Annotated in this window: 66 protein-coding genes and 6 tRNA genes (2 of these 72 running past the window's edge); 18 read left to right on the forward strand and 54 right to left on the reverse strand. The window is 31.2% G+C overall.

The features are described 5' to 3' along the window. Positions 1–717 carry the 3' portion of a 7,8-didemethyl-8-hydroxy-5-deazariboflavin synthase subunit CofG gene (cofG, locus tag ACMC9J_RS03495; RefSeq protein ID WP_427003552.1) on the forward strand. The gene continues 366 nt to the left of window position 1, outside the view, so only the last 717 of its 1083 coding nucleotides appear in the window; its start codon lies beyond the left edge, outside the window; its stop codon occupies positions 715–717. Here cofG and ACMC9J_RS03500 read toward each other — a convergent pair. After that, the gene (locus ACMC9J_RS03500) at positions 704–1441 is read right to left on the reverse strand and encodes a class I SAM-dependent methyltransferase (RefSeq protein ID WP_019266700.1); all 738 of its coding nucleotides are present in this window, start codon (positions 1439–1441) and stop codon (positions 704–706) included. The two genes, cofG and ACMC9J_RS03500, sit on opposite strands and share 14 nt — an antisense overlap. Positions 1442–1647: 206 nt before the next feature. On the opposite strand from ACMC9J_RS03500, the gene psmB reads away from it, so the two are divergent. The 4 genes from psmB to comC all read left to right on the forward strand — a co-directional run bounded on the left by psmB (position 1648) and on the right by comC (position 6466). Next, entirely contained in the window at positions 1648–2262 is a 615-nt protein-coding gene (psmB, locus tag ACMC9J_RS03505; RefSeq protein ID WP_019264924.1) for an archaeal proteasome endopeptidase complex subunit beta, read from the forward strand. A gap of 128 nt (positions 2263–2390) precedes the next feature. Further along, entirely contained in the window at positions 2391–4301 is a 1911-nt protein-coding gene (locus ACMC9J_RS03510) for a beta-CASP ribonuclease aCPSF1 (protein ID WP_019264925.1), read from the forward strand. An 89-nt stretch (positions 4302–4390) separates the two neighbouring features. After that, positions 4391–5410: a phosphoribosylformylglycinamidine cyclo-ligase gene (purM, locus tag ACMC9J_RS03515; RefSeq protein ID WP_250415741.1), complete on the forward strand. Its 1020-nt coding sequence runs from the start codon at positions 4391–4393 to the stop codon at positions 5408–5410. A 27-nt stretch (positions 5411–5437) separates the two neighbouring features. Further along, positions 5438–6466 (forward strand): L-sulfolactate dehydrogenase, encoded by a 1029-nt coding sequence (comC, locus tag ACMC9J_RS03520; protein WP_019264927.1) that lies wholly within the window; start codon positions 5438–5440, stop codon positions 6464–6466. Positions 6467–6478: 12 nt separating this feature from the next. Here comC and ACMC9J_RS03525 read toward each other — a convergent pair whose 3' ends face one another. From ACMC9J_RS03525 to ACMC9J_RS03545, 5 genes are read right to left on the reverse strand one after another with little or no spacing between them, the layout of a single operon-like run. After that, positions 6479–8266: a DNA polymerase domain-containing protein gene (locus ACMC9J_RS03525; protein ID WP_427003553.1), complete on the reverse strand. Its 1788-nt coding sequence runs from the start codon at positions 8264–8266 to the stop codon at positions 6479–6481. Positions 8267–8269: 3 nt separating this feature from the next. Then, positions 8270–9316: an AI-2E family transporter gene (locus tag ACMC9J_RS03530; RefSeq protein ID WP_427003554.1), complete on the reverse strand. Its 1047-nt coding sequence runs from the start codon at positions 9314–9316 to the stop codon at positions 8270–8272. 15 nt (positions 9317–9331) lie between these two features. Beyond that, on the reverse strand, positions 9332–10138 hold the full coding sequence (locus ACMC9J_RS03535) for a dihydroorotate dehydrogenase electron transfer subunit (RefSeq protein WP_427003555.1): 807 nt from the start codon (positions 10136–10138) through the stop codon (positions 9332–9334). 3 nt (positions 10139–10141) lie between these two features. Further along, a complete protein-coding gene (locus tag ACMC9J_RS03540; RefSeq protein ID WP_427003556.1) occupies positions 10142–11053 on the reverse strand; it encodes a dihydroorotate dehydrogenase in 912 nt (303 codons plus the stop codon). A gap of 59 nt (positions 11054–11112) precedes the next feature. After that, a complete protein-coding gene (locus ACMC9J_RS03545; protein WP_019265714.1) occupies positions 11113–11670 on the reverse strand; it encodes a hypothetical protein in 558 nt (185 codons plus the stop codon). Positions 11671–11804: 134 nt separating this feature from the next. On the opposite strand from ACMC9J_RS03545, the gene ACMC9J_RS03550 reads away from it, so the two are divergent. Next, a complete protein-coding gene (locus ACMC9J_RS03550; protein WP_427003557.1) occupies positions 11805–12968 on the forward strand; it encodes an NOP5/NOP56 family protein in 1164 nt (387 codons plus the stop codon). 3 nt (positions 12969–12971) lie between these two features. Continuing rightward, entirely contained in the window at positions 12972–13613 is a 642-nt protein-coding gene (locus tag ACMC9J_RS03555) for a fibrillarin-like rRNA/tRNA 2'-O-methyltransferase (RefSeq protein ID WP_427003558.1), read from the forward strand. 333 nt (positions 13614–13946) lie between these two features. Here ACMC9J_RS03555 and ACMC9J_RS03560 read toward each other — a convergent pair whose 3' ends face one another. The 10 genes from ACMC9J_RS03560 to ACMC9J_RS03605 all read right to left on the reverse strand — a co-directional run bounded on the left by ACMC9J_RS03560 (position 13947) and on the right by ACMC9J_RS03605 (position 21104). Continuing rightward, on the reverse strand, positions 13947–14561 hold the full coding sequence (locus ACMC9J_RS03560) for a phosphopantothenoylcysteine decarboxylase (RefSeq protein WP_019264936.1): 615 nt from the start codon (positions 14559–14561) through the stop codon (positions 13947–13949). 33 nt (positions 14562–14594) lie between these two features. Then, positions 14595–15101 (reverse strand): flavoprotein, encoded by a 507-nt coding sequence (locus ACMC9J_RS03565; RefSeq protein WP_019264937.1) that lies wholly within the window; start codon positions 15099–15101, stop codon positions 14595–14597. Positions 15102–15130: 29 nt separating this feature from the next. After that, complete coding sequence (locus ACMC9J_RS03570) at positions 15131–15700, reverse strand: PsbP-related protein (RefSeq protein WP_094516360.1); 570 nt, start codon at positions 15698–15700, stop codon at positions 15131–15133. 20 nt (positions 15701–15720) lie between these two features. Next, positions 15721–16392: an endoglucanase gene (locus ACMC9J_RS03575; RefSeq protein WP_094516361.1), complete on the reverse strand. Its 672-nt coding sequence runs from the start codon at positions 16390–16392 to the stop codon at positions 15721–15723. A 62-nt stretch (positions 16393–16454) separates the two neighbouring features. Then, on the reverse strand, positions 16455–17261 hold the full coding sequence (gene pheA, locus ACMC9J_RS03580) for a prephenate dehydratase (protein ID WP_019266710.1): 807 nt from the start codon (positions 17259–17261) through the stop codon (positions 16455–16457). Between the two features lie 91 nt (positions 17262–17352). Beyond that, positions 17353–18171 carry a CBS domain-containing protein gene (locus tag ACMC9J_RS03585; RefSeq protein WP_019264941.1) on the reverse strand — a complete coding sequence of 273 codons (819 nt, stop codon included), beginning with the start codon at positions 18169–18171 and terminating at the stop codon, positions 17353–17355. Positions 18172–18253: 82 nt separating this feature from the next. Further along, the gene (locus tag ACMC9J_RS03590; protein WP_019264942.1) at positions 18254–19192 is read right to left on the reverse strand and encodes a CBS domain-containing protein; all 939 of its coding nucleotides are present in this window, start codon (positions 19190–19192) and stop codon (positions 18254–18256) included. Positions 19193–19275: 83 nt separating this feature from the next. After that, positions 19276–19974: a 7-carboxy-7-deazaguanine synthase QueE gene (locus tag ACMC9J_RS03595; RefSeq protein WP_304147058.1), complete on the reverse strand. Its 699-nt coding sequence runs from the start codon at positions 19972–19974 to the stop codon at positions 19276–19278. A gap of 2 nt (positions 19975–19976) precedes the next feature. After that, a complete protein-coding gene (locus ACMC9J_RS03600; protein WP_250415735.1) occupies positions 19977–20498 on the reverse strand; it encodes a 6-carboxytetrahydropterin synthase in 522 nt (173 codons plus the stop codon). A gap of 12 nt (positions 20499–20510) precedes the next feature. After that, positions 20511–21104 (reverse strand): DUF366 family protein, encoded by a 594-nt coding sequence (locus tag ACMC9J_RS03605; RefSeq protein WP_427003559.1) that lies wholly within the window; start codon positions 21102–21104, stop codon positions 20511–20513. A 126-nt stretch (positions 21105–21230) separates the two neighbouring features. Between ACMC9J_RS03605 and ACMC9J_RS03610 the strand changes: the two genes are divergently transcribed. Both ACMC9J_RS03610 and ACMC9J_RS03615 read left to right on the forward strand, forming a co-directional pair. After that, the gene (locus ACMC9J_RS03610; RefSeq protein ID WP_427003560.1) at positions 21231–22304 is read left to right on the forward strand and encodes a DNA polymerase subunit beta; all 1074 of its coding nucleotides are present in this window, start codon (positions 21231–21233) and stop codon (positions 22302–22304) included. A gap of 139 nt (positions 22305–22443) precedes the next feature. Then, positions 22444–23238 (forward strand): CRISPR-associated protein Cas4, encoded by a 795-nt coding sequence (locus tag ACMC9J_RS03615; RefSeq protein WP_019267927.1) that lies wholly within the window; start codon positions 22444–22446, stop codon positions 23236–23238. Here ACMC9J_RS03615 and ACMC9J_RS03620 read toward each other — a convergent pair. The 17 genes from ACMC9J_RS03620 to ACMC9J_RS03700 are packed head-to-tail and all read right to left on the reverse strand — an operon-like array spanning position 23235 to position 33127. Continuing rightward, the gene (locus tag ACMC9J_RS03620; protein WP_019264948.1) at positions 23235–23894 is read right to left on the reverse strand and encodes a DUF5612 domain-containing protein; all 660 of its coding nucleotides are present in this window, start codon (positions 23892–23894) and stop codon (positions 23235–23237) included. The genes ACMC9J_RS03615 and ACMC9J_RS03620 overlap by 4 nt on opposite strands. Before the next feature lies 1 nt (position 23895). Next, positions 23896–24150 (reverse strand): energy-converting hydrogenase B subunit P, encoded by a 255-nt coding sequence (locus ACMC9J_RS03625; protein WP_019262596.1) that lies wholly within the window; start codon positions 24148–24150, stop codon positions 23896–23898. A gap of 9 nt (positions 24151–24159) precedes the next feature. Continuing rightward, complete coding sequence (locus ACMC9J_RS03630; protein ID WP_303999733.1) at positions 24160–25158, reverse strand: respiratory chain complex I subunit 1 family protein; 999 nt, start codon at positions 25156–25158, stop codon at positions 24160–24162. A gap of 4 nt (positions 25159–25162) precedes the next feature. Continuing rightward, on the reverse strand, positions 25163–26290 hold the full coding sequence (locus ACMC9J_RS03635) for a nickel-dependent hydrogenase large subunit (protein WP_304129455.1): 1128 nt from the start codon (positions 26288–26290) through the stop codon (positions 25163–25165). A gap of 16 nt (positions 26291–26306) precedes the next feature. Continuing rightward, positions 26307–26753, reverse strand: a complete 447-nt coding sequence (locus ACMC9J_RS03640) for an NADH-quinone oxidoreductase subunit B family protein (protein ID WP_019264951.1) — start codon at positions 26751–26753, stop codon at positions 26307–26309. Between the two features lie 10 nt (positions 26754–26763). After that, positions 26764–27249 carry a 4Fe-4S binding protein gene (locus tag ACMC9J_RS03645; RefSeq protein WP_019266716.1) on the reverse strand — a complete coding sequence of 162 codons (486 nt, stop codon included), beginning with the start codon at positions 27247–27249 and terminating at the stop codon, positions 26764–26766. Beyond that, positions 27250–28665 carry a 4Fe-4S binding protein gene (locus ACMC9J_RS03650; protein WP_427003561.1) on the reverse strand — a complete coding sequence of 472 codons (1416 nt, stop codon included), beginning with the start codon at positions 28663–28665 and terminating at the stop codon, positions 27250–27252. Positions 28666–28675: 10 nt separating this feature from the next. Continuing rightward, a complete protein-coding gene (locus tag ACMC9J_RS03655) occupies positions 28676–28924 on the reverse strand; it encodes a hypothetical protein (RefSeq protein ID WP_019267929.1) in 249 nt (82 codons plus the stop codon). A 9-nt stretch (positions 28925–28933) separates the two neighbouring features. After that, positions 28934–29407 carry an MnhB domain-containing protein gene (locus tag ACMC9J_RS03660; protein WP_019264955.1) on the reverse strand — a complete coding sequence of 158 codons (474 nt, stop codon included), beginning with the start codon at positions 29405–29407 and terminating at the stop codon, positions 28934–28936. Next, entirely contained in the window at positions 29404–29682 is a 279-nt protein-coding gene (locus tag ACMC9J_RS03665) for an energy-converting hydrogenase B, subunit H (RefSeq protein ID WP_019264956.1), read from the reverse strand. Before ACMC9J_RS03665 ends, ACMC9J_RS03660 begins: the two co-directional genes overlap by 4 nt. Next, the gene (locus tag ACMC9J_RS03670; RefSeq protein ID WP_019264957.1) at positions 29675–30010 is read right to left on the reverse strand and encodes a hypothetical protein; all 336 of its coding nucleotides are present in this window, start codon (positions 30008–30010) and stop codon (positions 29675–29677) included. Before ACMC9J_RS03670 ends, ACMC9J_RS03665 begins: the two co-directional genes overlap by 8 nt. After that, complete coding sequence (gene ehbF / locus ACMC9J_RS03675) at positions 30007–31464, reverse strand: energy conserving hydrogenase EhbF (protein WP_019264958.1); 1458 nt, start codon at positions 31462–31464, stop codon at positions 30007–30009. Before ehbF ends, ACMC9J_RS03670 begins: the two co-directional genes overlap by 4 nt. Further along, complete coding sequence (locus tag ACMC9J_RS03680) at positions 31457–31843, reverse strand: cation:proton antiporter subunit C (protein WP_019264959.1); 387 nt, start codon at positions 31841–31843, stop codon at positions 31457–31459. Before ACMC9J_RS03680 ends, ehbF begins: the two co-directional genes overlap by 8 nt. Then, positions 31843–32085, reverse strand: a complete 243-nt coding sequence (locus ACMC9J_RS03685; protein WP_004032860.1) for a DUF4040 domain-containing protein — start codon at positions 32083–32085, stop codon at positions 31843–31845. Before ACMC9J_RS03685 ends, ACMC9J_RS03680 begins: the two co-directional genes overlap by 1 nt. Beyond that, on the reverse strand, positions 32078–32509 hold the full coding sequence (locus tag ACMC9J_RS03690) for a cation:proton antiporter (protein WP_019268421.1): 432 nt from the start codon (positions 32507–32509) through the stop codon (positions 32078–32080). Before ACMC9J_RS03690 ends, ACMC9J_RS03685 begins: the two co-directional genes overlap by 8 nt. Continuing rightward, positions 32509–32772 (reverse strand): monovalent cation/H+ antiporter complex subunit F, encoded by a 264-nt coding sequence (locus tag ACMC9J_RS03695; protein WP_019264961.1) that lies wholly within the window; start codon positions 32770–32772, stop codon positions 32509–32511. The genes ACMC9J_RS03690 and ACMC9J_RS03695 overlap by 1 nt, the downstream gene beginning before the upstream one ends. A 40-nt stretch (positions 32773–32812) precedes the next feature. After that, positions 32813–33127 (reverse strand): monovalent cation/H+ antiporter subunit E, encoded by a 315-nt coding sequence (locus tag ACMC9J_RS03700; RefSeq protein WP_019264962.1) that lies wholly within the window; start codon positions 33125–33127, stop codon positions 32813–32815. Positions 33128–33479: 352 nt separating this feature from the next. Here ACMC9J_RS03700 and ACMC9J_RS03705 point away from each other — a divergent pair, with 352 nt between their 5' ends. Beyond that, positions 33480–34415, forward strand: a complete 936-nt coding sequence (locus tag ACMC9J_RS03705) for an arsenic resistance protein (protein ID WP_427003562.1) — start codon at positions 33480–33482, stop codon at positions 34413–34415. Here the strand turns inward: ACMC9J_RS03705 and ACMC9J_RS03710 are convergent. Together ACMC9J_RS03710 and ACMC9J_RS03715 are read right to left on the reverse strand one after the other, a co-directional pair. Continuing rightward, positions 34412–34732 carry a DMT family transporter gene (locus ACMC9J_RS03710; protein ID WP_019264964.1) on the reverse strand — a complete coding sequence of 107 codons (321 nt, stop codon included), beginning with the start codon at positions 34730–34732 and terminating at the stop codon, positions 34412–34414. The genes ACMC9J_RS03705 and ACMC9J_RS03710 overlap by 4 nt on opposite strands. A 24-nt stretch (positions 34733–34756) precedes the next feature. Next, complete coding sequence (locus tag ACMC9J_RS03715; RefSeq protein WP_304129454.1) at positions 34757–35467, reverse strand: metal-dependent hydrolase; 711 nt, start codon at positions 35465–35467, stop codon at positions 34757–34759. A 438-nt stretch (positions 35468–35905) separates the two neighbouring features. Here ACMC9J_RS03715 and ACMC9J_RS03720 point away from each other — a divergent pair, with 438 nt between their 5' ends. Continuing rightward, entirely contained in the window at positions 35906–36487 is a 582-nt protein-coding gene (locus tag ACMC9J_RS03720) for a hypothetical protein (protein ID WP_304129453.1), read from the forward strand. Between the two features lie 21 nt (positions 36488–36508). Here the strand turns inward: ACMC9J_RS03720 and ACMC9J_RS03725 are convergent, their stop codons facing one another. After that, complete coding sequence (locus ACMC9J_RS03725; RefSeq protein WP_427003563.1) at positions 36509–37252, reverse strand: deacylase; 744 nt, start codon at positions 37250–37252, stop codon at positions 36509–36511. 66 nt (positions 37253–37318) lie between these two features. Between ACMC9J_RS03725 and ACMC9J_RS03730 the strand changes: the two genes are divergently transcribed. Next, positions 37319–39295, forward strand: coding sequence for an IGHMBP2 family helicase (locus ACMC9J_RS03730; protein WP_427003564.1), 1977 nt, complete (start codon positions 37319–37321; stop codon positions 39293–39295). A gap of 210 nt (positions 39296–39505) precedes the next feature. On the opposite strand, the gene ACMC9J_RS03735 is transcribed toward ACMC9J_RS03730, so the two are convergent. Both ACMC9J_RS03735 and ACMC9J_RS03740 read right to left on the reverse strand, forming a co-directional pair. Next, on the reverse strand, positions 39506–40225 hold the full coding sequence (locus ACMC9J_RS03735) for a DUF4012 domain-containing protein (protein WP_019264969.1): 720 nt from the start codon (positions 40223–40225) through the stop codon (positions 39506–39508). A 142-nt stretch (positions 40226–40367) separates the two neighbouring features. Beyond that, positions 40368–41087, reverse strand: coding sequence for a DUF4012 domain-containing protein (locus tag ACMC9J_RS03740; RefSeq protein ID WP_427003565.1), 720 nt, complete (start codon positions 41085–41087; stop codon positions 40368–40370). A gap of 312 nt (positions 41088–41399) precedes the next feature. Between ACMC9J_RS03740 and ACMC9J_RS03745 the strand changes: the two genes are divergently transcribed. Beyond that, a complete protein-coding gene (locus tag ACMC9J_RS03745; RefSeq protein ID WP_004032850.1) occupies positions 41400–42575 on the forward strand; it encodes an argininosuccinate synthase in 1176 nt (391 codons plus the stop codon). A gap of 69 nt (positions 42576–42644) precedes the next feature. Here ACMC9J_RS03745 and ACMC9J_RS03750 read toward each other — a convergent pair whose 3' ends face one another. Together ACMC9J_RS03750 and ACMC9J_RS03755 are read right to left on the reverse strand one after the other, a co-directional pair. Beyond that, positions 42645–43415, reverse strand: coding sequence for an MIP/aquaporin family protein (locus ACMC9J_RS03750; protein ID WP_019267937.1), 771 nt, complete (start codon positions 43413–43415; stop codon positions 42645–42647). A 15-nt stretch (positions 43416–43430) separates the two neighbouring features. Next, positions 43431–44930: a DUF2193 domain-containing protein gene (locus ACMC9J_RS03755; RefSeq protein ID WP_019267938.1), complete on the reverse strand. Its 1500-nt coding sequence runs from the start codon at positions 44928–44930 to the stop codon at positions 43431–43433. Between the two features lie 120 nt (positions 44931–45050). Between ACMC9J_RS03755 and ACMC9J_RS03760 the strand changes: the two genes are divergently transcribed. Beyond that, complete coding sequence (locus ACMC9J_RS03760; protein WP_427003566.1) at positions 45051–45773, forward strand: NAD-dependent protein deacylase; 723 nt, start codon at positions 45051–45053, stop codon at positions 45771–45773. Positions 45774–45936: 163 nt separating this feature from the next. Here ACMC9J_RS03760 and ACMC9J_RS03765 read toward each other — a convergent pair whose 3' ends face one another. The 5 genes from ACMC9J_RS03765 to ACMC9J_RS03785 form a co-directional block, all read right to left on the reverse strand. Next, positions 45937–46551, reverse strand: coding sequence for a hypothetical protein (locus tag ACMC9J_RS03765; RefSeq protein ID WP_019264975.1), 615 nt, complete (start codon positions 46549–46551; stop codon positions 45937–45939). A 91-nt stretch (positions 46552–46642) separates the two neighbouring features. Further along, positions 46643–47356 (reverse strand): DNA/RNA nuclease SfsA, encoded by a 714-nt coding sequence (gene sfsA / locus ACMC9J_RS03770; protein ID WP_427003567.1) that lies wholly within the window; start codon positions 47354–47356, stop codon positions 46643–46645. A 1-nt stretch (position 47357) separates the two neighbouring features. Next, entirely contained in the window at positions 47358–48890 is a 1533-nt protein-coding gene (locus tag ACMC9J_RS03775) for an NAD(P)H-hydrate dehydratase (protein WP_427003568.1), read from the reverse strand. Between the two features lie 428 nt (positions 48891–49318). Then, positions 49319–50209 (reverse strand): formylmethanofuran--tetrahydromethanopterin N-formyltransferase, encoded by an 891-nt coding sequence (gene fhcD, locus ACMC9J_RS03780; protein ID WP_019264978.1) that lies wholly within the window; start codon positions 50207–50209, stop codon positions 49319–49321. Positions 50210–50294: 85 nt separating this feature from the next. Beyond that, positions 50295–51347: a UPF0104 family protein gene (locus ACMC9J_RS03785; protein ID WP_019264979.1), complete on the reverse strand. Its 1053-nt coding sequence runs from the start codon at positions 51345–51347 to the stop codon at positions 50295–50297. An 82-nt stretch (positions 51348–51429) separates the two neighbouring features. Here ACMC9J_RS03785 and ACMC9J_RS03790 point away from each other — a divergent pair, with 82 nt between their 5' ends. Together ACMC9J_RS03790 and ACMC9J_RS03795 are read left to right on the forward strand one after the other, a co-directional pair. After that, the gene (locus ACMC9J_RS03790) at positions 51430–52866 is read left to right on the forward strand and encodes a TrkH family potassium uptake protein (protein ID WP_427003569.1); all 1437 of its coding nucleotides are present in this window, start codon (positions 51430–51432) and stop codon (positions 52864–52866) included. 57 nt (positions 52867–52923) lie between these two features. Further along, positions 52924–53574 (forward strand): potassium channel family protein, encoded by a 651-nt coding sequence (locus tag ACMC9J_RS03795; protein ID WP_019264981.1) that lies wholly within the window; start codon positions 52924–52926, stop codon positions 53572–53574. Position 53575: 1 nt separating this feature from the next. On the opposite strand, the gene ACMC9J_RS03800 is transcribed toward ACMC9J_RS03795, so the two are convergent. The 8 genes from ACMC9J_RS03800 to ACMC9J_RS03835 form a co-directional block, all read right to left on the reverse strand. Next, positions 53576–54184: an MBL fold metallo-hydrolase gene (locus tag ACMC9J_RS03800; RefSeq protein WP_427003570.1), complete on the reverse strand. Its 609-nt coding sequence runs from the start codon at positions 54182–54184 to the stop codon at positions 53576–53578. Positions 54185–54233: 49 nt separating this feature from the next. Further along, positions 54234–54382, reverse strand: a tRNA-Trp gene (locus ACMC9J_RS03805). 63 nt (positions 54383–54445) lie between these two features. After that, positions 54446–54853 (reverse strand): Holliday junction resolvase Hjc, encoded by a 408-nt coding sequence (gene hjc / locus ACMC9J_RS03810; protein ID WP_004032839.1) that lies wholly within the window; start codon positions 54851–54853, stop codon positions 54446–54448. A gap of 31 nt (positions 54854–54884) precedes the next feature. Continuing rightward, positions 54885–54960 (reverse strand) — tRNA-His (locus ACMC9J_RS03815). Between the two features lie 28 nt (positions 54961–54988). Next, positions 54989–55071, reverse strand: a tRNA-Leu gene (locus ACMC9J_RS03820). 56 nt (positions 55072–55127) lie between these two features. After that, positions 55128–55202: transfer RNA gene (locus ACMC9J_RS03825), tRNA-Glu, on the reverse strand. Positions 55203–55227: 25 nt separating this feature from the next. Next, positions 55228–55301, reverse strand: a tRNA-Ile gene (locus ACMC9J_RS03830). Positions 55302–55306: 5 nt separating this feature from the next. Continuing rightward, positions 55307–55379: transfer RNA gene (locus tag ACMC9J_RS03835), tRNA-Asn, on the reverse strand. A gap of 201 nt (positions 55380–55580) precedes the next feature. Between ACMC9J_RS03835 and ACMC9J_RS03840 the strand changes: the two genes are divergently transcribed. After that, positions 55581–56570, forward strand: a complete 990-nt coding sequence (locus tag ACMC9J_RS03840) for a radical SAM protein (RefSeq protein WP_427003571.1) — start codon at positions 55581–55583, stop codon at positions 56568–56570. Here the strand turns inward: ACMC9J_RS03840 and ACMC9J_RS03845 are convergent. After that, a complete protein-coding gene (locus ACMC9J_RS03845) occupies positions 56567–56899 on the reverse strand; it encodes a hypothetical protein (protein WP_019264985.1) in 333 nt (110 codons plus the stop codon). The two genes, ACMC9J_RS03840 and ACMC9J_RS03845, sit on opposite strands and share 4 nt — an antisense overlap. Before the next feature lie 101 nt (positions 56900–57000). Here ACMC9J_RS03845 and gatB point away from each other — a divergent pair, with 101 nt between their 5' ends. Then, positions 57001–57036, forward strand: partial view of an Asp-tRNA(Asn)/Glu-tRNA(Gln) amidotransferase subunit GatB gene (gene gatB / locus ACMC9J_RS03850; RefSeq protein WP_019266735.1) — the 5' portion only. 1317 nt of this gene lie beyond the right edge of the window; the window shows 36 of its 1353 coding nt (coding positions 1–36); it begins with the start codon at positions 57001–57003; the stop codon falls past the right edge of the window.

Here is a 57036-nt window from a genome sequence, read left to right on the forward strand (position 1 = left end):
ATTTGTAAAATGACTTTAAATGAAACTACCTTACTACCTCACACAAATGGTGGTAATTTTAGCTATGAAAATCTAAAAAAGCTAAAAGAAGTTAATGCTTCTATGGGTATGATGCTTGAAAGTACATCTAAACGATTAATGAAAACAATAGCACATAATAAAAGTCCAGGTAAAACCCCGGAAATCAGATTAGAAACAATAGCCAATGCAGGAAAACTTAAAATACCTTACACTACCGGAATTTTAATTGGAATTGGTGAAACAAAAGAAGAAATAGCTGAGTCATTATTAGCTATCAGAGACCTGTATGATAAATACGGGCACATTCAAGAAGTAATTATCCAAAATTTCACCACCAGCCCAGGAATTGAAATGGAAAATTGGGAAGAACCTACTTTTTTAGATATGGTAAGAACAGTAATGGCTGGAAAACTGTTATTTAAGGATACAGATGTGAGCATTCAGGTTCCACCTAATTTAAACCATGACACTGCCCAAATATTTTTACTTTGCGGTGCAGATGATTGGGGCGGTGTTTCTCCAGTAAGTCATGATTATGTAAATCCGACCTCTCCCTGGCCAACTCTAAATGAATTAAACAGACTGACACAAGATGCCGGATTTGAATTAATCGAAAGATTGTGTGTTTATGAAAAATACGTTAATGATAAATGGCTAAATAAAACTTTACTTGAAAAAATAGCTAATTTATCCTAGCATCACATACTACATGAAATACTCCCGGAGAGTATTTCTTAACTTTATTTAATTTTAAAAATTCCACCTGCCTGTCTCCAGCCAGTTCTTTAATTCTATTTATCGGACGGATATCCATTAATTTTTCAGGAACTGTTTCATGATAATGAATAACTCCACCTTTATTTAAGCTATCAATAGCTACTTTTAAATAATGGTGAGTTGTTTTTACATATCCCATTATAATCCTGTCTGCTTTATAATCCGGAGTTATGTTTATACAGTCTCCAAGTAAAGGAGTAATATTGCTTATTTTATTTAATTTAATATTTTCCTTTAAATAATGAAATGAATTAGGATTAATTTCTATCGAATAAATCTGTTTTGCATTACTGTGAACTCCTATTGGAATTGAAAAGTAACCTATTCCTGCAAACATATCAATTACTGTTTCATTATCCTCAACAAGTTTAGCTATTCTTATTCTCTCATTGTTATTTCCTTTTGACCACATTACTTTTTTTAAATCCAATTTAAAAAGACATCCATTTTCTTTGTTGATTGTTTCAGTATCATTACCATATAATAATTTTATAACAGGTTCTCTTTTAGTCCCATAAATATGGTCAACTTTCATGATGGTTTTTACATTATGTTTATCTGAAAGTTCTTTTAATTGTGTATCTGATTGTACAGTGAATTTATTGTCTAATATTAAAATATCGCCTATTTTTTTCCATTTCATTAACAAAACTCCATTAAAGCATCTAAAAAAGAAAACTTTATATATGTAAATACATAATGTAATATTAGTTAGTTTATACTAATTAATTGATTCTGATTTTATAAATATTAATAATTAAAAATTACGTGTTTATATAAAATTTATGTATAACCTACAATATAGTTGAAAAATACAAATATTTTAAATACTTACATGAGGTGTTTAACATGGATGATAAAATATTAGAAGGTACAACAACTGTAGGAATAACCTGTAAAGATGGTGTTGTATTTGCTAGCGAAAGAAGAGCTAGTATGGGAAACCTTGTAGCTCATAAAGTCGCAGAAAAAATATTTAAAATAAATGATCATATCGTAACAACCATTGCTGGTAGTGTTGGAGATGCTCAAAATTTAATGAAAATAATTGAAGCAGAAGTTTCTCTTTATCAAATGAGAAATAACGACCACATGAGTGTAAAAGCTGCTGCATCAGTAACAGCAAACATTTTACGTTCCGGCCCAATGTATGTGCAAACATTACTTGGAGGAATGGATGGAGATAAACCTTCATTATACTCTCTTGACCCTGCAGGAGGCATGATTAAAGACACATACATATCCACCGGATCAGGTTCTATTGTAGCATATGGTGTTCTCGAAGACAGATACCATGAAGAAATTACAACTGACGAAGGATTAGAAATAGCTATAAGAGCTATCAAAGCTGCTAGCGAACGTGACACATTTTCAGGAAATGGATATTTAGTAGCTAAAGTAACTAAAGACGGCTTTGAAATGTTAGATAAGGAAAAGGTTAATGATATTGTAGCGAAAATATAAGACTATTTTTCATAACTAACTACTTTTTATATAAATGTGTAAATAGTTTATGAAGTTTTTAACTAATTATAGCAAACAAGCTTTTTCATGGACTATATTTACACAATACTTTTTTTTGAAGGGATTATATGACTTCAGAGATTTTAGAAGATATCAAAAAAGAAATAATGGACAAATTACCAAAAAATGCTCAGGTTTCAAAAGTAGAATTTGAAGGTCCTGAAGTGGTACTTTACACTAAAAACCCAGAAATTATAACTGACAATGGCGATCTTATACGATCATTAGCTAAAGAACTTAGAAAAAGAATCATTATCAGATCTGATAAAAGTGCATTATTAGGTCCTGAAGAAACAATTAAAAAAGTTCATGAAATAGTTCCTGAAGGAGCAGAAATTACAGACATTTACTTTGATACAGTTACTTGCGAAGTAGTTATCACTGCAAAAAAACCGGGACTTGTTATTGGAAAATATGGTGTAACCTCAAGAACAATTGTTAAAAATACCGGATGGGCACCTAAGATCTTAAGAACACCTCCAATAAGTTCCGATGTTATTGGAAAAATCAGAACTACCTTAAAAAGTAGCAGTAAAGACAGGAAAAAAATGTTGCAGCGTCTTGGTAGACAAATACACCAAGGTACCAAACATCCTAATGATTGGGCTAGAGTAACCTCAATGGGTGGTTTTAAAGAAGTTGGACGTTCATCAATGCTTTTACAAACCCCGAACAGTAGAGTATTATTAGATTGTGGTGTCAATGTAGCTGCATCAGATAATAAAAACGCATTTCCATACTTAAATGTTCCTGAATTTTCAATTGAAGAGTTAGATGCGGTCATTATTTCACACGCTCACTTAGACCACTGCGGATTTGTACCATATCTTTATCATTATGGATATGAAGGACCAATTTACTGTACAACTCCAACAAGAGATTTAACAACACTTTTACAGCTTGATCACTTAGATATTGCTCACAGAGAAGGTAATCCTTTACCATTCAATGTAAAACATGTGCAAAAAGCTATTAAACATACAATAACCTTAGATTATGGTGAAGTAACTGATATCTCACCAGATATTAGATTAACCCTCCATAATGCAGGACATATTTTAGGTTCAGCTATTTCACATATGCATATTGGTGACGGAGCTCATAATTTAGTTTATACTGGAGATTTCAAATATGAAAGAAGCAGATTACTTGAACCTGCAACATTCAGATTCCCACGTGCTGAAACTGTAATCATGGAAAGTACATATGGTGGTCGTGAAGACATACAACCTTCAAGAAACTCTGCAGAAAAAGAAATGATGAAAACTATCTACAAAACTTTAAAACGCGGAGGAAAAGTTTTAGTTCCAGTATTTGCTGTAGGAAGAGCACAAGAGCTTATGGTAGTGCTTGAAGAATACATGAGGCATGGAATGATTGATGAAGTTCCTATTTACATCGACGGTATGATCTGGGAAGCTACAGCTATCCATACTGCAAGACCAGAATATTTAAGTAAAGATTTAAGAGATCAAATATTCCACATGGGCAGAAATCCATTTATCTCAGATATGTTTAATAAAGTTCAAAATCTTGACCAAAGAAAAGATATTGTTGAAAGCAACAGTCCAGCAATTATTTTATCCACTTCAGGTATGTTAACTGGAGGTAATTCAGTTGAATACTTTAAATGGTTATGTGAAGATGACAGAAACACATTAATATTTGTAGGATATCAATCTGAAGGTTCATTAGGTAGAAGAATCCAAAAAGGATGGAAAGAAGTGCCTCTTGAAGAAGACAATAAAACAAAAGTATTCAATGTTAAAATGGAAATCAAAACTATCAACGGATTTAGTGGACACTCCAATAGGCGTCAATTAATGGATTATGTAAAAAGACTTAATCCAAGACCGGATAAAGTCATTACCTGTCATGGAGACCCTTATAAAACAACAGACTTGGCTTCATCAATACATAGAAGTTATAAAATTGAAACCAAAAGTCCTGTGAATTTAGACAGTGTAAGAATACACTAATAAATAAATACTAATTGAGATAAATATAATAATATAATTTAAATTTTTATTAATTTTAAAAAATAAAAATACCACTAGGTGTTAAAAAAATGGTTACTTATTCAGAATCCGGTGTTGATATTGACCTTGAAGCAGTTACTGTTTCAAAACTTGCATCAAAACTTAAATCAACATTGGAATATAGAGATATAATAACTGATAGCGGACATTATGCTGCTTTAGTTAGATTAGGCGATAAAGCTATTGCAATGAGTACTGACGGAGTAGGCAGTAAAATTTTAATTGCTGAAATGATGAACAAATACAATACTGTAGGTATAGATTGCATAGCTATGGTTGTAAATGATATTCTTTGTGTCGGTGCAGAACCAATAGCACTAGTAGATTATCTTGCAGTAGAACAACCTGATCCTGAAAGAGCCGAAGAAATAGCTGAAGGTCTTGTAACAGGAGCAAAAGAATCCAGAATTTCAATAATTGGTGGGGAAACTGCATCACTTCCGGGAATAATAAAAGACTTTGATTTAGCCGGAACCGGAATAGGTTTTGTAGATGTGGATAAAATTATTACTGGAGAAGATATTGAAGCTGGAGACGTTTTAATAGGCATTGAAAGTAATGGTATCCATTCAAACGGATATAGTTTAGCTAGAAAAGCATTATTTGATGATGGCGGCTTTTCAATCGATGACAAAATGCCTAATTGTGATACAACTATCGGAGAAGAATTAATAAGACCAACTGAATTATATGTCAAACCAATAGTTGCTTTATTTAAAGAAGAATACGAAATTCATGGATTAGCACATATAACTGGTGGAGGTTTTACTAACCTTAGACGCTTGAAAAAAGGTGTGGGATATAATATTTATGACCTTCCAGAGGCTCCAGAAATATTTAAACTCATATACCAACAAAATGTCCCTCTTGAAGAAATGTACAAAGTTTTCAATATGGGTGTCGGTTTTGTTGTAATTACCAGTGAAAATGAAGCTGAAAAAATAATGAAAACTTTAAAAGAATACTGTAACTGCCAAATTATCGGTAAAGTAACTGATGATGAAAAAATTACCGTTAAAACTTTTGAAGGCAGCGAAGTTACATACTGATTCAATAACTATAAGGAGAGTGAAAACATGAAAATAATGAAAGATAATGAAATAGCTCTTGTAAAAGAAATATTAAAAAAATTAGGAGCTAGCGAAGAAGACAGCGAATTGGTAGCAGAAGCTACAATTGATGCAGATTTAAAAGGATTTACTTCACACGGACTTGGCAGATTCCCACAATACTTGATTAGTATTGAATCAGGAACTATAAACTTAAAAGATAACATAACTATTGAAAAAGAAACTCCGGCTATTGCTTTAATAAATGGTAACAGCGGATTTGGACAAGCTGTTGCATATAAAGCTATGAAATTAGCTGTAAAAAAAGCTAAAGAAGTAGGTATCGGATGTGTAGGTGTACACAATTCAAACCATTTCGGAGTAACTGGATTTTACTCAGATATTGCAGTTAAAGAAGGAGTTATTGGAACTGTACTTGCAAATACTGATCCTGCAATTGCTCCATTTGGTGCAAGTGAAGCACTTATTGGAACAAACCCAATCGCTATCGGTATTCCAAGTGATTCATACATTGCAGTAGATATGGCTACATCAGTTACTGCACGTGGAAAAATATTAGAATCAAAAAGAAAAGGATTAGAATTACCTGAAGGTTGGGCACTTGATAAAGACGGAAACCCAACAACTGATCCAGAAGCTGCTCTTGAAGGTTCAATTTTAGCATTTGGTGGATTTAAAGGATATGCATTAGCATTTATGATTGAAATTTTAACCGGACCTTTAGTAAATGCTGAATATGGAAAAGGAGTAACTGGTACAGCTTCACCAACTAAAAACTGTACAAAAGGAGATTTATACATAGCTATTGATCCAAGTAAATTCGGTTCAATGGAAGATTTCAAAGCAAAAACTACAGATTTCTGTAATCAGGCAAGAGCTGCAGGAGAAAATGTTTCAATTCCAGGAGATTTAGAAGTTAAAAAAATAGCTAATGCTGAAGCTAATGGAATGGAAATAGATGAAAAATTATATGAACAATTAAAAGAAATCTGTGACGATTTAGATATCGACTTTGATTCCTACTTAGAAGAATAAATTTATTCTTCACTATTTTTTATATTTAGCATAAAAACCATCAGTATCTGCATATATTGCATAAAAACCATAATCTTCTGCTTTTTTCATTGCTCTTTTAATATATTGCCTGCCCCATGAAGTAATAGCTTTTGCACATTCATAAGAATACCATCTGAAGCGGGGAAAACCATAAATACCATACATAGTATTAGCTAATCTTTTTATAGCCTGTTGCTGCACATCCAATGTCTTTTTTTCAGTAGGATCAACAGATGCTTTCATAGCTTTTTTAATTTTAAATCTTTCATTGAGAATTTTAGATATAACTGATGGAATAAAACCTTTCGGATTCTTTTTAAATTTTAAATCATGTTCAGGAGAAATATTGTAATCTTCCCTATTTTCAACATCTCCAACAACCAGCATATCTGGAGAAATGTTTTTTGAAATAATTATACTTGGATACAGACTTCTAAAATCGAACTGCACTAAATTTTCATGTAATCCAATTTCAGGTTCTTTAACATATCCCCCTTCATTGTCTTCTTCAGCTGCCCTAATTGTAAAGTTTGATCCTCCAGGCTTATTTGGTACAACCTCATTGTCAAAATATGCTTCCTTAACTAAAAACCATTCAGCTTGCTGACCAGTAGCCATACGACTTAAGTCAAAAAGAGGCTGACCTACAATACGGGTAAGTTCCAGATTAAGCGGAAGTGTCTGCTGAGCAATTTTTAAAGTGGAGACAACATCATCTAAAGAATAATCAAATAAATCGTCCAATTGTGTTGAATCACTATCCCAATACTCCCAAATATGCTCTCCAGGAACATCGACCTTTTCTTCCCCGAATAATTCATAATAAACTCTTTCTAAAGTATATCTTTCCAGAGTCATGTATCTTCTCATAACAAGATACAAATCAACATGAATTAAACCTTTAAAAGATGCTGCATTTGCAAAACCCCTTCTAATAAATTTAATATTAGAATCATCCATTCCCAAATCCAGGTCAATACCATGACTTTTAGCTCTATCCTTAAGATATGGGAAGTCAAAATTATCAGAATTATATCCTACAATAATATCAACATTGCTTTTTTTAACTATGTCAATAAATGTTTCAATCATTTCTTTTTCAGATGCTACCTGATTAACAAAGTCATCTCTGTCTTCGGAATTTGTTTTAGTTGAAATAACCTGATTTATTCCAAAATTACTGGCAACTCCAATCATAATTATTTCATCAACTTCAGAATTCGGCATTCCATGAGGATTCCTAACTTCCAAATCAAAACTTAAGATTCTGAAATCCTGTAAATCATCCCCCACTCTTTCAAGAGGTTTGGTAAGTTTAATAATTTCCAAATCGTGTTTTTTAGAATCCAAATTTAAAAAAGAATCGATTTTTTCCCCACAGGCTTTAACTTCAGTCATTGGAATAACATCACGGTCAATTAAATATCTTCTATAAAAAGGAATATCATGTTCTCTTATATGGTCCACCTGATCCAAATCACGTAAAGCATCCCTGTTTTTAGCTAATTCCTGAGGATTTAAAAAAGTCACTTTTAAAAATGTTTTTTCCACCTGAAAATCCTTTTTAATAACCTCTTCAATATGTACACCCTCCAAAGTATCAAGAATCTGTTCCTGACACTTTTTAACATTATCTTTAGGAGCAACATACAAATAAGGCTCAAAGCTATCATCCAATAAAACTATATTTTTATCTTTATCTTTTGAAAATAAACGAATTACAGGCTTATTTTCATAAGTAACATAGTCAATATCTAAAATAACAACATTTTTTTCCATTGTTTATTCCCCTTTGCTTTTATTAAGTTCTATTCTGAAGTTATCCAAAACAGCATAAGTTATACCTAATATTAACGGGCCTAAAATAAATCCAACAATTCCGTAAACTAATGGACCTGCTAAAAACCCTATAAGTAAAATTAAAGGATGAATATCTGCATAATGGCTGGACAAAGCCGGTCGAATATACATATCACTTAAACTAAGGAAAAATCCAAATAAAAGTACTATTACAACCCTTACATAATTTCCAGAAAGTAAATCTACAATAGCTAATGTCCAATAAATCGGCCAAGGCCCGAATACTGGAATTAACTGGAAAATACCTGTAATCACACCTAAAAATACACCCTGAGAATATCCGAGCAATGAATACCCTATAGCTGCAATAATACCAATAATTAAAGAAGTTAAAAAATGTCCATAAAATATACTTTTTAAAACATCTTTAACAGAATTTACGGTTCTTGTAAAGAAATCCTTACTTTCCCGAGGTATAAATGATTCAACAAAATTATAACATTTGTCCCCATCTCGAATAAAGTAATATATTGATGCAAATAATATAAATAGATCTACAGAAATTGAAAGAAGTTTACTAGCTAAACTTACAATATAATCCAATATGACATTTCCTATATCAGTTATGAAAGTAGATAAAGATGATTTAATTGTTGCAGCATCAATACTTGAACTTACATCAGCAGGTAAGTTATTAATCATCTGATTAATTATAGTATCCAAATTTAAGTTAAATCCAGTTGGATTAACTATCAATACCTCAGATAAAACACCGGATATTACTGAAATGATATATGCAATTAAAATAACCAATGGAATCATAACTAAAATTACAGCCAGAAAAATAGAAATTGATTTGAATTTTATTTTAGAAGTTATTTTTCTAGCTAATGGGCGAATAGCATAAGCTAATATAGCCCCCAGTATAACCATATTCAAAACTGGAGATACAATCATTACTGATATTCCAAGCAGGAACAATACTAACAGTACTGGAGGAGTTATATATTCTTTTAAGTCTTTTTCCATTAGAATCACATTTAATTACTGTTTTATTCCTGCAGCATTTCTTCTGTATTTTCCAAACTCTGAAATTTCTTCTATTTTCTCATTTTTAAAAACCGGACCCTCTACACAAATTCTCCACCCAGTATTATCAACACAACACTGACCACATATACCTAAGGCACATTTCATGTATCTCTCTAGAGAATATTCTGCAGTTATTTCAGCATCTTCAAGTATTTCATAGATTCCTTTCATCATTATCTCAGGACCGCAAACAAATGCAAAATCATAAGACTTATCTTCAAGTAAACTTACAGTACAATCTGTTGCAAATCCTTCAAAGCCAAAACTTCCATCATCAGTACATGGATAAATATCAGCACCGGATTTTTCTAATGAATCCATAAACAATAATTCATCTTTTGTAACAGCTGCCGGAACGACATCGACAGAATTGCCTTTCTTAAGTAAATCACTAGCTATTGCATTAATCGGAGCCATTCCAACCCCACCACCAATAGCTAAAATTTTTTTATTAGATAAACCATTTGAAAATCCGTTTCCATAGCTGCCTCGAATACCTATTTTATCTCCAACTTTCAAATCATGAAGCTGTGATGAAAATTCACCAACATTTTTAACACTGATAGCTAATCTTGAATTTTCTTTGTCAATTAAAGAAATAGACATTGGTTTTTCATTATGGAAGTTCCAAACCATTACAAATTCCCCCGGAGAAGGAACACCAAACTTATCCATATCCCAATCAAAGATAAAAGTTTTAATAGTCGGAGTCTCTTCAATTATTTCATTAATTTCAACAATTTGTGGAACATCATTCATAAATTACAACTCCTCATGTGCAAGGCCAATCATTTCATCAATAGATCCATAACCTTTTTTATTCATAAATCCTTCTAAACCTTTGTTAATTTTGCTAAATACTTCTACACCTTCATCCATAATAACAGTACCAATCTGAACTGCCCTGGCTCCAGCAAATAAAAATTCAACAACATCTTCAAAGTTTGAAATTCCTCCAACACCAATAATTGGAATATCCACATTATCATAAACTGTATAGACATTACGAAGAGCTATTGGTTTTATAGCCTTACCACTCATTCCACCGAACTTATTTGACAAAACAGGTTTTGCAACATCAATATTGATTTTCATTCCAGGACCTAATGAATTGATTAAAGTCAAGGCGTCTGCACCTGCATCCTGAGCAGCCCTAGCTATTTCAACAATATCAGTAACATTCGGAGTTAGTTTAGCTATTATCGGTTTATTTGCACTATCCTTAGCAGCACTAACAATTTTATGAGTTAAATTAGCATCCTGACCAATAGATGCACCATAACCTTCCATAGCATGAGGACATGAAATATTTAATTCAATCATATCAACATAATCTTCAATTTCCAAAACTAACTTACTAAATTCCTCAGGAGTTGCTCCATAAATTGAAGCTATTGAAACATTTCCTTTTCTATCAATTCTTTTAAGTTCTTCCTTAAAGTTTTCTACACCCGGATTTGAAAGGCCAATAGCATTAATAATACCACATTCAACACCTACAGTTGTAGGATTTACATAACCTGGATTAGGTTCTAAAGAAAAAGATTTAGAAACAACACCTGCTGCACCAGATTTTAAAATCCAATTCATAGAAGAAGCATTACTCCCCATAACTCCCGCAGCCAACATTAAAGGATTTCTAAATTCAACTCCGCAAACGTTTGTCCTCAACATGATTACACCAAAATTTTTTATATAAAATTAATTATGTATTATAAAACATTTATACATTCTTAATCAAGTTTTTCTTCATATTTCTTAATTAATTCACGATATTTGTCATTTTGTAATTTTAAACTTATTACATTGGTTTTATTAGATTTAATAATTTCTTCTTTATCTTTTAATAAAGATTTGATGTTTTCATCCTGTTTTTCAATTATTAAATCTTTTTGTGCTAAAAGTCCATCATAAGTTTTTGAAATTTTTCTTAACTGAATTTCAAGATTCTCAGTATTATTATGCATCTGCAATTTATAGTCATCAATTAAAGTTCTTAAATATTTTATCTGATCCTGTTTATCATCAATTATATCTTGTTTTTCTTTAAGTTTCTGTTGAAGATTATCCAACTCTTTAATTTTAGCTTTTTCATTGTTAATCTCACTATCCACTTTAAGTTCCAGTGTTTTAAGTTCATATTTTTGTTTAGTGATGTAATTTTTAAACTTGTTAATTTCCTTATCCTTAGTGGCTAACTGCATATTAAGCTCATCAATTTCTGCATTTCTTAGCTCAATTGTTTCTTTAAGGTCCTGAAATTTCTTTTTATTATAATTCGCTTTAGTCATGATTTCCAATTCCACAAAATATTCAATTAAACTATATCTTTTAAATCAATTAAATATTTGCAATTCTCTATATTAATATATCAGTTACAATAAATTTAGTATTAAATTAACAAAGTCATTTTGAGTGGAAAAATATGGAATGTTATATAACCTATTGCATTAAGGGATTTTTAGCTTTTAATGAGGATTTTGAATTAATAGCAAAAAAATTATTTCCAAAAGAAAGTATTGTAACTGCACTGATGGAAATTGAAAATAAAAAAATAGCTTCACAGGAAAAAGAGATTATTGAAGAAGTTTCAAAAGACTATGATAAAATCATTATTGAATCAAATAAAAGAATCTCTGATTATTCCAGCTTAAATTCCTTTGATAAATTAGAAATTAAAACACATAATGCAGGTGGAGACTATTTAAGAAGCAATTTAGAAAAATTTGTTGATGAAAGCTGCCTGGAAGTTTATCAGCAGTTAGCTATTGCTAAAATGAAAGAAGCATCAAAATCAGAAGATAAACATCTTATTCAAGCTATAAATTCCATTGACGAAATTGATGAATCTATCAGCAAATTAATTGAACGTATTAGAGAATGGTATGCTTTGTATTTCCCTGAAATGGATGTAATTAAAAATAATGAAACATATGTCCGTTTAATAGCTGAAAACAAAACTAAAGAAAAAATCATCCAAGCAAAACCTGATGTATTTTTAATAGACCCTGATTATGATGAGGAAATTAATCAGAAGGATTTAGACATAATGAATAATTATGCAAATTCCATTTATGAATTGCAAAAAAGCAGGAAAGCTATTGAAAATTACATTGAAGATAAAATGGAATCCTTAGCACCGAATTTGAAACTGTTAGTTGGAGCTTCACTTGGTGCTAAATTAATATCCCATGCAGGAGGACTTAAAAGATTAGCTACTTATCCTTCAAGTACTGTTCAGATAATGGGTGCTGAAAAAGCATTGTTCAGACATTTGAAAAGTGGTGACAGACCTCCAAAATACGGTTTAATTTACCAGCATCCACAAATTAGAGGGGCTAACTGGTGGAATCGTGGAAAAATAGCTAGAATGCTTGCATCTAAAATATCACTGGCATGCAGAAAAGATATTTTCACTAAAGATTTTGATCCGAATATTTACGAAGAATTTATCAGAAAAGCAGAACAGATAGAAAAAGAAAATCCATTTCCAACAAAGACTACTAAAAAACGAAAAGAAGAGCGCTCAAAATCTAAAAATAAACACCAGAAATCTAAAAAAAGAAGAAAAAATAAAAGGAGGAAATAAGCTATGAAAGTTTATTTAAAGGACGGACAAATAGCTACCAAAAATTTAACACCTGGAATTTCAGTTTATGGGGAAGAATTAATTCAGGAAAATGAAGAATACAGAATATGGAATCCCAGAAGGTCAAAATTAGCTGCAGCTCTATTAAATGGATTAGAAAAACTAGAGATTCCTGAAAATGCAAAAGTCCTATACTTAGGTGCGTCAACTGGAACAACAGTTTCACACATTTCAGACATAGTAACTGACGGAAAAATATATGCAGTTGAATTTTCACCAACAACAGCTAAAAAATTAGTCCGACTAGCCAGACAAAGGACTAATATTGCTCCGATTTTAGGAGATGCTACCAAACCTAAAAATTATTTGAATATAACTGAAAAAGCAGACATTGTATACTGCGATGTAGCTCAACCAACACAAAGTCAATTGTTTATGAAAAATATGGACTTAATAGGGAAAGATAATGCTATAGGAATATTAATGATTAAAGCTAGAAGTATTGATGTTGTACAAAAGCCTAAAAAGATTTTTAAAGAAGAAGAGAAGAAATTAAGAGAAAATGGTTTTAAAATTATTGAAAAAGTAAAACTGGAACCATACGAAAAAGACCATATTACATTTGTAGTAGAGAAAAATTTTTAATAAAAAATATCCCGACTACACTTGTAAAAGCTTAAAAAAAGGACAGACAGAAAATTAAAAAAATAAGTCAAAATACCGAAAAAAGTATTACTTCGATAGCTATTTATAACATAAAATGAAATATACAATATGCTAATGCAAATAAAAAAAAGTTCATTTTAAATGCCTTTAGGGAAAAAATCACTCTATTAATCACTCAAATTGGTAATTCCTAAAGGAATGAACTTATTTTTAAAAAATACTTATTTTTATCAAAATTTTAATAAATATTTAAAAAAAGCTATTTTAACTAAAAAAGTATTACTTTTTAAGGTTCAAACAGTGAAAACATCACTAAAATTTTTCCAAAATAACATCAAAGATTATATTGGCTACTTCTTTTTTTGAAGATAGCGGAACACTTACAATATCATCATCTACAATCCACACCTTATTATTGTCTGAACCGAAATGACAGTTCTCGTCACTAACATCATTGGCTATTACCAAATCAGTTCCGGCATCTTTAATTTGCTGCTTTGCACTGGCTATTATATCTTTCTTAGAAATATTAACTTCAGCCTTAAATCCAACTAAAAAGATATTGGGATTCAGTTCTTTAATTTGGCGAATGATTTTAATAGTTGGCTTTAAATTTATAGACAATGCCTTTGAAGAATCTATTTTATGAATTTCCTTATCTTCAAATTTAAAATCAGAAACAGCAGCTGTTGAAATAAAAATATCCTGTGTAGGAATTAATTCTTTAATCACATCATTCATTTCTCCAGCTGTTTCAACTTTAATAACATCAAATACAGAAGGAATTTTTACACTAACATTAGCTACAATTAATGTAACATCAAATCCACGAATATAAGCCTGTTTAGCTAATTCCAAACCCATTTTTCCAGAGGACTTGTTAGTTATTCCTCTTATTGGATCAATCGGTTCATAAGTTCCACCCATACTTATTAAAACTTTTTCGTGGATAAAACCACCTCATTTATTTAAATTAATTGTTCTTAATGCTTCTAAAACTATATCTTCTTTATCTGGGAATTTTGCTTTACCTTCATCCATTTTAGGTTTGATAAATGAAGCAGAGCCCTCTTTTTTAATTTTATCAATGTTACCTTTAATAGCCTTAAACATTGAATCATGCATTGACGGAACAAACAAAATTGGAGTGTCATGCCCATATGCAGTAATCAAAAGTGTAGAAATTGGATTATCCGCTATCTTATATGCAAATTTGCTTATAGTATTCGCAGTAGCTGGAGCAACTAATATCAAATCCTCTTGAGAATATTTAACATGCTCAATCTTACCAGTCAACTCAGTCACTACTTCATTACCCGTTGCAAATTCCATAGCATTTGGAGTTATAATGTCACAAGCAGCTTCGCTCATAAAACATTTAACTTCCACATCATTTCTTTTAAGTTCTCTAGCTAATTTAATAGATTCAGTAGCTGCAATACTACCCGTAACACATAATATAATCATAAAAAATACCTCTAAAAAAATAAAAAGAATTATGCACCAATTTGCATATTTTCTAAAATATAATTAAATGAATTTAGATTTTCATCAAATTTATCAATTGGTGCACTATACAATACAACATAAGCTTGGTCGCCCTTATCAAACCATAGAGCTTTGTGTTCTTTAACTACTCCATTAATATTAGATGTATAAACATATTCAGTAGCATTCTTATCTCCAATTAAAACCTGACCAGAAGATGTCAAATTAAAAGAGGAATCATGTTGCATTGCAGTGTAAGTTTGATTTATAAATGAATCAAAACTTCCCTCAATAGGCTGTTTTTCAACATTGATGGTAACTTGCCCTACTTTAGATGAATCTATAGAGTCGGATTTTGCAAGAGCAATTACAGAATCATTTGAAGTTGATTCAGAAAGTACCCAGTCAGAAGGATATTGAACCATAACCCCTCCTTTGGAAGAACTTAACATTTTGGTAGTGTTATCACCACCACCTCCAGTAATGTCAGAAGTAGATACATTATTCATAATCAAGTATCCAAACACACAAATAATTGCTACAATTATTATAACTCCACATATAATATTTTTCTTCATAAATTCACCATAATTAACTTCTATCCACCTTCAGATCCAGCACCTGAAGATTCATAACTTCCTGTGTCAGAACCACTTCCTGACCCAGAATCCTCACTCCACCCAGAATCATAATTTTCAGAACCTTGACTAGAGTATGTATCTCCACTATCATATGAATTATCTGAAGTGTAAGTATCTCCAACTTGAACAGAATCATTACTCGTATCATTTACTTTAACTTCCTCAACTTCAGGAAATGCTGTATCCTCAACAATAGCTTGTGCATCAGTTACTGAAATATTTCCAAAGTCAAAAGTTAAAACTCCGTAACCGATGCCTGCAGTAAATCCAATTACTAAAACTAAAACTGCAACTAATCTAAAAGTACTATTATCCATAGGTTGTTTTTTCTCTTTATTTAAAGATTTATCACCTTTTTTTGGATTAATAATATATTTTTGAACCAAATCTTGCTCCTCTTTTTTCTTTCTATTAAGCTTAGGAGGTTTAGGGTTAGTTTTTCTTTTACCAGATGGTTTACCCTGCATAGACCTAATTCTATTAGTAGCATCACGAGCATCTAATGTATTGAGTTTATCTTCATATTTAGAGCGAAAATATCTGTATTTTTCTTCAGAAATCTTACCATGAGCATAGTCTGCATCCAAACTACGCATAACTCTTAGAAGTTTCTCTTTATCATTTGGCATGTATACCATCCATGAATTTTATCATAATACTATTTTATTAAATCACTAATTTAAAGTTTTTTCTAAAACTCCGGATAAGAACCTAAAACTTTTAAAAAGTAAGTAAGCCCACCCAGTTCATTTAAAATATTCTGAACTGTTTTATCAGTTCTATGACCATAAAAATCAACAAAGAATAAATATTTGCCTAAACCTTTTTTAGAGGGTCTTGATTCAATTTTTGTTAAGTTAACATGTTCTTTTTCAAAAACTCCCAATATCTTATAAAGCATTCCCGGTTTATCTTCATAAATAGAAAATATTATTGAAGTTTTATCTCTATCAGTAGGTTCATGATCATTTTTCGATAAAACAACAAAACGTGTTTCATTATTATCAATATCCTGAATATTTGGTTTAAGAATTTCCAAATCATAAATCTCAGCAGCTTTAGAATTTCCAATAGCTGCTTTTGTTTTATTCCCTAAAATACTTTTAGCTGCACTTGCCGTGCTTACAGCATAATGAGGACTTATTTTATTACTCTGAATAAACTCCTGACATTGAGCTATTGCTTGAGAATGAGAATATACATCAGTTATATCATCCATAGTCGTTTCAGGATTAACAATTAAATTTTGATTAATTGGAATTACTATTTCTTTAAATATTTTTAAATCAAATTTATGAGCTAGAGAATCTAAAGTAAGTCCCACAGGACCTTCAATAGAGTTTTCAATTGGTACCACTCCAAACTGACACTCCCCACTTGAAACACTTTCCATCACTGCAGGAATAGTACAGTACGGAACTAAATTTTTCCCAAGCATGTGGGCCGCTTCATGAGTAAAAGTTCCTTTTGGACCTAAAAATGAAATATTAATACACATAATACTTTGTGTTATATTATTTAACAGTTAAAAAGTTTATTGTAAATAAAAAAAGAAAAAATAGCTAAAATATTAGCTATTAAAATTTGAATTAAGACTCCAATTTAGCTATAAGTCTTAAAATATCTGTTTGGGTTATAATACCAATTACATTATCGTCTTCAACAACAGGTAATCCATTATAACCAGTATCCATCATTGTGTTAGCCACTTCGGAAATAGATGCATCTTTTGAAATAGACAACGGATTATCAGACATGACTTCTTCAACTAAAATTTCTTTAATTTGAGTTTTCTGATATTTTTCCGGAACATTTTTTCTGAAATTGATAAATGCCTTCATAACATCTTTTGAAGTCATCATACCAACAAGCTCATCTCCATCAATAACAGGCAATCTGCCTACACGAGAATCAATCATGATTCTTCTTGCATGAACTAACCTTTCCTGTGAAGATACTGCTTTAATACTATCAGACATAACTTCCTTAACAGTTATTTTATCAAATGCCCTACCAACTGCAAGAGTTACAAAATCAGCTTTTGAAACTATTCCAACCATCATATCATCATCAGATACTATAGGTACAGAACCAATACCATTTTCCAGCATTAAATTTGCAACATCTGCCAAATCCATTGTTTCAACAACAGAGATTACATCTTTAACCATAACAGATGAAATATGAAGTCTTGATGCAGGCATATTTTCATATCTTGAAGAACCTAATTTATCAGCTACATCCCTTTCTGAAATAATTCCCACCAATTCTCTTTGATGATCTTTATTGGTATTAATTACTGGCAAACGTGAAATATCATTTTTAGCCAATAATTTTAAACCATCAGAAAGTTTTTGATCCTTATCAACAGTGATTAAATCTTCAGACATCAAGTTTTTTATTTGCATATTATCATCTCCTTTTCAGTTACGAATAAATTACATCATCGAAAAATAGGAATAAAAGGAAAATACTCCTATTTTTTAAAGTTTATAATGTTTTAATTGCATTTAATATATCTTTTTCAGTAATGATACCTATAATTTCATCATCTTTAGTTACAGGTACACCACCAATATTTTTCTCAGCAAATAATGCACAAATATCTCCAATTCTTTCTGTTTGAGATACAGTAATTGGATCTTCTGCCATAATATTAGAAACTATGTTTTTCAATACTTCTGAAGCAGCATTAGAATTTAAGTTATCAAATAATTCTTTTGCATTGAGATACCTAATAATATCAGTAGAAGTTACTATACCCAATAATTTTTTACTTGCATTAGATATGTCAGCTTCACCTCCAACAATAGGTATTCTTCTTAATCCGTTTCTAACCATTATCTTACAAGCACTTTCAATTGGAGTTCCAGGAGTGGTTGTAAATACTTTAGTAGACATGTAATCTTGTGCAACTTCTTCAGTTAATACACCAGCTAATGATAATGCAATATCCCTTTCAGTTACAATACCTGCAAGTTTATCATCAGCATCTACAAGAGGAATAGCACCAATTTGATTAGATAACATTGTTTCAATAGTATCCTTAATAGAAGATTTATTAGAAAGGCAAATTACATCACGAGTCATAATTTCTCTAATAGGTTCATTAATAGCTGCTAAAAAGTTGTCTTCGTATTTTTTCTCAATAATGTTAAATTTCTTTCCTCCACCAAAGAAATCCAAAATATCCATTACTGTAACAATACCTAAAACCTTACCAGAACCCGGATCAGCTATTGGTAACCTCCTAAACTCATGTTCCATCATTACTTTAGCAGTATCTTTGATACTTTTAGTTGGAGGTATAGAAATCACGTCTTTGGTTGCAATAGCCATGATTTCTCCTTCTTTATTAGAAACTTTTGTTTCATGCTCGACTGAGCCCATCTTTATAGATTTTCTTAAAATGGATGATTTATCTTTCATTTTATCACACCTCTAGTAGTTCTAAGTGTACGCCTAACAAAAAACAATTCAATAAAAATTCAAAACAAAAAATATTTCCACATTCACTCAATATTCAATATCTTGTGTACTTGTGGAATGGTGGATACTTCAAAATATTGCCCAACAATTTCTGAAAATTCAAATAATTTAGAATTAGAATTACCCCAATCCTCTAAAGGACTAGATGGCTGGATAATTATTTGAAGTTTGTTTTTGCTTGAAATATTATTAGATAATTTTTCCATTACCTCTTGAATTAAATTTGTTTTTGTTGAAGGCAATACAACTACTTTACAATATAACATTATAGACTTCGCCATTAATAAATTTACTGATTTGATTTCATTGATAAAAATATCTTCATCAAAATCATTGTTAAAATGTTCAGGTAATTTAATATCTAATGATACAATGTCTAATTTTTCAATAGAATTAATTTTTTCAGGTAAAGTACCGTTTGTTTCCAGAAGAATTTTCAAATCAGTCCTGCTAGCAATTTCATTAATAAATTCAGGATATAAACTAGGTTCACCACCAGTAAAAGAAATTACATGACAGTCAGGAGTTCTGATATTTTCAATAGCTGCTAAAACTTCTTTAACTGTCATTAATTTTCCTGATTTTTCAGATTTACTGTCATTAGTATCACAATAGTTGCAATTTAAGTTACAACCTGCAAATCTAACAAAAATCTGTCTTTGACCTATGAAAAGACCTTCCCCCTGAAAACTTGAAAAAATTTCAATTATTGGAGCTTTCATAATTAATCATCAAGCACTTTTTTATAAACTGCGCCCTGTCCGATTCCCTCATTAACTCCAACTGCAACATATTCCAGATTATCATATTTTTCAGCTAATTTTTTAGCTAATGTTTCAGCAAAGAATTTAGATAACTCTTCAGCAGAAGAATAAGGAAGAGGTAAGAAAACACAATCTTCACTAGGAATTGAATATCCTTTTCCAGCTATTTTGAAATAAACTGTTTTTTCTTCTTTTAAATCAAAAATGGAGTCTGTTTTTTTATCAAAATCTTTAATATCTATTAAATTATTGTAAACAGGAATTAATAATCTGTGATCCAATTCATTACAGATTGCTTTAGTATATGATTTAACATCTTTAAAATCCACTACAAATTCAAATTCTCCTGCACGTTCCCCTTCAATTTCCACATCAACAAAATAAGAATGTCCATGGATATAACCGCAAGATTCATGACCTGGAATAACATGAGCTGAAGAGAACCTTAAATTAGATTGTATACCATTAATCATAATTTTCATAAAATCACCATCTTATAATAAGTTAGTTTTACTAATATCTTTTTCAATTGTTTCTAATTCATCAATATATCTGCCGGCAACATCATTAACTAAGTCAGTTAAGTTATCTTTGTTAAATATCTGATTACCTGCTTCATCTTTAATATCGAAAAGACCAATAGTTTCAACATCATCTGGAGTTCCCTTATCCTCTAAATTTAGAGCAAAATGTATTTTCATGGAACTTAAAGATGCACTAGCTATTGAAATACTTAATTTTCTATTTTCCACAAAGATATCATCACCTTCCCTTTTAGAAACAATTCCTTTTTCAAATAGAACTTCTCTAAAAATCATAACAATCAGTCTTTGGCGAAGGTAAGCTATTCTCATGTTTGCAGGTTGGCAGTCAAAAAATTCACAAATAAAATTAATCATATAATTAGATTTAATTTCAAGTCCAACATCTGCAAAATCCTTTAAATTATCAGGAGTGATATTTACAGGACCTACCCAAGTAATAACAGATGATCCGTAAATTCCAAATTCATTAAAAGCCCAGGAAGGATTAATCTGACTTCCATCATACTCGAAAATATCATCAATATGTCTGTGAATAATAGTCATGATTTAATGTTAGATACTATTTTTATATAAAAATATTGTGAAGTGCTGAAAAATAAGAAGCGAAAATTAAATAGAAAATTAAGTTTAACATTAATTTCATAATAATAAAACAAGGAAGTTATTTTTATGAAACAAGTTAGAACAAGAGATTTTATTTATTCAACTGATGGACTGTTTTTTGCTTCTACAAACTATGTCCATCCTGACGATAGATTTATCTCATTTTTAAGATATATACCTGACCCAAATGGAGACAGGGAAAAAGAAGGTAAAAGATACAGAAAAGTTACATCTGATGAAGCTTACAGTTACTTAAGAGAAAATCATCCAGACTATTTATACTTCTGTGATGTGACAAATGTTGAAATGATGGGTGTTCCTAAAGACAAAGTAGCTAAAATTATTAAACCTGAAGAAAGACTAGCTGAACTTAGAGATGCTTTCAATAAAGGAGAAGAGTTAAAAAATCCTGAAATAATGGCTAAATTAATGAATGTAAGTGACTTTTTCCATTATGTTGCAGACATACCTTATGAAAACTTAGGAATTTCCGGATCCATCCTTCCAGGACTTCACAAGGAAGATGTTTCTGATATTGACTTTGTAATCTTTGGACTGGAAAATCATAGGAAAGCTATGAAAGCATTTAGAGAAAATAAAGGTAAAAATGTCCATATTGATAAAATTGACAAAGATATCACTGTAAAAGGAATTGTAGATGAATTCTGGGAAAAAGTCTACAACAAACGTATGAAAGATTCCAGTTTGACTATGGACGAATTCAAATGGTATGAAAACAGAAAAGGAAACAGAGGAACTATAGACGGAACCTTATTTGATATTTTATGCACTAAAAATTATGATGAAATCAGCGGCAAATGGGGAGATACTGTTTATGAACCATTAGGAATAGCTCAAATCGAATGTGATATTGTAAGTGCACTTGGTGCATTTGATAATCCTTCATTATACACTATTGAAAACTTAAAAATACTTGATGGAGTTGAAGCGCCAATATCTGAAGTTGTTTCATTTACCCACACATATGCAGGCGAAGTTATTGACAATGAACATGTCATAGCTAAAGGAAAAGTCGAAAAAGTCATTAGTGAAGGTAAAAACGATTCCTACAGACTTGTTGTTGGAACCACCAGAGAATCCATGGACGAATATGTCAAACTCAAAGAAAGTCCAGCATGATAAAATTGTTTTAATAGCTAAATATTATTAGCTATTCTCTTTTTTTACTTAATTTTAAAGAATTTAGACAGTTTATAACCTCTTATTATTTATATTACTGAATTCTAATCAATAATATCGATTTTAAAGAGGTTAAAAAATGATAAATATATCATCAATAAAAATGCATATGTACTGCCCAATGAAATTATATCTAAAAACACATGTAGACATCTCTCAAAATAATGAATATCAATTGTATAATGAAATTAAAAATCTTAAAATAGATATTCAAGATTTATTGCAGAAAAATATGCGTAAACTAAAGAAAAGTATGGATTTAAATGAAATAGAAACTGCTTTAAGTCAAAATATAGCTGCATACACAGAAAATAACATAGATACCATAAAGAATTTAAAATTAGACATTACACAAGAACAGATAGGTGAAATAACAGATGAAACTTATTTCAACATAAAAATATTATCCCTCAAAGCTAAAAAAGCAATGAGGATACTGGACAAAAACGGAATGGAAATTGTTGAGATGTTTTTCCCAAATTGCATGTATTCCTACCTAATGAAAGATAAACAACTTGATTTAGTTGGAATATGTGATAAAATAGAAATTATTGATGGAAAATATTATCCAATAAGTTTTAAAAGTTCAAAACCACCACTTAAAGGCATATGGGACTCCGATGCAATAGAACTAGCTGCAAATGCCATTTTAATTGAAGAAGAATTTGACACAGAAGTTTTTGTAGGATTTGTAAAATATTCAAAAATAGATGATAAACGACCTGTAATTATGGATATGAATCTTAGAAAAGGACTATTTAGTGTATTGAATGAAGTTAAAGAGATTATAATTAATAAAAAAATCCCAAAAGTAAAAATAAATGAAAAAAAGTGTAGAAACTGCGAATATTATGCAATTTGTACAAAAGATTAATATTTAATATTTCCATGAAGTTTTTTAATATCAAAGACTGCAGTATCAGCTATTGCCATTACAGCAAGTACCCCTGCCTGTACAGGATCAGTTATAATTAAATCTGCATACTCTGTAACACTTCCAGGCATATTTAAGGAAATAACAATTACACCTTTTTCTTTTTTTATTTTTTTGACAGCTTCAGATATTTCTCCGCCCATTAAAGAACCTGCCAATACTAAAACATGTGCTCTTGGAAGTCTGGATACAGCATCAGTAGCTTCAGCTATATTTTCTTCACCAACAATCGGAAGAGTATCTACACTAATACGTTCTCCACGAATATTATGCCTATCAGCTTCAGTAATTGCTCCTAAAGCTACTTGAGATACTTGCGCTCCCCCACCAACAATAATAATCCGTTTTCCATAAATATTTGATTGGGAAGAATGAATTTCTACAGACTTGACTTCTTTAAGCAATTCCAAATCAGCTATTAATGAATCAATATCTTCCACATTTTCAAGCTCTAAATCTATTGTACCTACATTATTTTTTTCAATGAAAAGATGAGTATAGCTAATATTAACTTCATGAGCAACTATAATTGAAGTAATATCATCTAAAACTCCTTTTTTTTCGTCAGATTTAATAGTTAAACTATAATTTTCCATTTTAATTCCTTATTTTATCTAATTCTGCATGTGCCCTTTTCCACATTTTTAAATAATTATCTTCTTTTGATACAGGAATTACTTCCAGTCCTAACTCTCTGTGTTCTTCAATCCAGCTTTCATCAAAAACTGGAATTTCAATTTTAATAGGTTCAGAGGTTTTATTTATAACTATAAGATTCCTATAAGGAAACTGTGTTTCTACAATATATCCACCAAGACTTACCATGTGTTTTGGCTGCATTACAAATTTCAAATAATCACCTCATAATACTCCAATTACAATAGCTAATACTCCAAGTAAAGATGTTCCAACAATAGTTGGCAATAATTGTCTGTTTGTAAATACTGGAGTGAATGCTGAAAAAATACCCATCATAAATACAAATATTAAAGCTACAACAATATTAACTAAAATTCCCCATGAAAATACATTTGGAGGTATTCCAATAAACAGTACTGAAAATAGAGCGCCAAGTACAAACATTAGAAATCCTCTTGTGATAAATACAACAGACCTGTACTTAGCTGCATATTCCATATATGGGCCTTCAATTACATCAGATTTCGCTTTAATAATTGAAAATGGATATTCATTTAACAGTATCATGTATCCTATGAAAAATACGATTGCTGCAATAGCACCGGATACAGTAAATAAAAATGGACCGTTAGCCTGCTGATATTGAACTATATCCTGAAGGAAAATACTTCCGCAGTATGTTATAGGTGCAAATAATGCTAAATATAATGGGAATGAACCATAAGTAATCATTCTTAAGGATCTTCTTGCACTTATATCTTCCATAAAAGATCTTGTAGTATTTGTATGTGCTGCTCCTTTAGCCAAATCCGGAAACGGCATCCTGACAGACATTACAGATTTGGATAATGCACCCATCAACACATAACATATTTCTTCAACTTTTAACAATCCAACAATAGCTATTAAACTAGCTAATGCAGGAATATGAAATGCCTGAGGAGTTAAAGCAATCAATATACATAATACAGCAATAAAACATATGATTGGCAATGCTTTATACAATTTTGGAAGCGGTGAGACTGCATCAACATTTTCCTTAAATGCAAATTTAATGGGAGCCATTATTCCGGGAGAAGTTACTGGAGGTCCTATTCTTTGCTGAATTCTAGCATGAACATATTTTCGCTCAATACCTGGCAAAAATGTACTTACAATAAAACAAACAACTACTGTAACCACTACTGCCAAAATAGAAAAGATAATAATATTTTGCATCATGATTTTATCTCCTAATTACCTCAATTGCTCTATCAGTACAAGTAAAACATGGATCACATTGTACAATACATAATTGTGCATCAGTTATTTGGTCACCAATACAGGCATACTGCATTGCACCAATATTTGCCATAGAAGGTGTTCTGATAATAGAATGCCTGACTCTTCCACTTTCTAAAGCATATGAATGATACAGTGTTCCTCTTGGAACTTCAATACGGCTTTCAATAATATCAGTATCTTTCATTTCCCAGTCATGAGTTACAACCGGACCTTCTGGTAAGTTTTTAACCGCCTGACGAATGATTTTAATGGATTCCAATGATTCCAATGCCCTCATCATCAAATTAGATTTAACATCACCATCTTCCTGAGTTATAATGTTAAAATCAAATGGATCATATTCTTTCATAGTTGTTCTTAAATCCTGCAATACACCAGTAGCTCTTAAAGATGGACCGGTAACATCTAATTTAATAGCTTGTTTTTGAGGAAGCACACCTATTCCGGTAATCCTTGACATTAATATTGAATCTGCAGTGAATCTGTTTACAAAGTCTGTTAAGCCTTCTTCCAGTGCATCCATATCATTATTTAATCTTTCAATTCTTTTAGAATCCAATTCACATCTTGGCCTAACACCACCAATAACAGAACATCCATACTGAACTCTATTACCTCCAATCATATTTAGAAGTTCCATTACTATTTCTCTAAGGTAGAAAACCCTCATTGAAAATGTTTCATGAGCTAAAACTTCACAACCATGAGCTAAATAGAGAAAATGACTATGTAACCTTTCCAATTCTCCAACAATTATCCTAATATAACTTGCCCTTTCCGGAATTTCAATATCCAAACCCAATTCTGCAGTTCTTACAGAATTCCAAACATGAGCATTAGAACAAATTCCACATATTTTTTCAGTTAATGCATTGGCTTTTTCAACAGGGAGCCCTTCCATAATTCTTTCTACACCCCTATGGTTAACGCCAATAGTTATTTCAGCTTCCTGTACAATTTCATCCTCTACAAAAAGCCTTACTCTATATGGCTCTAATGCAGCTGGGTGAACTGTACCCATAGGAATTTCTGTTTCTATAATTTTACTATTTGGTATTTTTTCATCCATTTTTTAAACTCCCCTTTTAATCTGCATCTAATAATTTTGGTAAAATTGATACAACACCAGACAAAACATCCTGAGGCCTTACAGCACATCCCGGAACTTTTGCATCTACAGGTATTATGTTTTCAACAGGTCCATCAATTTCTTCAGAAGGAATATCTCCATGAATATTCTTATAAACTCCACCCATTAAAGCACAGCTTCCTGCAGCTACTACCAGTTTAGGTTCAGGTATAGCTTTATAAATTTCCTCTAATGGTTTTCTGTTTAATTTGGTTACAGGACCAGTAACCACTAAAACATCAGCTTCACGAGGATTCCATGTTAAAAAAACCTTATATTGTTCAGCATCAAATCTAGGTGATAATACAGAGTTAACAATCTCAATATCGCACCCATTACATCCGCCAGTATAAACTAACATCAGATGTATTGCTCTTGCTCTTGAAAATGATTTAATTCCCATATAATCCCCCTTAGTCCTCTCTATTTTTTAATATTGTTTTATCTGAAAGATATTGTGAAATAACTTTTAATTTATCATCAGATATTTTAACTGGCTGATTAATAAGTTCTGAAACATCTACTTCCTGATTTCCAACAGTATTCGGATGAATAGTTCCTTTTTCACCGTATAATAAAAATACTGGACAGAAATCATGACAATAATAACATACAACACATTTTAGTGAATTTAATTCAGGAACTTCTGTTTTTGTCCAGCTGTCAGTTAATTTTACTGGAGATGCTAATTTCTTCATTTCAATAGCATTAGTCGGACAAACATTGGCACAGCCTCCACAGCCAATACAGGCATCTTCATCTACTTTTTTTTCTGGTTTGACAGAAAGTGTACTTATCTGTTTTCGCATTTCCATGTCAGTAACTCTATCTGCTGCGAAAAATATTCTTTTAAAGTTAGTAAATGCTCCTTCCAGTGCTATTTTAAGCATGTTTCTCATTTAGATCTCCTCTATAGAATCTTTAAAATTTCTCTCAAACATAAATGCATTTGCAGGACAGGCATTTTTACATGCTCCACAATATTTACATTTATCTTCATCTACTTCAAATTTGCCGTCATTTTTATTAATTGCATCATATGGACAAATATCATAACATAAACCGCAGTGCATACATAACTGCTGTTCAATGAAACAGAATCCGTCAATGATTTCTTTTTTATGCATCGTAGTTCTTGGAATTGCATCAACCGGACAATGAACACTACAATTTTCACATAAAATACACTTATCCAAATCAACGGAAATTGTTCCTCTATGTAAAGTAATAGCTTCCTCAGGACATACTTCACAACATATTCCGCAGGAAATACAATCATCAGTTATTGATCCGTCCCATGTAGCTACTTTAAACAATCTTGCATCATTTTCACAGACTTTAACACAGTTTCCACAGGATACACAAAATCCTGAAAGTGTGTTTTGTTCTTCCCCAGTTATTTCATTAACAAGAAGCATTTCATCATCTTCTTTTAATGTAGCTGCCGGACATGAATCAATAGCTATTTTATGTGCTTTTGAAATATTTTCTCCAACATCTTCTGTTGGATCATATCTTAATTTTGAATCCTCATATCTTAAAGAGTCATTTTCAGATAATTCAGCACATAATCCGCAATTAATACAAGAGACAATAGAACCTTCCGGTTTTTGATTAATATGATTTACATTTATTTTAAACTTCTCAATAGATATTGCATTATGAGGGCATGCTTTCAAACAGTTTAAACAAAGTGTACAAGTGCTTTTATTAACAACATGACTTTTATTCATTGCTCCATTAGGACAAACATCACTACAAAGTCCGCAGTCACTACAAATTCCTTCATCTCTATCTAAAGTTACCTGAATCGTACCGGTCGGACAGTACTTTTCACATCTTCCACAATAAATACAATTATTATAATCTGTTGTAAAATAGCTTCTGCTTACCTCTGTCGTTTCACTAGGCTTATGAGGTACTCCCTTATATGTAGGTAATGCATTGCTTAAAGATTTTATAAATTCCAGCTGTTTTTCTTCAGTTAATTTGAAGCTATCAATTCTGGAATGAGATGGGCAAGCTTCTTCACAAACTCCACAACGTGAACAAATACCGTAAACAACCCCCTCTTCAATTTTAATATTATTTATAGGGCAGTTATACATACACATTCCACAGCCACTGCATTTAGCTCTGTCTACAACATAACCTCCATAGCTATTAATGAATATTGCATTACTTGGACAGTTCTTATAACATAATCCACAGGTAAGGCAACTTAAAGCTTTTCCATTAATTAAACGAATAGCTTTTGTGGGGCATTGTTTAATACATTCCCCTTTTCCATCACATGTATTAGTCGATACAAACATTATAAACCCCTCAATCTCCTCTGTCAAATAATAATTTACCTACAAAAATACCAATTAATCCGAAGAAAAATCCTGAAGCTATTGGCATGTCTGTATAAAATGGAAATGGGCCCAATTGCCATGCAGAAATTACTCCTACAATAAAAATTATTATGAATGATGCTAAAGTGAACTGTGTATCCATAGCTTTAGTTTTGATTTGAGAACCTATAAGAACACCAAATAAAAATCCGAATATTATTGCTCCTAAATTTAACATATGTTCACCTCAGTTTTCCTCTTCAAATTTCTTAAATCCCATAAAAGCTATAACAATTGCACTTAAACCAACAAACACTTTTAACCCAACTACTATATTTAAATATGGAACTATTCCTGCATTTGTTATATCAGGATAATGGAAAATTGTTCTTACAAACTCCGGAACCACTCCTGAAAGATCTGTTCCTACATTGTATAGGAAAGCACCTGCAAAGAATAAACCTGCAAGACCAAGCCCAATATAAACCAAGACTCCGAAACTTTCTACAATATCTACAAAATCATGAGAAAAATTTATTGGAGATTTATCCAATCCATACACTAAAAGACACATAATAACACCTGCAGTAATCATGGCTCCACCTTGAAAACCCCCACCAGGAGTTATATGTCCTCCTAAAATAGTCATTATTCCCATACATGATACAAAAATTGCAATAGGTAAAGCTATCAACTTTAAAATCACACTATTTTGGCTCATTCTTCTTTACCTCCTAATCTTCCTCTACCAAATACAAGTAAAACAACTAAACCTGCAGTTAATAATATAATAGACTCACCTAAGGTATCATAACCTCTAAAATCAAAAATTACAACAGTAATCAAGTTTGGAGATATGCTGGTACCTAAAGCATTGTAAATATTACTTACACCAGGAACAATGACTTTATTTAAGTTAAATAATGCATCAAATAAAGATATGGAAAATAACACTGTTACTACTGATGCAACTAATGTTCTAATACTGCTAGACAAGGTTACCACCCCAGTAAACAAATACAACAATTATTCCAAGCACCATCACTGCATAAAATATCATTTTATCTAGAGAATCATCCTGTTCAATTTTAAATTTAGGAATTAACGGCATATTCTTTATTAAAACAACAAGAATAATTAGAGTAACAAGACCTGCAAGCAATATATGAATATGTCTTAATAATAAACAGGCCAACACTAATGAAACAATCAACAATATTTCAGAGGTAATACTTCCAGAAACATCTGCATTAGTTACAGGACCTGGAGAAAAGAATTTTCTAAAATCTTTTACAACATTGAAGATTTGATCATAAAGTTTCATAAAATACCTCCTACAAACTCAGAAATCCCAGTTGTAACAAGACCTGGGAAAAGACCTAATATAATAATTAAAGCTAATAAAACAACCATTGCAAAGACTGCTGATTTAGGAACCTCATTATCAGGAACTTCCAAACCTTTTGGCTTTGGTCTTAAAAACATTCCATAGAACGTTTTAACAAATACAACAAATGTAGCTATACTTACTACAACTGCAAGAATTGATAATTCTGGATATCCGCAACTTAATGAAGCCTGAACAAGCATTAATTTACTTTGGAATCCGCTAAATGGAGGAACTCCAGCCATTGCCAAACCACCAAATAAAAGCATTAAACCAACTTTTGGATGATAAGCAAGCAACCCTCCCAATTTACGAGTGTCTTCCTCTTTAGTTACATAAGCAATAAGTCCGAATCCTATAAATAATAATGCTGTAGTGATTATTTCATTAAGTGCCTGGAAAAGACCTGCAGTAATTGCAAACTGAGTTCCAAGACCAATACCCAATCCGATAAAACCAAGTTCACCAACTGCCAAATAACCAATCATTCTTCTGAAGTCAGTTTGAGTTAAAGCCAGTGAAACACCTAGAATCATAGCTAATACTGAAAACAATACTAATAACAATTCAAATATTGGCAATTCATGGAATATTCTAAACATTATTAATACAATAGAAATCATTGAGATAACTGTAAATGTCTGAAGCAAAGCTGCTCCGTGAGGTTCTGCTTTACTGTACATTCCTGATTTTATGATATGGAACGGAGGTAAACCTGAAGCATATAACCATCCGAAGAATATTAAAGCAAATGACATCAATAATACTGGAGATGTGAAGCTTAAAGTTCCATTGTGAAGAGCTACAACTATATCAGATATATTAATATTACCAGTACTTGCAAGTAAAAATCCAATTCCTAAAAGCATTATTGGGCTTCCAATAGATCCTAAAATCATGTATTTAAGAGCCATTTCATAACTGTAATCCATAGGAGATGCAATTACAATACCCACTTGGACTAATGCAAGTATCTCAAAGAATACAAACATGTTGAATATATCATCAGTAAGCATTAATGCAGTTACAGATGCTGTACCCATAAACAATAAGAACAAATACTGCCCAGATGCTTTTTTATATTTTGACAAGTAAATAAAAGCTACTAAAAATGTTATTAATCCTATTGCTGCTATAAATATTTGTTGCAGCATGTCAAAAGAATATGTAATAGCCGGATGATAAATTACTCCAGTTACATTATCTACCATCGGAGTATATCCTCCAAAGAAATGCAATCCGTAATTGGAAATTAATGGAATAATCGGTAAACAGATAGCTACTACAAATGTCAATACTTTAATAGATTTATTGAATTTAGCAAAAGCATTTACAAGTATTGCACAAAGCATAGGAACTATTACCATAAGAGGAATCAAATAATTACTCATCATACTCCTCCTGTTTAGATGTGTCTGCCAATAGTACTTTTGTACTTAAAGTTCCGTATTTTTTGTAAATAACCATCACAATAGCCAACATTACTGCCAGTGTACTTGCACCGATTACAATGCTTGTAAGTACTAATCCAAAAGGCAAAGGATAGGCAGAGTTTGCAGCATACCAAGATGGACTCATTCCAGGCATTAAAATTGGAACTACTCCACCTGGTTTGTATCCTATAGCTATAATAAATAAATTTGCACCTTCTTCAATAAAACTAATACCAATTATTTTCTTTACAATATTATCAATGAAAATAGCTGCAAAAAGACCAACAACTACCAATGCTCCTGCAGTAAACAATGCTGCTAATTGCATATATGCCATTAGGAACCATCCCTTTGTGTTTTCTTAACAGCCAATGCTAAAAATACAGGAACAATAGCTGCACCAACAATAGCTTGTGTTAAAGCAACATCCGGAGCAAGTAAAAGTTGGAAAAGTACTGCAAGAGCACCACCAGAAAATCCTGTTAAAATTGCTGCTTTTAACAAATCTTTTTGAATAAGAGCAAGAATCGCACTTAAAACTGTAATAATCATTAATATAATACTTAACATCTTATTCATCCTCACTAATCTCTAATGTAGAAATAGAAAATTTAATACTATCATCATTACTCTCATCTGATTTATTTTCCATTTCTTTAACTTTATTTATATTATGAACAAACGGATTTTCATCGTCTGAACTTTCAACTTCCACTTCTTTATTTTTTAAATTATTTACTTTATCTTCTGAGTTATAAAAAGCATTAGCTATTGCATGTGCTGTAAATGGTGCTATAACTAAATAAATACCTGCTAAAAGATATTGTTGTAACCCAATCATTGCTATAATAAATGCAACATCAAAAACACCAACAATATGGATTCTGGCATAAATTAAATTATTCATATTTTTATCCAGAGTTAAAAAACCAATTGCAGATATTATCATTAAAATAGCTGAAATAATAAGAAGAACAGACTGAATCAACTCAACTGCAAACATTAGTCATCTCCTCCTTGTGTAACAGCAAAAGCAACAGTCCCTATAAATCCAAAAAGCACTAAAGCTAATGAAATATCTTTAAAGAATGATATGTCATACATATCTCCAACAACAAGTAAAGATAATGCAAAAGCTACAACTACAACAGAACTACTTAAAAGTCCCATTGTTGTAGATTTATAAGCACTTGCCCTTAACGCAGCAAGCATCATTATCATTGATGCAACAACCACAAAATATTTTGAAACAAATAATATGTCCATTACTATCCCACTCAACAATTATTTAAACATATAAAGAAAACTACTCTAACATCTTCTTTATATATGGTTCAAAAGGAATAATATCTTCCTTACTTCTTGGAGAAATAGCAGCTACTTTAATAATGTTATTTTCAGAATCCAAATCAACTGACAAAGTTCCCGGAGTTAAAGAAATACTGTTAGCCAAAATTGTTTGAGAAACAGGTCTCTCTAAAACTGTTTCAATTTCTACAACTACCGGATCAATATTTTGTCTCATAATTCCATTAACAGCAACATCAAAAGTTGCTTTAAGTATTTCATAAATAAGATCCAAGAAATAAACAATTCCATAACCTAGTCTAGTTAAAAACATTAAATAAGCTCCATTTCGTAGATTAAAAAGTCAACATAATAAAATAAAAAATTGACTACATAAACAATTATTAATTATCATGATTATTTATTATAAATGTATGCATTTGAATTTGGAGCAATAAAAAATTATCAAAATTTAAAAAAGGTGTTGAAAATTTATAAAAATTAAAAATACAACTATAAATTATTTAAAAATAAATATAACTTATTTAAAAAATTTAAATCAAATATCAGACTGTTTAAAAAAAACTTAAAAGAATTAACTATTTGATTTTAAGGCAAAAGCACAAATAAAAAAAATTAATAATATGAACTGACAAAATTTAGACATACCTAAAAAAGTGATTTAAATGGAAATTCTAGAAAAAGCAGAACCAGCAATAATCTTCCTAGCCATCATATTAGGACTTGGATTAAGTGACATATCCGTTTTAAGAAACAATAGTGAATCATTAATAACATTATTCCTCTGTCTTATGTTATATGGACTGTTTCTAGAAGTTCCCCTTAAAGATTTAAAAAAGAGTTTTAAAGATTTTAAATTTACAAAAACCAGCTTAATAATTAACTTTATCTGGACACCGTTACTTGGATACTTCCTCGGGTCACTATTTTTAAAAGGAAATACAGATATTCTAATTGGATTTATTATGCTTATCTTAACTCCATGTACTGACTGGTATTTAGTATTTACGAAAATGGCGAGAGGAAATATAAATTTAAGTCTTTCAATCCTTCCAATAAATCTGATACTTCAAATCGTGTTGTTGCCGGTTTATTTAATTCTATTCTTTTCAAGTCACAACTCCATAGATTATTATGAAATCGGATATTCCATATTAATTGTTGTGATAATCCCATTTCTTTTAGCTCAGCTAACTAAATTCCTATTGAAAAATAATGAAAAAATAACCAATTTCTTTTCAAGCTGTCAGATAATCTTTTTAGCTGCTGCAGTATTTGGGATATTTAACAGCAATGGAGATATAGTATTCAGTAATTTAAACTCAATTTTATCAATATTTATCCCATTAATCCTGTTTTTTATTATAAATCTCGTTTTAGATTTCATAGTAGCTAAAAACATGAAATTTAATTATGAAAACTATGCAAGCCTAACAATGACTACTTTAGCTCGAAATTCACCATTGGCACTAGCTATTGCTGTAAATTCATTCCCCGGAAGAGAATTGATATTAATCGGACTGGTAATTGGACCATTAATAGAATTACCTGTTTTATATGGAGTGTCAAAGCTATTACTTGCTATTAAAAAAAGATATTAGGAAGCAGTTAATTTAAGTCCAATAATTCCTGTTATAACCAGCCCTATAAAAAATAATCTTAAAAGATTTGCAGATTCTCCCAAAAAGAAAATGCCAAAGATTATAACACCAACTGCTCCAATAGCTGTCCAACAAGCATAAGCAGTACCCATAGGGATTGATTTAAATGAAAATGATAAGAAAATCAAACTTAAAATCATGAATACAACAGTTAAAACTGCAAATAATAATTTTGTGAAATTTTCAGAAAATTTTAGAGCTAAAACCCATCCCATTTCAAAAATACCTGCAACAAATAAATAAATCCATGAATTCATACAACAACTGTTTTAAAAAAATAATTAATAAATGTTTGGAAAAAAATATGCCATTAAAGAAAGTATTTCAAATCTCCTTAAATAAATGGCCAATATTCCTAAAATTATTATAGATAACATCCCAAATTGCTTATGTGACTTTTTAGAAGATATTGGAGCAAATAACTTTATTCCAGATGGAGAAAAAGCATCCAGTATAATATGACTTAATAATCCTAAAAACAACCCAATAGCTATTTCAATATAGTTTACAGTTAGTGTTCCAAATAAAAATAAGCTAATAAAGAATAATGGCAGGAATATTAAAAGCAATTTCTTATTTAGGAATAAAAAGCTTAAAAGAGCTATTAAAATAGCCATGAATAAGTAAGATGTAGGAATTATTGTTATATTCATAAGAAGCTCATAAGCCCAAATAAGTATTAAAGAAACTGTCGCGGTTAATGTGAGTACACCAAAAATAGAGTGAGTAAAACTTCTGTGCTGGGAAAAATAAAAGACAGTTCCTAAAAATACTATTATTAAACCTAAATAATAAGGTAATTTTAAGATATAAAGAGATATAAACACAATTAATCCCAAAATAATCATTTTATAGACATTGTCTTTTTTAAGTTTATGATCAAAATCAGGAATATTAGCACCAATTACACTTAAGGCAATAATCAGAGGATTATGAAAAAACATTAAAGCAAGAATCAATGCAAATATTGTGTGTCCTTTATATGAAGACAAAAAATCACCTTAACTTTAGATTATAACTTATATTACAAATTAATAGTGATAGCATTTGAAAAGTATTTAAAAAAAATAGCCAATATTCTACAAATTAATAATTCTTAAAAATGAACAATTGATTAATATTATTATAGATACTTAAAAAAGAAGAAATATGTCTTAAATACTCATGAAAAATCCTATAGCTAATGTTAATGTTAATTATTATACACGATATTACTACTTCTAAAGGTTGTGCAATACTTAGAAAATGAATTATATTTATTTTATTAATCATGGCAAAAGTGCATTAAATGTATTTACATCATTTAGTGGAAACTGTGTTGATTAAATAAATTGATTAAATATCAAAAAATATTGATTATTCAAAAAATCAAAATGTAACATATATATGTCATTATTAATAAATATTAATATACATCAGAGGTGTGAAAAATGAAAAAAATATTATTCGGTTTGATGATTTTAATAATTGGAATATGTTTGATTTCTGCAAGCTATGCAATTTCACAAGAAAATAATACAATTGGGAGCACATTACCTCAAAGTGAATCACATACAATACAACATAATCCACAAAATATGCAAGCAAATTCTTCAAATTACACAGAAAATGAAATACAACATTATAAAGACTTAACCAAAACTAACAACAACACATATAAAGAAGTGACTATAAATGGGTCAAAATATATAAGCACTCCTGAAGGATTATGTCCGATTAAAAAAACCCACAATGGAACAGAATATTTTACTACTAAAGAGGGTAAAACTTATTATATAGTTGAACTTGAAACTGGACAGTTATATGTCGCTGACAACACAACCTCAACTAATGGATACTCCACCAGTAACTTCACTTCAAATACTGAAGACAATAATAGCGCATCACAACAAAATATCAATAAAACAACATATACCAACAACAGCATCCCTCTGGAATCAACAGGAATTCCAATAGCTATTTTATTAATCGCCATTGTTGGATCAATTATAGGACTTAAAAGGAAAAAATAATTAATTTTTTCCTTATTTTTTTTAAAAAATTCCAAAATAAGATAAAAAACTTTTCATCTGCATTAAAGATTTTTCAACACTGCCTTTTCCAACTAAAGCAAATGGAGATAAAACCTCACAGGTAATTGCAGGAACTCCATTTAAATTACAAACATCTTCAACTGCCCCTTTGTAAATTTTTCCTGCAAATTCAAAGCTGATTACTTTACTTCCTGTTTGTGCTGAAATATAATTGGCTATTAAACAGCTTTCAGGAGAAGGATTTCTACTTGAAAATATTGATTCAAAACCAGGATTGCTGTTTTTAGCTGTTGAATGAAAATCACCAACAAAATTAATTTTAAGTTCCTCAATAGCCTGCATAATTAAATTACTTAATGAATTTTTAATATGTGCAGATCTGTTTAAATCTCTTGAATTGAAAGTTCTTTCATTATTCATAGTAGCTTTTGGAGCTGCAAATGGAATCATATAAACCGTATTATCCAAGCCAATATTAATTAATTCCTCCAATAATTTTAAACTGGCCGCCTGTGAAGGCAATTCGTTGCCGTGAATTCCAGATATCAATAAAATATTTGCCCCACCACTGCCTAATTTAAATATAGGTGTTCCAAAAACTGATTGTTCTAAAATAAATTGATTTAAAGGAGTTAATTCCATTTCTTCAAAAATATATTTATTTTTAGAGATATAACCTCCAGAATTTTTTGAAATGAAACCCATTTCCAAACCGTTAAAATCATCAAGTACTTCAAAATTCATTACTTAATATATTACTTTAAAACTTTTATTTATATTATAACATAAAGTATAGTTTAAGGGATAAAATTGAAAAAATATATAAAACAGTTAATCAAGCTTATAAATTATGAAAGAGACGCTGAAATCGAATTAATGACTAATGAAATAAAAAATCTGTCTCCAAAGAAAAGGGAATCATTAGGAAGAGCCATCAACAAAGTAAAAGGAAAATATCTGGGAAAACAGTTAGGTTCCCAAATCGTACAGTTTGGAAGATCTGAAAAAATCGAAACTGAAATCAGTGTTGGAGATATGGTTCTAATCAGTACAGGATATCCTCTTAAAAGTGATTTAACAGGAACCGTTGTTGAAAAAGGTGCGAGATTTATTAAAGTAGCTTTTGAAAAATCAATTCCGAAATGGGCTCTTAAAAAGAAAGTAAGAATTGATTTATATGCAAATGATGTTACCTTCAGACGAATGGAAGATAATCTCTTGCATTTAAGTACAAAAGGTAAAAATGCTCTTGAATACACTTTAAAAAAAAGAGATCCTAAAGAAAATAAAAAGGAAAAATATATTGAGTTTATAGATAAATCCCTTAATAATTCTCAAAAAAACGCTGTTAAAAATGCAGTAAACACTGAAAATTTCTTTTTAATACATGGTCCATTCGGAACTGGAAAAACAAGAACTTTAGTCGAGCTGATCCAGCAGGAAGTAAGGCAAAACAACAAAGTTTTGGTTACAGCTGAAAGCAACAGTGCAGTTGATAACATATTAGACAGATTATCCCAGAATAAAAAATTGAAAATTACAAGGTTAGGCCATCCTCAAAGAGTTTCAAAAGAAAACATCCAATACTCATTAGCTTATAAAGCTGAAAATCATCAATTGACCAGTAAAATTAATAAAAATTACAAAAGGATAGAACAAATAAGTGAAACAAGAGACAGATTCACAAAACCAACCCCACAATATCGCAGAGGTTTTAGTGATTCAGATATACTATTTAATGCCTCAAAAGGTAAAGGTGGTCGTGGAATAAGTCCTTCTAAAATGGAATCAATGGCTAATTGGCTTTTAGAAAATGAAAAAATTGATGAAATTCATGACAAAATTAAAAAACTTGAAAATAAAATAGTAAAAGACATTATTAACAGCAGTGAAATTATTTTATCAACCAATTCTACAGCAGCTATTGAAGAAATAGCCAGAACAAACTTTGATGTAGTAATTGTAGATGAAGCTTCCCAGGCAACAATTCCAAGTATTTTAATTCCATTAGCTAAAGCCAGAAGGTTCATTCTTGCAGGTGACCATAAACAGCTGCCTCCAACAATAATCAGTGAAAAAGCACATTTTCTTGAAAAAACTTTATTTGAAGAGCTGATTAAAAAATATCCCAAAAAATCAAGTTTATTGAATGTACAGTATAGAATGAATAGTTTTTTAATGAAGTTTCCAAATTCAGAATTTTATAATGGCAATCTGAAAAGCGATTCCAGTGTCAATGACATAAATCTTGATGAAATTATTGATTTGAAAGAGTTGACCCATCTAAAAGAAAATGATGTTGAAAAACAACTACACAACAATTTAAAACCTCTATTATTCATTGATACTTCCAATTTAAAAAACAATGAAGAAAAACATTTAAAAGATTCCAAATCAATTATCAACCAAAGCGAAGCAGATATTGCTACTTCAATAGCTAAATTTTACTTAGAAACTGGAATAGATCCCAAAGATATTGGAATTATAAGCCCCTACTCTGATCAGGTCAATTTAATTAAAGATAAAATTCCTGTTGAAGTAAAAAGTGTAGACGGTTTCCAGGGACGTGAAAAAGAAATTATAATCATTTCAACTGTGAGAAGTAATGAAAATGGAAATATTGGGTTTTTAAAAGATTTAAGAAGGCTTAATGTGGCAATCACTAGAGCTAAACGAAAATTAATAGTAATTGGAAACAAAAATACTTTGAAAAGAAATTCCACATACTCAAAATTAATTAAATTTTGTGCGAAAAATGATTTGTTGATAAATTTTAGGTACACCTAAACTTTTATATACCAGAACATACCAAGTAAATATTAGAGAGAAAAAGTGTTGAACATACTTTTGAATCTCTAACTCTTAATTGGGGGATTTTTTCTCAAATATAAACCCATATAACTTTTCAACCTCAATTATAAGTCCCCAATTAAGAGTTCTCTTCTGTCAAACTATTTTTTTATTAAGCTTAACAATGAAATTCAAAATAAATCTTTTTTATGAAAGACTTTCAAAACCTTTTGTAGCCATCAGTTTTATAAAAGAACCGCTTGGAGACATTACAATGTTTCCTTTAGAATACTCTTCTATAGCTACTTTAGTCATTGTGTCCTTTTTAATTGGATCTTTAGATGCTTCAGAAAGTGCTTTAACTAACACCAATACAGCATCACCTCGAGACATATTTCCAGTTATTCCACTATCTCTGCCAGCATATCCAGCATAATTATCATTTTGTCTAACAATATCTACTGAACTAAGATTAGTTACAACTCCATCAACTTTAAGAGGCCTAATCGAATCTATAATGGCATCCAACCCATCATCATATATAATCACTACTGCATCAGCATGCATTCCAGTATTATATTCCACAATTTCCTTTGCATACTCCATACCCTGTTCCGGCCCATCCCACAGACAGTCATGGAGCATCATCGGTCCTGAAAGACCTCCAAGAGCATGTTTTGTAGGATGAGTCATTCCACCAGGATATACCGGAGTATAATTAGCTATAGTACCATTATCTAATTCAACCATAAATGCCATATCCAAACCGCCTCCAGATTGTTCATTTTTATCAACAGCTAAAACCAATATATTTTTATCACCTAATGTTAAAGTAGGAGTGCTTAAAAATGAATTTGCTATAACTGCCACAATCCCCACAATAATTACAATAACAAGTATTATGATTATTTTATTTCGTCTATTCATGATTATATCACTTTCAAATATTTTTACATTATTTTAATTTTCATATTATTATAATATAATTATTTTGTTAACCTCTTGTTTATATATTGATAAATATTATTAATGAACGCAACAAAAATTAGAAATTCAAGTTTTTCAATTATTATGAAAGACCTTCAAAACCTTTTGTAGTCAATAATTTTACAAAAGAACCGCTTGGAGACATTACAATGTTTCCTTTAGAATACTCTTCCAAAGCCACTCTGGTCATTGTACTTTTCTTAACTGGATCTTTAGATGCTTCAGAAAGTGCTTTAACTAACACCAATACAGCATCACCTCGAGACATATTTCCAGTTATTCCACTATCTCTGCCAGCATATCCCGCATAATTATCATTTTGTCTAACAATATCTACTGAACTAAGATTAGTTACAACTCCATCAACTTTAAGAGGCCTAATTGAATCTATAATGGCATCCAACCCATCATCATATATAATTACTACTGCATCAGCATGCATTCCAGTATTATATTCCACAATTTCCTTTGCATACTCCATACCCTGTTCCGGCCCATCCCACAGACAGTCATGAAGACGCATTGGCCCTTCAAGACCTCCAAGAGCATGTTTTGTAGGATGAGTCATTCCACCAGGATATACCGGAGTATAATTAGCTATAGTACCATTTTTCAGTTTAACCATGTATGCCATGTCTACGCCACCACCTGGCTGTTCATCTTTGTCACTAGCTAAGACCAATATGTTTTTATCACCTGAAGCCAAGCTAGAACCTCCTAAAAAGAAACTTCCTACAAATGCCAATATCCCTATAATACATACAATAAGGATGAATATAATCAGTTTTTTTCTTCTAGTCATGTTTCCACTTATCAAATATTTTTTACATTTATTTTAACTTAATATAATAAATAATTTTTCTTTTCTTAAACATTCTTTTTAATTGATGAAACAATATACTAAGACACCTCCCACATTATTTAATTAAAAAAATTAAAATGATTTTTTAAAATGGAAAATAAATCAGATTTAAAAAACATAAACCATATTTGCAACAAACAAAGAAAAAATAAATTACAAAATTAACTGATAAATTAAAAACACTGATTTTAACTTAATATTAAATACTATTAAAAATAGAAATTAATTTATAATATTTATTATGGTGATTAAATGGACAAAGTAGTTCTTGCATTCAGTGGTGGATTAGACACTTCTGTTTGTGTTAAATTATTAGAAGAAAAATATGATGTTGAAGTTATTACTGCATGTGTAGATGTAGGGCAAGGCGATGAAGAAATAGCTAAAGCTGAAAAAATGGCAAAAGAAATAGGTGGCTATAAACACTACACTATTGATGCTAAAGAAGAATTTGCAAACGAATACATAGCTAGAGGAATTAAAGCTAATGCAGAATATGAAGGATATCCGTTAAGTACTGCACTTGCAAGACCTTTAATTGCTCAAAAAATTATCGATATTGCCAAAAAAGAAGGAGCAACAGCTATTGCACACGGATGTACTGGAAAAGGAAACGATCAATTCAGATTTGAAGCAGTTATTTTAGCTATGTCTGATTTAGATATCATTGCACCAATCAGAGAATTAAACTTAACAAGAACTGAAGAACAAGCTTATGCTGCTGAAAAAGGCATTAAATTAAACTCTGATAAAATTTACAGTATTGATGAAAACATTTGGGGAAGATCAATTGAAGGAGATATCTTAGAAGATCCTGCAAATGAACCTCCTGAAGAAATTTATGCTTGGACTGCTTCTGCTGAAGATGCACTTGACACTCCTCAAAAAGTATCTATTGAATTTGAAGAAGGTATTCCAGTAGCTATAAATGGAGAAATGATGCCTCTTATTGACATTATTAAAGAAGCTAATAAAATTGCCGGTGAAAATGGTATTGGTAGAGTAGATACTATTGAAAACAGAATGATCGGACTTAAAAGTAGGGAAACCTATGAAGTTCCAGGTGCTAAATTACTGATTGCTGCACATCAGGCATTAGAAGAATTAGTACTTACTACTGATGAGCTAAGATTTGCAGAATACATGAGTACACTTTATGCAGACTTAGTTTACAGGGCATTATGGCAAGAACCTTTAAGAGAAGATATCGATCAAGCTATTGACCATATGCAAAGAAGAGTAAGTGGTGAAGTTACAATGAAACTCTTTAAAGGTTCCATTGCACCATTAACTAGAGAATCTCCTTTCAGCTTACACAGTATTGAACAAATTACTTTTGAAGATAAAGAAACCGATCAAAGAGAAGTTGAAGGTATGATTAAATACCACGGTTTGCAAGCTGCAAACTATCAAAAACTTAACAGATAGCTTAAACAGCTATCTTAAATTACTTTTTTTAAAAAAAATAAAAATCAGTTACTATTACATAAATAGCAACTAATTAAATGGTCCCGGTATTTCACAAACATCATTATCTTTAGCCAGATAAGTATATAGCAATGCTGCAGCAATAGCTCCTGCAATTGGACCTATTAAATAAATTGGGAAATACATCCAGAGATTTATTCCACCAACCAAATAATCCATTAAATAAGGAGCAAATGTACGTGCCGGATTTATAGAACCTCCAGTAAATGGCCCTAAAAAAATAATAACTGCAGTTACTGTAAAACCAATAGATAAACCTGCAAAGTTAGGAGTAGCTTTTTTATCAACAGCAACACCCATTATTACAAGCACTAAAAAGAAAGTTCCGATAAATTCCGCAAATATTGTTTGTAAATAACTTACACCCATACCCGGAGCAGTTGCACCTAAACCACCAACAACCACTGAAGGCATTCCTAAACATAAAACTAATGCTAAACTACCACAACAAGCACCGATTACCTGAGCTACAATATAATACACAGAATCTGCCAAAGAAATATTTTTACTAACCAGCAATCCAACTGTAACTGCAGGATTTAAATGAGCTCCTGAAATTCTTCCAAAAAGATAGATACAAACCATTACAGTTAACCCAAATGCCAGTGCAATAGCTATCCAATCACCCAAACCGCCTAAAATTCCAATACCTACATTATTTGGATTAACTGATTCTGATATCATCAATGTGATAACTGCAGAACCTGTTCCAAAAAATACTAAGAAAAATGTTCCAAGCAATTCAGCAATGAATTTTTTTCCAATACCACATGGAGCCATAATAACACACTCCATTTATACTGCATCTTTCCACTGACAGAAATCATGCCTGAAATCAATTAATGAAGCAGATGCACAATTTTTACAGCCTTTAACTGGAGATCCTGCATCTTCTTTATTAAGAGCCATGATGTTGGTCATCATAGTTGCAGTTATTGGTTCACTGGTAAGCAAACAAGGATAATCTGCCAATCTCATTAAAGAAGAGAACCTTACAGAAATGGCACATGCAGGATATGCATATCTTTGAGGGTTCATGATTACTTCATTTTCTTCAACAGGATTTAAATTAACTTCAAAACCAGAAACGAATGGTTTTAATATGCCTGATTCAGAAGCTCTGCCTTTTCTAGCTTTATCCAAATATCCCCAACCTCTATAAATCATATCCATAAAGTCACAGTTGTGCAGCTCTGCAGCAGCCCCTCTTGTTGGGAATTGCTGAACAAAATTATGGAAACGTTTAGTTAACAAATCAACAATCATAATTGCATTGAAACCGTCCAGTTCAAGAATATATTCAGTTGCACATGCTGATGAACCAGTAGCAAGTGACAATACATCAAAAACACTTTTGAAATTATCTAAATTGCCCCTTAATGATGTTTCAATAACATCAGTTGTAGCTTCAATAATTCCCATAATCATATCATCCTTACACATATTGAATGTTGACTGAGAAATATGGTGAGCAATATCACCTACACAGTATGCAGGAACAGTTAAAATATTACCATAATGGACATCATCTTCCATTGCCCCAATAACTGTACTTCTCATTTTTTTCTTATAGGAATTCATATATTCTCTTACATCAAAAGAAGAGTGACCCGCATTATCCATAAGCTGGCCTTGAGCTTCAATTGGGTTTTTATATATATTTTGTAATGTATCTATTTCTTCACTAACTGCCTCAGCAGCTGTTGAACCGCCTTCCAAAGCATTGGCAAAAGCTTCTCCAACACCATAAGAAGTATTCATACCCCATGATTTAGCAGCTAAAATAGCCTGTTTATGATTTTCAGGAATATCTGTTTCTAACAGTATTTGATTAACAACATTACTTGTGCTTCCGGGAATCAATGCAAAATCAACAACACAAGTAGGGCCATAAAAACCTCCATAACGTCTTATAACTTCTTTTCCAATTAATGCTTCACATGAAGCTATTTTATCTATAAATTTATCTAAGCTATCTGAAAAACTAGCATCTTCTTCAGTTAATATCTCAAGAATTGCCGGAGTTTGATAATGCTCAACAAAAGGATCATCTTCAGGTATAACCGTATCTGTAAGACTGCACAGTGTATCAAAATGTGTTTTAACAGAATTTATATGCAAGTCAAACACACTTTGAGCCTGATTATCCATAGCCTCCATTTTTGATGCTACTTTAACATAAGGTTCTGCATCTTTTATTTTAAAATCAGTCCCTCTTTTTTTCTTAATTGTGTCAATGTCAGCTCTTTGAGCAGCCATTGACTCATCAATCATTTTCTCAAATAACTCTCTCATTTTAACCCACTCCACAGAAAAGTTGAATTTAAAATAATTCAACTTATTTAATATATGTAATCTTTATAAATTATAAAATTAACTGAAAACTATATATTACATAGCAAATAATGCTATACTATGAACAAAATAGAAAAACTGCAAGAGATTATAGATGATTCAGACAATATTGTATTTTTTGGAGGTGCAGGAGTATCAACTGAAAGCGGAATTCCTGATTTTAGAAGTGAATCCGGAATTTTTAAAAGCCTGGAAAAATATGGTGATACACCTGAGAGATTAGTTTCACATAGCTATTACTTAGAACATACTGATAAGTTTTTTAGCTATTATAAAGACTGTTTAATTTTTCCAGAAGCAGAGCCCAATCCTGCACATTATACTCTGGCCAGATTAGAAAAGGAAGGGAAATTAAAGGCAATAATTACACAAAATATTGATGGCCTACACCAGAAAGCAGGAAGCAAAAATGTATTGGAGCTTCACGGAAGTGTTTATCGAAATTACTGTGAAATATGTAAAAAAGAATATGATCATGCCTTTATTTTAGAAAGTGAAGGCATACCACACTGTACCTGCGGAGGAATTATAAAACCTGATGTTATTTTATACGAAGAAGCTCTGGACATGAATATTTTAAATAAATCAGCGGAATACATTATGTCTGCAGACACTTTAATTGTTGGGGGAACATCACTTGTAGTATATCCTGCAGCAGGACTTATAAATTATTTCAAAGGCAAAAATTTAGTTTTAATTAACAAAAGCCAGACTGATTATGATAATTTAGCTACTTTAGTAATTAATGAAGCTATCGGAGAAACATTAGCTAAAATAATATGAATTTTACTGTTAACTGAGATATGTTTCTTCAAATCATGCAATCCCCTCTTTTTAATATTTTAATTGAATTGAAAAAATTGAATGTTTAAAAGTGAATATTAAATGAAAATAAATAAAATATGAAGATATGTTAATTTTATCCCCAATGAGTTACATATTAAATTTAATCTTCAATTTTATCATATTGACCCTGACCATCAGTTCTTAAATGATATAAAACCGGGAATCTTTCAGAATACTCTTTTTCACTCATATATTCATAACCACCATTAATCCAAGTTCTCCACGGCCCATTTGAGTAAGATGATGAACCTGAATAAGAACCAGTACTCCCATAACTATAAGTCTGTGACTGACCATCTGAAGAAGAATCTAGTGAAACCACCCTATTTACAATAGATACCTTATGTGTGACATTAGATGAATCATAATTATCATCACCTAAGAATACACATTTTGCGGAATAATTTCCAGAATTGGCATTTATACCAAAACTAGCTATGCCTTTTTCATTAGTAGTGACATTTAAGTTATTAACATTACCTTCATCATCTGTTAAACTTATACAAATAGTTTTATTAGCTATTAGCTCCCCATCACTATCAGTTAGTTTAACCGTGAAATTATCACCATTATTTAATGTTGAATTCGAAGTTATAGTCAAATCCGTTTCCTGTTTAAAAATAGATGAAAAATTACTTCCAAAACATAGAATAACGAGCATACTTATCAAAATAATGACTATAATCGACAAAATAGTTACTCTTTTATCTAACATATTATACACCAATTATAATGTTGTAATTAAAATATTAATAAATATTTTCACATAAAACACAGCCAGAATACTTTGAAATTAACCCAATACATTAATCCAAATCATAATTTAAAGATTCTGGAACTAATTCAATTCCTTTGAGAGTATTATTGCATTTATAGACAAGTATTTCAACACCTGCCTTTTCAGCTTCAACTAAAGTTTGGGAAAACTTAGGATCATTTTCCCAGTTTGGCCGGAAATAGTTGCCTGCAGGATGCTGAATTAAGAAAAATACTACAGCACGATTTCCCTCATTTTTAAGTTTAATTAATTCTTTTAAGTGTTTTGCTCCCCGTTCAGTTGGTGCATCCGGAAATCTTGCCTCACCGTCAACAATCAAAGTTACCCCTTTAACTTCAATATAACAGCTGTCAACTAAAAACTCCATTCCACAGCAATCATCCTCCTGATTAGCCAAGTATATATCAATTCTTGAATCATCAACCTGTTTTTCCCTTTGGTGATATGAATAACCCTGAAGCTCTTTTATTTTGCCATTTAATATTGCATCATAGACAATGCTATTAGCTTCCTGTGAGTAAAGTGACACTAGCTCCCCTTTGTTTACAACAAAATGAAGAGTGAATCTGGTTTTTCTTTTCGGATTATCGGAAGGTTTAAGATAAACTGCAGCACCATCAACCAAAAGCTCTTTGCACCTTCCAGTATTAGGCACATGAGCTATTTCAATTTTTCCGTCAACTTCAACTTCAGCTATGAATCTGTCAGGTCTGTTTTTAAAAATACCTTTAACATAATCCATATTATCCCTTAATTACCTTTCCGATATGTGCAACTACATCTGTAGCTCCAAATCCATAACCTTTTTCCAGATATGCTTCATCTCCTGCAAGACCATTGATGAAAATAGCTAAAGTAGCTGCATCAAATGCATTTAAACCTTTAGATAGTAATGAAACAGCTATTCCTGCCAATGCATCACCTGTTCCTCCAACAGTCATTCCGGGATTTCCGGATTTATTAAGTTTAAATTTATTTTTCTGAATCACCAAATCTATTGCACCTTTAACCACAACAGCACCGTTGATCTGTCTTACGACCTGCTGAAACTCTGAAATATTTTCATCAACTTCAGCAAAATCATAGCTGTCCAAATCTAATTTAATGTCTTTGCCAAAAAATGATTTGAACTCGAAAATATGAGGAGTTAAAATTACATCATCCCTATTTTTAATAATTTGAGGTTTAACCTGCTTTAGAGCATCTGCATCTAAAACCAATGGTTTTTTAATTTTACTGGCTAAAATATTTAACAGTTTTCCTGTTTCATCATTAATTCCTGCTCCAGGACCCAATAAAACAGCATCAGCCTTATCAGCCATCATCAAAATGTCTTCAGCATGTTCTGCAGTTAAGTAATCTCCTTTTAGTGAGTTTACAATCAAATCAGGATGTGTTGAAATAGCTAAAGCTGCAGATTCAGGAGCTGCAACATAGACCAAATCAGCTCCTGCCCCGATAGCTGCAAGTCCTGCAATACTTGGAGCACCCGAATATTCTTTACTGCCTCCAACAATTAAAATTTTACCGTTATTTCCTTTGTGTGATTTTAAAGATCTTTTATTAAGTTTAATCATGTCTCCATAATTTATAAAGTATTCTGCTTCAATCGGAATTCCAATATCACAGGTTACGATTCCCCCAACTTTTTCTTCACCGGCCTTGTGAATTCCTGTTTTTACTTTATGAAAGCTTACAGTATATTGGGGTTTAACTGCCACATCATGTATCTGACCGGTTAACGGATCAAGACCAGACGGAACATCAACACTAACTGTCAATCCATTGGAACTGTTTATAACTTCAATAGCTCTTTTTATGTTTTCTCTTAATTTACCATGAATTCCAGTTCCCAAAATTCCGTCTATAATAATAAATTCTGAAAAACTGTCGCTATTAGCTACTTCACAGTTATTTATATCATCAATTGTGTTTAGGTTATGAACTGTCAAACGGGAAAATCTTGGTTTCATGTTTTCAAGTATTTCATAGTTAGTTTTAGCTTCAAGTGAATGAATTCCGTTTTTATCTTTTAACATGTAAATATCAACATCATATCCTCTGTTTAAAAGATATCTTGCCGCTACAAAACCGTCTCCACCGTTTCCTCCAGAGCCTGTAAAAATAATTATTTTAACAGGTTTTGAGAATGTATAAACAGCTATTTTACCTACTTCTTCTGCAAGAGATTTTCCGGCAGATTCCATTAAACAAAGTCTTGATAAACCTAAATATTCACAATTTAAATCTGTAACAGTCATATCTATAGGATCCATAAAAATCACCAGTCAGATATACATTTAAAAATTGTATTTAATAATTCTTTTTAATTATAAAATTTAAAAATAAAAGTAGTGCCCATGTAAAATGGACACATAACCAATTTAAAGTGTTAAAATATCCAGTTATATATTTAACCAAATACAAAAAGTATGTCCAGCTAGTTAATGCCTAACTGGACTCTTTTTGTATCACAAAAAACTAACCAGACGAATTTGCATCAATATTCATACCATATATCTGCAAACACAGAGCATGCAATAACACCATTACATGCTCCAAAATATCTTATATCCCATGTTAAATATATAATTTCACTTGGATTTGAAAACAATATTTCGAAATGAAAGCAATTTTTAAAAAACGAGTAAAAATTTAAGAATGAAAAAATTAAAATAAAAAAAAGGAAAAAGGGACAATACCCTTAGAATAAATCTTGCAAGTTGATTTTGTAAGCTCCTAAGTTTCCACCGAAGTTACCTGCATCGATTTCTAACACTCCAGGAACATTACATGCTGCTTCAATACCTGCTTTCATTGCAGCACGTACTGATTCTTCATCAATACCATCAATAACAATTTCAAATACTCCATCAGCATCTTCCCTAATGTCAGAGTCAACTTTGTCTTTTAAAGTTACACACATTTTTTCGTTGGTAGATGCATTTAAGAATTTGTAATTGTTACAACCTACTTTAGAACCGGAAGCAACCATACCTCCAGGGAAAGGAGTGATTACACCTTCAACAGCTGAAATAGCATCAACAGCAGCTTCAGCAGCCATTACTCCAGCCATTTGATTTTCAGCTAAGATAAAGAAGTTTCCACCAGCTACACCAGCTTTGAAACCAAAAGTAGATTCCACTAAGAAATCACCAGACATAATTGGGATAGAATGCATTTTTCTACCGTCAATTTCTAATTCATCTTCAAATCCGTCACCGAAGAATTTTAATTTAAAACCGGTTTTAAGTTCTTCATCAGCGTCATCAAGAACATTGAATGCTGCAGTAGTTGGTGCAGTTAAAATACACATACCAATTCTTTCAAGAAGTTCATGGTCTAACTGTTTTTTAGATCCTTGACAGAGCATAATAACATAACCTGGCCTTCCGTCAGGAGTTTCAGTTGGTGGTACGTAACAGTCAATACCTGCTTCTGCAGGACATCCAATAACAGAAGTTCCGTATCCAGTAGCTTCAGTAGCTGCAATTTTAGCTAATCTTTTAGTAGCTGCTGTAACTAAAATTCTAGTTACTTTAATTCCAAAACCTTCTGCATAATTATCTTTAATTTCTACGCCATTAATTTCCATATTTTCACCAAATATTTTACAAAAAATCAATTTTTGCTATACTAAAAAATATAGAAAGTAAATAAAATAAAGTTTTCTATTTAATTCATTCCAGCAGTTCATCATCAGATTTATCATCAGAGTTTGAATTAAATGAAATTTTATCAAGAACTGAAGAACCATAATGAGGTAAAATCAGCATTCCTATTACAGTAGCTAACCAGAATGAAATTAATCTTTCAATTACAGTAGCAGCTGCACTTAATGACGGAGTTATTCCTGCCGTTGAGTAAAATAAAATCATTACCCCATCTACAGCACCAAGTCCACCAGGCAAAAGTGGAATCATACCAATTAAAGATGCCATAATAAATACTTCACCAATGATAACTGGACTTACATGAGCTCCAAAGGCTAAAAACACAATATAAACTCTTAAAATCTCAAATACCCATATGACAAAAGATAAAGGCAGAGCATGATGTAAAATCCTTTTATCAGAAATTACAAGTTTCATGGTATCCTGAAATCCATTAATCACAGTATGTACTTTTTGTTCCAATTCCATCGAATTTTTCTTATAAAATCTTCTAATTAATCCAATAATCCAATTATCAACTTTTTTACCGAATTTTGGATTTACAGACATATATATAAGTAAAATTAAACATGCTACAATAGCTATTACTGCAACAACCATCAATATTAAAATCCATAAATCCAGCTTAAAGTAGAAAGTTATTCCAATAATTGTCAAAATAGCCAAGAAAACAAATGGAAAAGTATCTAAAGCTTTATCAGCTACTACAGTTGCAAATGTTTCTTCCATTGGATAACCTTTATCTCTAGACAATATATATGCCCTTACAGGTTCTCCACCACCCCTTCCAGCAGGAGTAATGTTATTTGCAGCTAAACCAACCATAACAATAGGAAATAATTCCTTGATGGATATTTCAATACCATCCATCTTGTTAATGATTTGCCAACGCAAAGTGTATAAATAATAAGTAACAACCTGAATTAAAACAGCTAATGCGATAAACCATAAATTAGCTATTTTTAAAGCACCTAATATATCACCTATCCCTACAAACCAAAGCATAATGCCCAAAATAAGAAAACTGATAAATAGAAATATTAATGATTTATGTTTCATGATTTCACACAACTAATATAGAATATACTTATTTTAAATTTACTAGTTAATATTTATATAGCTATTTATTCAAAAACATAAAATGATGAAATATATAACTAAAACAGATTTATACATAGTTAGCCGATATTCAGGAGTAGTAATGATTTGTGTGGGATTAATGTGCTTATTTCCATTACTAATCGATTTAATCTATTTTGAATTTAACTATGCCTGTTTTATTATTCCGGGAGTTTTTTCAGTTATTTTAGGATACATATGTATGAAAGCTCTTGATAAATACTCCAACAGCAAAATGAGATTAAAACACGGGATGATGATTTCATCAATTGCCTGGATGTGGGCAAGTGTCATCGGAGGTGTTGTAATTTCACTTGCAACAGGGACTGATTTTTTAAATGGTATCTTTGAAAGTACTTCAGCATTAACCGGTACTGGAATAACAATGTTTGATAATGTTGAAATATTGCCTCACAGCATATTATATTTTAGAGCATTTGAACAATGGGTTGGAGGATTAGGAGTAGTGGTGATGATGATTGGTATTTTAACAAGACCCGGTACAGCATCTGCTAAATTATACCAATCTGAAGCTCGTGAAGAACGCTTAAAACCAAGTGTCAAAACCACACTTAAAAAAACTATTGAAATCTATTTAATTTATACAATAATTGGAATAATATTATATCTTTTAGCTGGAATGCCTGCTTTTGATTCTGTTTGTACTACATTCTGTATGATTGCAACCGGAGGAATAAGTATTAAAAATGCAAATATTGGGTATTATCACAATGACCTGATTTATCTAATTTCAATTATGCTGATGGTTTTAGGAGCTACAAGCTTTTTAGCACATTATAAAATCATTAAAACAAAAGGAATGTCATTAATTCAAGATTTGCAATTTAAAACATTAATCTGCATAATCACTTTTGTTACAATAATTCTTTATCTGGCATCACATATTATACCGATTGACATTTTATTTACAGTTACCTCAGCAATTACCACAACAGGAGCTAATGTCCAACTGGCTTCCACCATGGCGGGATGGCCGTCATTTGTATTACTTAGTTTAATGATTTTAATGTTAATTGGAGGTTCCAGCGGATCTACTGTAGGTGCAATTAAACTTTTCAGAATAATAACTTATGTCAAAACCATTTACAGACACATAAAAGAAATTCTTTCACCAGACGGCAGAATAATCCCTATTAAAATATCCGGAAGAAGAATATCTGAAAAGGAAATAGGAAAAACTGGAAACTTTATAACATTATATTTAATTATTATTGCAATAACCTGGCTCATATTTTGTTTTTACGGATATCCTCCATTTGACAGCTTATTTAGTATAATATCTCTTCAAGGAAACAACGGATTGGATGTTGGAGTATTGAACAATACTCTCCACCCTGTTTTAAAAGTAGTATCTATTTTAGATATGTGGGTAGGAAGATTGGAAATTTACCCAATATTAGTCTTATTTAGAGGTATTTTTGAAATATTTAAAAAATGAAAATATTTATAATATTCAAAAATAAATTTAATGTATTATTAAAGAGGGAGAGTTGAAATGTATATTATAATAATGGGTGGAGGTCGTGTAGGCCTTAACCTTGCAAATTTATTAATAGAAGACGGACATGACATTACTTTAATTGAAAGTGATGAATCATTATGTTCAGAAGTAGCTGCAGAACTTGATGCACTTGTAATTTGTGGAAACGGAACTAGTTCAAAACTATTGGAAGAAACAAATATTGAAGATGCAGACTTTTTCATAGCTACAACCGGAAATGATGAAGCAAACTTATTATCCTGTATTTTAGTTAAAAAATATAATGTTCCGACAATTATTGCCAGAGTAAGCAATCCTGACCATGAAGAGGCATTTATGGAAGTTGGAATAGACAATGTAATCAGTCCGGAAGTTACAGCTGCAGGACTTTTAGAAAAACTTGTAACAAGACCTAATGTTGCAGACCTAATCACCCTTGGTGAAGGAGATGCTGAAATCTTCGATATGACAATAACCAACAATAAGGTTGTTGGGAAAAAAATAGGGGAAATATCACCAACAAAAGATTATATAATAATAGCTACATACCAAAAAGGCAAATTAGTGATACCTCAAACAGACAGTGTTATAAGCCGTGGAGAAAAAGTCACTGTTCTTGTAAAAAGAGGGGCATTTAAAAAAGTAGCTAAAAAATTAGAAAAATAATTTAAAAATGAGAATAAGACATTTCAATACTCTTTTTCCCATTATTGTCAATCATTCCATGTCCTGGATAGATTGTTTTAACATCTAATTTTTTCAGTTTTTCTACAGATTCTTTTAAATCAGACCAGCTGCCGCCAATATCAGTTCTGCCAACACCACCCTGGCCAAATACTGTGTCTCCACTAATTAAGTTTTCACCATCCCATAAACAGATAGCTCCTTTAGAATGGCCAGGAGTATGAATCACTTCAAAATCTTTTATTTTATCTCCCTCTTCCAATTCAATATCCACTTTATGACAGTTAATTTTGGATCCGAAATGACTGGCTACAGTATCAGGATTACCTTCTTCCCTTAAAGCTATTGCATCAATTTTATGAATAGCTATTTTAGCATTAGGGAAAAAACAGTTACCATTAACATGATCAAAATGACAATGGGTGTTAACAATTAATTTAATATCTTCAGGATTGACGCCATGTTCTTTAAGTTTAGAAAAAAGGTATTCTTTATTATCTCCAGCTCCAGTGTCAACTAACATATCATCAATCAGATAACAATTAGAATCTAAATTATAACCTGGAATCCATATAATATCTTCAGAATTCATAAAAATAGTATTGAAATTATAATATTTAAAAATAGTTTTTTATAAAAAATGGGGTCACAGGGATTTGAACCCCGATCCTGGGATGTCTCTTGCCTCAGTACTCCAATTGATCATCACAACGGATACTGTTCAGTTACGCGTATATTTTCTTCAAAGACAACTGGAGTCCCAGATGATGCCAGGTTACACTATAACCCCAACAGATATGTTATAATAACATACTATTATTAGTATGATTTAATTACTATATAAATGTTATTATCAGAATTTCATTTGCCTGTCAATACCTGTAATTTCATCAATTTCCAAAGCTTTTTCAAGGGCAAAATCTTTTTCAATTTTATAATTATCACTTTTAGTGCGTGGAGTTTTCTCAGGTTCTAAAAATAACCATTTTGTATACTTGAATTTAACTCCAATATATGGTTTAGCACCAAATTTTTCAGAAAACTCACATAATGCATCAATTTGAGGAAAATCTATGTAAATTTTATCTTTAGTTGTAGTTTTGACTTCAATAGCCAAATATAATTTACCGTTTCCAGCTACAACATCAGGCAAAGGTTTCTTAGTTGCACCTCCAGAAGCTGGAGCCCTCATAGCTGCAAAATCTCTTTCCCAAAGTTTATGCACTAAATCCCTTTCTTCAGCAGACCCTTTTTTAGCCATAAGAATAATCTCATAAAAAATAGTTTAATAATGGGGCCGGGGCCGAGATTTGAACCCGAGTCACAGGATCCACAGTCCCGTAGGATGACCGCCTACCCTACCCCGGCATAAGAAATAAATAAAAAATTGTTAGAATGCGGGAGCAGGGATTTGAACCCTGGTAGACCTGCGTCAACAGGTCCTAAGCCTGTCCCCTTTGGCCTCTCGGGCACCCCCGCTTATACAAAAGAAAGGATACATAGAAACCATTAAAAATCTTAACAAGTTTTTAAAATGCTCCGGCCGGGATTCGAACCCGAGTCTTCGGCTCGAAAGGCCGAAATGATTGGCCGGACTACACCACCGGAGCAATAAATGACATAATTTAATTGAAATGGGCCCAATGGGGTTCGAACCCATGGCCTTCCGGTTATGAGCCGGACGCTCTACCTGGCTAAGCTATGGGCCCAAAAGCGCCATCGACAGGGCTCGAACCTGTGACCAATCGGTTAACAGCCGAACGCTCTACCTACTGAGCTACGATGGCATATGAGTACCCACCAGTCTTAACCAAATAAACCCATTCAAATCAAAAGACTTCAAACAGTATTAATTAGTTTGAATTTAATACTATATAAATGTTTTGATTAAATTACATCTAAATAAAATTAGAAGCAAACTATAATATAGTTTGGATAAACTAATATATAACTTTAACTATTAATATTAAAACAAACAATAAAGAATAATGATTAAAATGGATTCTAACATATTTGATTTAATAAAAAAGGCAAATGAAACCACACTAAAAAAACATGGAAATGAAATCAGTCTTGAAAGAGCAATATTCCTTTCCTGGTGGTGTGATAAAGGAGATTGTGCTTTTTGTTACATGTCTACTCAAAAAGATAAAATTAAAGACCCAACCAAAGCTAGACGTAATATACATAACATCTATGCCGAAGCAGAAATGTGTAAGCGTTTAAATTGGAATATTGAATTCCTTTCAGGAGGTTATAAGTCATTTACAACTGCAGAAATTAAAGAAATAGCAACCACCATTAAAAACATTACGGGAGACAGTGTTTGGTTAAATACAGGAATTACAGAGGAGTTGGAAGAATATGGCTCAGAAATAAAAGGAATTACTGGAGCTGTTGAAGTAGCCAATCCTAAACTACATCAGAAAGTATGTCCAAGTAAATCATTAGATAAAATAAGCAATATGTTAGATGTAGCTGGAGATTTAGGATTTGAAAAAGCTATTACTGTAATTTTAGGTCTTGGAGAAACATTAGACGATGTTGATTATTTAATTGATTATATTAAAGATCACAAAATTGACAGAGTAATTTTTTACTCATTGAATCCTCATAAAGAAACTGTATATGCAAATAGCTCACAGCCAGCTTCACTTTATTATGCCCAAGTGGTAGCTAAAGTTAGATTAACATTTCCGGACATTACAATAATCTGCGGAACATGGATTGATAATTTAGCAAATATTGGAATTCTTATTTTAAGCGGAGCCAATGGAATAACTAAATTCCCATTATTTAAAATGTTTGGAACAAAATATGGAAAAAGAGTAGAAGAAGAAGTTAAATGGTCCGGACGCCAACTTAAAGGAACATTTACTGATAAAAAACAACTGGGAAATCCAAAAAGTGATGTTAATTCCGAACTGGACAAATTTATTAAAAGATATATAAAGGAATCTTTGAAAAACAAATATTAAATTTCTAATATGTTAGATTTTGTTTTAAAAGAAACTCCATTAGCTAAATAAGTTAAAGAAGCACCACCAAATGTAATTTTATCAGGAATTACTGCATCATCACCAAAATCCATTTTTAAACTTTCAGTAGATGGAAGTTCTACATCAAAACTGATTGATTTAACTTCACCATCCTCAAAGTTTCCAAAATCATGAGTATAACATTGAGATAATGCCAACACATCTTCTATTAATTCACCAGTATTGTTTTCAACAATCCACTCAATATTTACTTTATTATCATTATCTTTTGATACTAATTTTTGTGTAAATAAAACTTCATCAGACATAAAAATCACAAATATTTATTAATCTATTATTATAAATACTTACATAATATAAATCTATTTTGATTTTCCAAAAAATTGGAGGAATTATTATTAGTGTCAATATGATGTGTGGACTTGAAATCCACGTACAATTAGAA

This window comes from Methanobrevibacter intestini (assembly GCF_047402955.1).
Lineage (GTDB): Archaea > Methanobacteriota > Methanobacteria > Methanobacteriales > Methanobacteriaceae > Methanocatella > Methanocatella intestini.

Bases quoted from the DNA above. Each gene is read 5' to 3' on its own strand.
- ACMC9J_RS03725 (WP_427003563.1), bottom strand. From the start codon at position 37,252: ATGAATTTTGAAGTACTTGATGATTTTAACGGTTTGGAAATGGGTTTC.
- comC (WP_019264927.1), top strand. From the start codon at position 5,438: ATGAAAATAATGAAAGATAATGAAATAGCTCTTGTAAAAGAAATATTA.
- ehbF (WP_019264958.1), bottom strand. From the start codon at position 31,464: ATGAGTAATTATTTGATTCCTCTTATGGTAATAGTTCCTATGCTTTGT.
- ACMC9J_RS03610 (WP_427003560.1), top strand. From the start codon at position 21,231: ATGAAACAAGTTAGAACAAGAGATTTTATTTATTCAACTGATGGACTG.
- ACMC9J_RS03640 (WP_019264951.1), bottom strand. From the start codon at position 26,753: ATGGGAATTAAATCATTTTCAAGAGCAAGAGCAATACATCTGATGTTA.
- ACMC9J_RS03655 (WP_019267929.1), bottom strand. From the start codon at position 28,924: ATGTTAAATTTAGGAGCAATAATATTCGGATTTTTATTTGGTGTTCTT.
- ACMC9J_RS03705 (WP_427003562.1), top strand. From the start codon at position 33,480: ATGGAAATTCTAGAAAAAGCAGAACCAGCAATAATCTTCCTAGCCATC.
- ACMC9J_RS03555 (WP_427003558.1), top strand. From the start codon at position 12,972: ATGAAAGTTTATTTAAAGGACGGACAAATAGCTACCAAAAATTTAACA.
- ACMC9J_RS03690 (WP_019268421.1), bottom strand. From the start codon at position 32,509: ATGTTTGCAGTTGAGTTGATTCAGTCTGTTCTTCTTATTATTTCAGCT.
- ACMC9J_RS03615 (WP_019267927.1), top strand. From the start codon at position 22,444: ATGATAAATATATCATCAATAAAAATGCATATGTACTGCCCAATGAAA.
- ACMC9J_RS03565 (WP_019264937.1), bottom strand. From the start codon at position 15,101: ATGATTATATTATGTGTTACGGGTAGTATTGCAGCTACTGAATCTATT.
- ACMC9J_RS03735 (WP_019264969.1), bottom strand. From the start codon at position 40,225: ATGAATAGACGAAATAAAATAATCATAATACTTGTTATTGTAATTATT.
- ACMC9J_RS03645 (WP_019266716.1), bottom strand. From the start codon at position 27,249: ATGAGAAACATGCTTAAAATAGCACTGGAAGGAGCATTTACTAACTTT.
- ACMC9J_RS03635 (WP_304129455.1), bottom strand. From the start codon at position 26,290: ATGGATGAAAAAATACCAAATAGTAAAATTATAGAAACAGAAATTCCT.
- ACMC9J_RS03710 (WP_019264964.1), bottom strand. From the start codon at position 34,732: ATGAATTCATGGATTTATTTATTTGTTGCAGGTATTTTTGAAATGGGA.
- ACMC9J_RS03650 (WP_427003561.1), bottom strand. From the start codon at position 28,665: ATGTTTGTATCGACTAATACATGTGATGGAAAAGGGGAATGTATTAAA.
- fhcD (WP_019264978.1), bottom strand. From the start codon at position 50,209: ATGGAAATTAATGGCGTAGAAATTAAAGATAATTATGCAGAAGGTTTT.
- ACMC9J_RS03745 (WP_004032850.1), top strand. From the start codon at position 41,400: ATGGACAAAGTAGTTCTTGCATTCAGTGGTGGATTAGACACTTCTGTT.
- ACMC9J_RS03750 (WP_019267937.1), bottom strand. From the start codon at position 43,415: ATGGCTCCATGTGGTATTGGAAAAAAATTCATTGCTGAATTGCTTGGA.
- ACMC9J_RS03500 (WP_019266700.1), bottom strand. From the start codon at position 1,441: ATGAAATGGAAAAAAATAGGCGATATTTTAATATTAGACAATAAATTC.
- ACMC9J_RS03775 (WP_427003568.1), bottom strand. From the start codon at position 48,890: ATGGATCCTATAGATATGACTGTTACAGATTTAAATTGTGAATATTTA.
- ACMC9J_RS03700 (WP_019264962.1), bottom strand. From the start codon at position 33,127: ATGTTTTTAACTAGACTAGGTTATGGAATTGTTTATTTCTTGGATCTT.
- ACMC9J_RS03545 (WP_019265714.1), bottom strand. From the start codon at position 11,670: ATGACTAAAGCGAATTATAATAAAAAGAAATTTCAGGACCTTAAAGAA.
- ACMC9J_RS03755 (WP_019267938.1), bottom strand. From the start codon at position 44,930: ATGAGAGAGTTATTTGAGAAAATGATTGATGAGTCAATGGCTGCTCAA.
- ACMC9J_RS03550 (WP_427003557.1), top strand. From the start codon at position 11,805: ATGGAATGTTATATAACCTATTGCATTAAGGGATTTTTAGCTTTTAAT.
- ACMC9J_RS03620 (WP_019264948.1), bottom strand. From the start codon at position 23,894: ATGGAAAATTATAGTTTAACTATTAAATCTGACGAAAAAAAAGGAGTT.
- ACMC9J_RS03530 (WP_427003554.1), bottom strand. From the start codon at position 9,316: ATGGAAAAAGACTTAAAAGAATATATAACTCCTCCAGTACTGTTAGTA.
- ACMC9J_RS03590 (WP_019264942.1), bottom strand. From the start codon at position 19,192: ATGAAAGATAAATCATCCATTTTAAGAAAATCTATAAAGATGGGCTCA.
- ACMC9J_RS03845 (WP_019264985.1), bottom strand. From the start codon at position 56,899: ATGTCTGATGAAGTTTTATTTACACAAAAATTAGTATCAAAAGATAAT.
- ACMC9J_RS03840 (WP_427003571.1), top strand. From the start codon at position 55,581: ATGATTAAAATGGATTCTAACATATTTGATTTAATAAAAAAGGCAAAT.
- ACMC9J_RS03720 (WP_304129453.1), top strand. From the start codon at position 35,906: ATGAAAAAAATATTATTCGGTTTGATGATTTTAATAATTGGAATATGT.
- ACMC9J_RS03685 (WP_004032860.1), bottom strand. From the start codon at position 32,085: ATGAATAAGATGTTAAGTATTATATTAATGATTATTACAGTTTTAAGT.
- purM (WP_250415741.1), top strand. From the start codon at position 4,391: ATGGTTACTTATTCAGAATCCGGTGTTGATATTGACCTTGAAGCAGTT.
- ACMC9J_RS03660 (WP_019264955.1), bottom strand. From the start codon at position 29,407: ATGAGCCAAAATAGTGTGATTTTAAAGTTGATAGCTTTACCTATTGCA.
- ACMC9J_RS03595 (WP_304147058.1), bottom strand. From the start codon at position 19,974: ATGAAAGCTCCAATAATTGAAATTTTTTCAAGTTTTCAGGGGGAAGGT.
- ACMC9J_RS03560 (WP_019264936.1), bottom strand. From the start codon at position 14,561: ATGGGTGGAACTTATGAACCGATTGATCCAATAAGAGGAATAACTAAC.
- psmB (WP_019264924.1), top strand. From the start codon at position 1,648: ATGGATGATAAAATATTAGAAGGTACAACAACTGTAGGAATAACCTGT.
- ACMC9J_RS03760 (WP_427003566.1), top strand. From the start codon at position 45,051: ATGAACAAAATAGAAAAACTGCAAGAGATTATAGATGATTCAGACAAT.
- ACMC9J_RS03670 (WP_019264957.1), bottom strand. From the start codon at position 30,010: ATGAAACTTTATGATCAAATCTTCAATGTTGTAAAAGATTTTAGAAAA.
- ACMC9J_RS03790 (WP_427003569.1), top strand. From the start codon at position 51,430: ATGATGAAATATATAACTAAAACAGATTTATACATAGTTAGCCGATAT.
- ACMC9J_RS03630 (WP_303999733.1), bottom strand. From the start codon at position 25,158: ATGATGCAAAATATTATTATCTTTTCTATTTTGGCAGTAGTGGTTACA.
- ACMC9J_RS03600 (WP_250415735.1), bottom strand. From the start codon at position 20,498: ATGAAAATTATGATTAATGGTATACAATCTAATTTAAGGTTCTCTTCA.
- ACMC9J_RS03765 (WP_019264975.1), bottom strand. From the start codon at position 46,551: ATGTTAGATAAAAGAGTAACTATTTTGTCGATTATAGTCATTATTTTG.
- ACMC9J_RS03540 (WP_427003556.1), bottom strand. From the start codon at position 11,053: ATGTTGAGGACAAACGTTTGCGGAGTTGAATTTAGAAATCCTTTAATG.
- ACMC9J_RS03605 (WP_427003559.1), bottom strand. From the start codon at position 21,104: ATGACTATTATTCACAGACATATTGATGATATTTTCGAGTATGATGGA.
- ACMC9J_RS03800 (WP_427003570.1), bottom strand. From the start codon at position 54,184: ATGAATTCTGAAGATATTATATGGATTCCAGGTTATAATTTAGATTCT.
- ACMC9J_RS03785 (WP_019264979.1), bottom strand. From the start codon at position 51,347: ATGAAACATAAATCATTAATATTTCTATTTATCAGTTTTCTTATTTTG.
- ACMC9J_RS03585 (WP_019264941.1), bottom strand. From the start codon at position 18,171: ATGCAAATAAAAAACTTGATGTCTGAAGATTTAATCACTGTTGATAAG.
- ACMC9J_RS03570 (WP_094516360.1), bottom strand. From the start codon at position 15,700: ATGAAGAAAAATATTATATGTGGAGTTATAATAATTGTAGCAATTATT.
- hjc (WP_004032839.1), bottom strand. From the start codon at position 54,853: ATGGCTAAAAAAGGGTCTGCTGAAGAAAGGGATTTAGTGCATAAACTT.
- ACMC9J_RS03535 (WP_427003555.1), bottom strand. From the start codon at position 10,138: ATGAATGATGTTCCACAAATTGTTGAAATTAATGAAATAATTGAAGAG.
- pheA (WP_019266710.1), bottom strand. From the start codon at position 17,261: ATGTGTATTAATATTTCATTTTTAGGTCCAAAAGGAACTTTTACTCAT.
- ACMC9J_RS03525 (WP_427003553.1), bottom strand. From the start codon at position 8,266: ATGGAAAAAAATGTTGTTATTTTAGATATTGACTATGTTACTTATGAA.
- ACMC9J_RS03680 (WP_019264959.1), bottom strand. From the start codon at position 31,843: ATGGCATATATGCAATTAGCAGCATTGTTTACTGCAGGAGCATTGGTA.
- ACMC9J_RS03740 (WP_427003565.1), bottom strand. From the start codon at position 41,087: ATGACTAGAAGAAAAAAACTGATTATATTCATCCTTATTGTATGTATT.
- ACMC9J_RS03795 (WP_019264981.1), top strand. From the start codon at position 52,924: ATGTATATTATAATAATGGGTGGAGGTCGTGTAGGCCTTAACCTTGCA.
- ACMC9J_RS03695 (WP_019264961.1), bottom strand. From the start codon at position 32,772: ATGGACATATTATTTGTTTCAAAATATTTTGTGGTTGTTGCATCAATG.
- ACMC9J_RS03510 (WP_019264925.1), top strand. From the start codon at position 2,391: ATGACTTCAGAGATTTTAGAAGATATCAAAAAAGAAATAATGGACAAA.
- sfsA (WP_427003567.1), bottom strand. From the start codon at position 47,356: ATGGATTATGTTAAAGGTATTTTTAAAAACAGACCTGACAGATTCATA.
- ACMC9J_RS03575 (WP_094516361.1), bottom strand. From the start codon at position 16,392: ATGCCAAATGATAAAGAGAAACTTCTAAGAGTTATGCGTAGTTTGGAT.